Here is a 57296-nt window from a genome sequence, read left to right as displayed (position 1 = left end):
TCTATTCGGCAGCGACGCGTCATCTCTACCGCTCGCCGATCCCGAGCGGAGCGGAGCGGATGGCGGTGGTCGCGACCGGCGGTTACGGCCGCGGCCTGATGGCCCCCGAGTCCGACATCGATCTGCTGTTCATCCTGCCCTACAAGCAGACCGCCTGGGGCGAGCAGGTCGCCGAAGCCATTCTCTATTGCCTGTGGGACATGGGGCTGAAGGTCGGCCACGCCACGCGCTCGGTCGATGAATCGATCCGCCAGGCGCGCGGCGACATGACCATCCGCACCGCGATCCTGGAGACGCGCTTCCTCACCGGCGACCAGCCGCTCTACGACGAGTTGGTCGAGCGCTTCGACAAGGAAGTGGTGCAGGGCACGGCGTCCGAATTCGTCACCGCAAAGCTCGCCGAGCGCGAGGAGCGGCATCGCCGCGGCGGCCAGTCGCGCTATCTGGTCGAGCCCAACGTCAAGGACGGCAAGGGCGCGCTGCGCGATTTGCACACGCTGTTCTGGATCGCCAAATACGTTTACCGCGTGCGCGATACCGACGAGCTGGTCGAGCGCGGCGTGTTCGACGCGCAGGAATACCGCAGCTTCCGCCGCTGCGCCGACTTCCTCTGGTCGGTGCGCTGCAATTTGCATTTCTATTCCGGCCGCGCCGAGGAGCGCCTCTCCTTCGACCTCCAGCGCGAGATCGCGATCCGGCTCGGCTACACCTCGCATCCCGGCATGCAGGACGTCGAGCGCTTCATGAAGCATTACTTCCTGGTCGCCAAGGAAGTCGGCAACCTCACCGCCATCCTCTGCGCCAAGCTCGAGGATCAGCAGGCCAAGCCCGCGCCGGTGCTGAGCCGGATGATGGCGCGGCTGCGCCCCACGCAGGTGAAGCGGCGCGTGCCTGACAGCGACGACTTCATCGTCGACAACAACCGCATCAACGTCGCCGCGCCCGACATCTTCAAGCACGATCCGGTCAATCTGATCCGCATCTTCCGCCTCGCGCAGAAGAACAACCTCGCCTTCCATCCGGACGCGATGCGCGACGTGACGCGCTCGCTCGGCCTGATCAACGCGCAGCTGCGCGAAAATCCGGAAGCGAACCGGCTGTTCATGGAGATCCTGACCTCCGACAATGCCGAAATCGTGCTGCGGCGGATGAACGAGACCGGCGTGCTCGGCCATTTCATCCGCGCCTTCGGCAAGATCGTCTCGATGATGCAGTTCAACATGTATCATCACTATACCGTGGACGAGCACCTGATCCGCTGCATCGGCTTCCTGCAGGACATCGAGCGCGGCGGCATCGAGGAGTTCGCGGTCGCCAGCGACCTGATGCGCAAGACGCGGCCCGAGCACCGCCCGGTGATCTACATCGCAACGCTGCTGCACGACGTCGCCAAGGGCCGGCCGGAGGATCACTCGATCGCCGGCGCCAAGGTGGCGCGGCGGCTCTGCCCGCGGCTCGGCTTCAGCCCCGCCGACACCGAGCTCGTGGCCTGGCTGATCGAGGAGCATCTGACGATGTCCACGGTCGCGCAGTCGCGCGACCTGTCCGACCGCAAGACCATCGAGAATTTCGCCGCCGTGGTGCAGTCGACCGAGCAGATGAAGCTGCTGACGATCCTGACCACCGCAGACATCCGCGGCGTCGGCCCCGGCGTGTGGAACGGCTGGAAGGCGCAGCTGTTGCGCTCGCTGTACTACGAGACCGAGCCGGTGCTGACCGGCGGCTTCTCGGAGGTCGACCGCGGCAAGCGCCTCACGGCCGCCTATGCCGAATTCCGCATGGCCTTCGCCGAATGGCCGGCGGAGGAGCTCGATGCCTATATCGGCCGGCACTATCCGGCCTATTGGCTCAAGGTCGAGCTGCCGCGAAAGATCCGCCACGCGCGCTTCGTCCGCTCCAGCGAGCAGGCCGGCCACAAGCTCGCGATCAATGTCGGTTTCGACGAGGTGCGCGGCGTCACCGAGCTGACGATCTTCGCCGCCGACCATCCCTGGCTGCTGTCGATCATCGCGGGCGCCTGCGCCTCGGCCGGCGCCAACATCGTCGACGCCCAGATCTACACCACCACCGACGGCCGCGCGCTCGACACCATCTCGATCTCCCGGGAATACGACCGCGACGAGGACGAGGGACGGCGCGCCACCCGCATCGGCGAGATGATCGAGGATGTGCTGGAGGGCAAGCTCCGCCTGCCCGAAGTGGTGGCGCGGCGCACCGTGCGCAGCAAGGCGCGGCCTTTCGTGATCGAGCCTGAGGTGACCATCAACAACCAATGGTCCGACCGCTACACCGTGATCGAAGTCTCCGGCCTCGACCGCCCCGGCCTGCTCTACGAGCTGACCACCGCGATCTCGAAGCTCAACCTCAACATCGCCTCGGCCCATGTCGCGACCTTCGGCGAGCGCGCCCGCGACGTGTTCTACGTCACCGACCTCCTCGGCGCACAGATCAACGCCCCGACCCGCCAGTCCGCGATCAAGAGCGCGCTGACGCATGTGATGGCCGGCGACAAGGCGGTTCAGCCGGCGGCGTAGCGAGCCGCGCCTTTCCCCACTCGTCATTCCGGGGCGCCGCGCAGCGGCGAGCCCGGAATCCATTCATCGACGCCGTCGGTGTGGCTCGATGGATACCGGGTTCGCGCTTCGCGCGCCCCGGAATGACGATGGGGCGAGACCTAGACCTCCACCCCCTCGTGCCGCAGCAGCCAGCGCTTGCGCTCCAGCCCGCCGCCATACTTCACCAGCGAGCCGTCCGCGCCGATCAGGCGGTGACACGGCAGCACCACGCTGATCGGGTTTGAGCCGTTGGCGTGGCCGACGGCCCGAATGGCTTTGGGCATCTCGATCTTCGCGGCCATCGCGCCATAGCTCATCGTGGTGCCGGCGGGGATCTTTGCGAGCGCATTCCAGACCTTCTGCTGGAACGGCGTGCCGGCGATGCGCCATGCGATGCTTGCGAGCTGGCCGAGGTCGCCGTCGAAATAGCGCGACAACGCCGTCCGCATGTGTTTCGGCGCAGCCTGATCGCTGAGCTCCACCGCGCCGTAATGCAGACGCAGCAGCTCGCGCATACGCGGCTCGTAATCCTCCCAGTCGAGCGCGCGCAGTGCGCCGTCGGCATCGATGACGAGCAAGGCGATCCCGATCGGCGTCGTCAGGCGATCGAGACCGAAGCGTTCAGGTGTCCTGGTTGATCGCGCGGGCATGGCGGCACCTCTGCATCGAAACACGGCATCGCGTTTGCCATGGCGGCCGTGCTAACGTCCACCCGAAAGCTGACGCTTTGGGGGAGCTCAACTTGATTCTGATCGGCAATGTTCTGGTGGCGCTGGTCGCCGCACTGCACGCCTACTTCCTGGTCCTGGAAATGTTTCTCTGGACCAAGCCGCAGGGCCTGAAAGTGTTTCGCAACACGCCGGAGAAGGCCGAGCTCACCAAGGTGCTCGCTGCCAATCAGGGGCTCTATAACGGGTTCCTCGCCACCGGCCTGATCTGGGGGCTGGTCCACGGCAATCCGGCCTTCGCGTTCCAGATCAAGGTGTTCTTCCTGCTCTGCGTGATCGTCGCGGGCGCCTATGGCGCCGCCACCGTCAGCACGCGCATCCTGATCGTGCAGGCGCTGCCGGCGGCGATCGCGCTGGTTGTGCTGTTCCTGGCTTAAAGTTCTCGACCTGGGACGCTTCGGCGCAGCGCCGCGATCCTTGCGCGGCTCCTCGCGTTCCTCCACAATCTTCGGCAGCGATGGCGACCGTTGCAATCAACGGGAAAAGACCGTCGACCAGAAAATTCCGTCAGGAGGAACATCCCAACATGAAGACTCGCAGAGCCTATCTAGCTGCCACGGCGGCGCTCGCCTTCGCGTTCTCCGCCAATCAAGCCTTCCTAAGTCCAGCTCTCGCCCAGAAGAAATACGACACCGGCGCGAGCGACACCGAGATCAAGATCGGCCAGACCGTGCCGTTCTCCGGCGCCTATTCCGTCTACGCCAATATCGGCAAGACCCAGGCCGCCTACTTCAAGATGATCAACGACCAGGGCGGCATCAACGGCCGCAAGATCAACCTGATCCAGTATGACGACGCCTATTCGCCGCCGAAGACGGTCGAGCAGGTGCGCAAGCTCGTCGAAGGCGACGAGGTGCTGTTCACCTTCCAGATCATCGGCACCGCCGCCAACGCCGCCGTGCAGAAATATCTCAACGGCAAGAAGATCCCGCAGCTTCTCGCTTCCACCGGTGCTGCGCGCTTCAACGATCCGCAGAACTATCCCTGGACCATCGCCTACAATCCCAACTACGTGTCCGAAGGGCGGATCTACGCAAAGTACATTCTCAAGGAGCATCCGAACGCCAAGATCGGCGTGCTCTACCAGAACGACGACATGGGCCGCGACTATCTCGCGGGCCTCAAGAGCGGCCTCGGCGACAAGGCCGCCAGCATGATCGTCGGCGAGGTCTCCTACGAGGTGACCGATCCGACGGTGGACTCGCAAGTGGTCAAGCTGAAGTCACTGGGCGCCGATCTTTTCTACGATGCCTCGACACCGAAGTTCGCGGCGCAAGCCATCAAGAAGGTGGCCGAGCTCGGCTGGAATCCCGTGCATATCCTCGACATCAATGCGAGCCCGATCTCGGCGACGCTCAAGCCTGCAGGTCTCGACATCTCCAAGGGCATCATCTCGACCCAATACGGCAAGGAGCCCAGTGATCCCCAGTGGAAGGACGATCCGGGCGTGAAGGCCTTCTTCGCCTTCATGGACAAGTATTTCCCGGAAGGCGACAAGCTCAACACGGTCAACACCTATGCCTACTCGGTCGCCGAGCTGCTGACGCAGGTGCTGAAGCAATGCGGCGACGACCTGTCGCGTGAGAACGTGATGAAGCAGGTCGCCAACATCAAGGACTTCACCCCGAGCTTCGCGCTGCCCGGCATCAAGATCAACACCGGGCCGAACGACTACCGCGTCAACAAGCAGATGCAGTTGATGAGGTTCAACGGCGAACGCTGGGAGCTGTTCGGACCGATCATCGAGGACACGGGCCCGTCGGGTTAGGGCGACTCGTCTCTGAGGCGACAACACGCGCTCTCTCGCTCCCTCCCCCCTTGCGGGGGAGGGAGCGCAGCGGGGTGCGCGGATGAAGTGATGCCCCTACGAACGGCTCGCCCCGCCCACCTTGCGTTGCAACAACCGTTCCTCCACACTCGCCCTCAGCGATGGCATCGGACGCACAATGCGGCCGGCAGACCATCGGCGATAACACACTGAGGAAATTGCGAATGAGGAACGGAATTCTGCATCTGGCCACGGCAACGGCGCTGACCCTGGCGCTGTCGGTGTCTGCGGCCAATGCCCAGAAAAAATATGATCCGGGCGCCAGCGACACCGAGATCAAGGTCGGACAGACCATGCCGTTTTCGGGACCGGCGTCGGCCTATTCGTCGATCGGCAAGACCCAGGCCGCTTATTTCAAGATGATCAACGACCAGGGCGGCATCAACGGCCGCAAGATCAACCTGATCCAGTATGACGACGCCTATTCGCCGCCGAAGGCCGTGGAGCAGATCCGCAAGCTCGTCGAGAGCGACGAGGTGCTGCTGACCTTCCAGATCATCGGCACGCCCGTGAACGCCGCCGTCCAGAAATATCTCAATTCCAAGAAGGTGCCGCAGCTGTTCGCGGCGACCGGGGCCTCCAGGTTCACCGATCCGAAGAATTTTCCGTGGACCATGGGCTACAACCCGAACTACTTCGTCGAAGGCCGCATCTACGGCCAGTACATTCTGAAGGAGCATCCGAACGCCAAGATCGGCGTGCTCTATCAGAACGACGATCTCGGCAAGGACTATCTGAACGGCCTCAAGGCCGGCCTCGGCGACAAGGCCGCCAAGATGATCGTCACCGAAGCGTCCTACGAGGTGTCCGATCCCACGGTCGACTCGCAGATCCTCAAGATCAAGGACGCCGGCGCCGATCTGTTCTTCAGCGCGACGACGCCGAAGCAGGCCGCGCAAGCGATCAAGAAGATCGCCGAGATGGGCTGGCACCCGGTGCAGATCGTCGACATCAACGCCACCTCCGTCGGCGCGGTGCTCAAGCCCGCAGGCCTCGATGCCGCCAAAGGCCTGATCAGCGTCAATTACGGCAAGGAGCCGCTCGATCCGACCTGGAAGGACGACGCTGGGCTGAAGAAGTATTTCGACTTCATGGCGAAGTACTATCCCGACGGCGACAAGGATTCGAACTTCAACACCTATGGCTATGGCACCGCCCAGCTCCTGGTTCATGTGCTGAAGCAGTGCGGTGACGATCTGACGCGCGAGAACGTCATGAAGCAGGCGGCATCGCTGAAGGACGTCACCAGCGACATCGCCCTGCCCGGCATCAAGGCCAACACCTCGCCGACCGACTACCGCGTCAACAAGCAGCTTCAGATGATGAAGTTCAACGGCGAGCGCTGGGAGCTGTTCGGCCCGATCCTGGAGGATGCCGGCCCGGCGGGTTAGTTCAGATCTCGTAGGGTGGGTTAGCTAGCGGCTGCGCGAAGCGCAGTCCGCTGGCGTAACCCACCACTTCGTTCGGCAAACGCTGAATCATGGTGGGTTACGCCTGACGTCTGCGCTTCGCGCCGCCGTCAGGCTAACCCACCCTACGAACTAAGTCGGTATCTCCCCAAAATTCTTCCCCACCGGCAGCACGGCGTGCCGGATCAGCCGCGAATCCTCCACCGCGGCCTGCCGATGCTTCACCGCCTCGCGATAGACGGGATCGCGGATCATCTCGACGAAGGCGGCGACGCTCGGATATTCGGCGATGAAGCAGTGGTCCCAGCGCTCCTCCTGCGGGCCGATCAGCATCAGCTCGAATTTGCCCTGCCAGACGATGCGGCCGCCGAGGCGTTCGAACACCGGGCCGCTGTCACGGCCATAGGCGGCATAAGCTTCCGCACCGCTGGCCTTGCGGCCGTCGGGGTAGGCGGCCTCCTTGCGCAAGCGGACCAGGTTGAGCATGTGGATCGGGCCGGGGCGGTCGTTGTCCCGGAACTGTGCGAAGATCTCCTTGGTCGGATCGATGTGGCCCATGCGTGCTGCTCCCTCTTGTTTTATGCGGGCGATCCTAGCTTCGCCGCCCGGGAAGCGGAACTGCGGCGCGCGAATGCCCCATCTCCTAATCGCGCGTTAACCCCGGGGTAACCGGGCCTTAAACAGCGACCGGTAGCGTGCGGCGGGGCGGGCTGACCGGGCGTTTTGCGTATGGCGTGGGGAAAGAAGAAGGGTGGGCGGAAGGAGCCGTTGTTCGGCTTGCCTGCTGCGCTCGCCGATCTGCGCCTGACGGCGGCGGACCGCGTTCCCGGCGGCGAGGACAAGCCGAAGAAATCAGCGAAATCATCGCCCACCAAGCGCAAGAGTGAGGATGCCGGCGAGGAGCCGCCGCGCGAGCGGAAGGCCCCGGCTGCCCGCAGCGGCGCCAAGCGGCGCGCGAAATCCGGCGGCGGGTTCAGCCTCGGGCGCCTGGTCTATTGGGGCGCGGTGCTCGGCCTGTGGGGCGTGATCGCCGTGATCGGCCTCGTGATCTATGTCGGCGCGCATCTGCCGCCGATCCAGTCGCTGGAGATTCCAAAGCGTCCGCCGACGATCCAGATCGTCGGCATCGACGGCAGCATGCTGGCGCAGCGCGGCGAGATGGCCGGCGCCAATATCGCGCTGAAGGATTTGCCGCCGTACCTGCCCAAGGCGTTCATCGCCATCGAGGACCGCCGCTTCTACTCGCATTTCGGCATCGACCCGGTCGGCATCCTGCGCGCGCTCGTCACCAACGTGCTCCACCGCGGCGTGTCGCAGGGCGGCTCGACGCTGACGCAGCAGCTCGCGAAGAACCTGTTCCTGACCCAGGAACGCACCATGCAGCGCAAGCTGCAGGAGGTGGAGCTGGCGATCTGGCTGGAGCGCAAGCACTCCAAGGATGAGATCCTGGAGCTCTATCTCAACCGCGTCTATTTCGGCTCCGGCGCCTACGGCGTCGAAGCTGCCGCGCAGAAATATTTCGGCAAGTCGGCCAAGAACGTCACCGTCGCGGAAGCCGCGATGCTCGCCGGCCTCGTCAAATCGCCCTCGCGCCTAGCGCCCAACCGCAACCCCGAGGGCGCCGAAGCGCGGGCGCAGATCGTGCTCACCGCGATGGCGGATGCGAAGTTCATCACCGACGCGCAGGCGCAGGCCTCGATCGGCCATCCCTCCTACAATGTGAAGCCGGCCGGCGCCGGCACGGTCAATTACGTCGCCGACTGGATCGGTGAAGTGCTGGACGACCTCGTCGGCCAGATCGACGAGAGCATCAAGGTCGAGACCACGATCGATCCGAAGCTGCAGAGCGTGGCGGAAGCCGCCATCATCGACGAACTTGCGGCCAAGAGCGTGAAGTTCAATGTCAGCCAGGGCGCGTTGGTCGCGATGACACCCGATGGCGCCGTGCGCGCCATGGTCGGCGGCCGGAACTATTCCGAGAGCCAGTACAACCGCGCGGTCACGGCCAAGCGCCAGCCGGGCTCCTCGTTCAAGCCGTTCGTCTACCTGACCGCGCTCGAGCAGGGCCTGACGCCCGATACGGTCCGCCAGGACGCGCCGATCGAGGTCAAGGGCTGGAAGCCCGAGAACTACACCCATGAATATTTCGGCGCGGTGACGCTGACCCAGGCGCTGGCGATGTCGCTCAACACGGTCGCGATCCGCCTCGGCCTCGAGGTCGGGCCGAAGAACGTGGTCCGCACCGCACACCGGCTCGGCATCTCCTCGAAACTCGAGCCCAACGCCTCGATCGCGCTCGGCACCTCGGAAGTCTCCGTCGTCGAGCTGGTCGGCGCCTACGCCCCCTTCGCCAATGGCGGCTTTGCGACGACACCGCATGTGGTGACGCGGATCCGGACGCTCAGCGGCAAGCTGCTCTACATGCGCCAGCCGGACGAGCGTAACCAGGTGATCGACCCCCGCTATGTCGGCATGATGAACGCGATGATGCGGGAGACGCTGATATCGGGCACCGCCAAGAAGGCGGAAATCCCCGGCTGGCCGGCGGCCGGCAAGACCGGCACCAGCCAGGATTACCGCGACGCCTGGTTCATCGGCTACACCGCCAACCTCGTCACCGGCGTCTGGCTCGGCAATGACGACAATTCGCCGACCAAGAAGGCGACCGGCGGCGGCCTGCCGGTCGAGGTCTGGTCGCGCTTCATGCGCACGGCGCACGAAGGCGTGCCGGTGGCGGCCTTGCCGAACGCGCAAGCGAGTTGGGGCCTGTCGAACCTCGCGCAGGCCTCCTCGCAAGTGTCGCCGCCGACAGCGGCCGCGCCTGCCCCGGCGCCGGCCAGCAGCGGCGGCTATCGCCCGCCACCGCCGACGCGCGCCAATGTGCGGCCGGAGGCGGCCGCGGGGCTCGATGGCTGGTTGATGGACCGGCTGTTCGGCGGCAATCGATAGCTGCGCGTTGAGGTCCGAGGGGCCTCAAAACAAAAAGTGCGAAAACAACCCCATGCACAGTAGGCGGTGACTGCGCGCGTGATGCGCGGTGGATCGCGCGAAGGCTTTGAGACCACGGAGCAAACGACGCGCCCGGCGCAATCATTGTGAAGTGTGGCGAAAATCGAGCGAGGCGCGCCGATGGCGCTTCACGCTTTGCTGTCATTCCCCGCGACCCGGCTACGCCAAGGCTTCGCCGAGGTTTCGGTCTTGGGCGCGCCGAAGCTTTAGCGCAGGCGGCAGGCGGGGAATCCAGTACGCCGCGGCGTCTCGGTTCGATAACAACTGTCTCTGGAATACTGGGTCGCCCTGTCCTAGTGCGCAATTGCGCACTGGCCGGGCGACGACAGCGAGTGTTGGGCTGGCAGCGACGCCTAGTCCGCAACGCGGATCACTCCTCGATCCCGTACCGGTGCAGGTCGTTGCCGTAGGTGTCGAGCCACTTCTTGGCGCGCTCCATCGACGGGCAGATCTTGCCGCAGACGCGCCAGAACTTGGCCGAGTGGTTCATCTCGACGAGATGGGCGACCTCGTGGGCGGCGAGATAGTCGAGCACATAGGGCGGCGCGAGGATCAGGCGCCAGGAGAACGACAGCGAGCCGGCCGAGGTGCAGGAGCCCCAGCGGCTGGACTGATCGCGGATCGAGAGCCGCTTGACCTTGACGCCGAGCTCGGCGGCATGGGTCTCCGCGGATCGTTGCAGATCCCTGCGCGCCTCGCGCTTGAGGAAGTCGCCGACGCGACGGTCGACATGCTCGAGCCCGCCGGCGACGCAGAGAATGCGTTCGCCGCTGTCGCGCGTCTCGGTCCACACCGTGCCGCGCGTCCCCGCGCGATGAACGATGCGATGCGGCGTGCCGCGAAGCGGTATCACTGTGCCATGCTGGAACGGCGCCGCCTTCGGCAAACGGCCGAGACGTGCCGCGATCCACGCACCGTGACGCTGCGCGAAGTCCTTTGCCTCAGCCACCGTGCCGCGCGGCGGGATGGTGAGGATGGCTTCGCGATCGCTCGGATGAATTCTGAGCGTGTAGCGGCGCGCTCGGCGATGCCGGCGCAGTCGAATCGCAAAGAATTGCGATCCGTGGGTGATGACGAGGGTCTTCGGTTCGTGGGGCCGCCGATAAAGGAGAGCGCGTGTGGCCATGTCTGTCAGTCCGGGGAGCAGGAGTTCGCCCGGATTCTGCCATAACCGCCGCCAGGGAAAGCGCTCGGCGCAAAAACAAATCATTTGCCCAATATACAGGGGTTCTGGAGTCCGGGAGACCCTACAGACTGGGGTTGGAACCCCATTTTTTCGCCCCCGCTGGACGCATGCGGCACCCCCAAGGGGTGAGGGGTGACTCACTCCTAGATCGCTACCTAATTACCTCGAATCTGGAGGGAACCAGGCCCTCCCGGAGCCTCCGGCAGGGCCTGAATTTTCGACGGGAAAGCCGAAATATCCGATTATTCGGCTGCGAGAGCCTGCAACGAGCTCGGATTCGCAGCGGAGACCATGAAGTCGTGAATCCGCGGCACGATCTCCGACTTGAAACGCGATCCGTTGAACACGCCGTAATGTCCGACGCCCTTCTGGACGTAGTGAACACGGCGATGATCGGGAATCGCGCTGCACAGCGTGTGCGTTGCTTCGGTCTGACCGAGACCGGAGATGTCGTCGTTCTCGCCTTCGACCGTCATCAACGCAACGCGCGTGACCTTGGACGGATCGACGCGGGTTCCACGATGGGTCATCTCGCCCTTCGGCAGCGAGTGCTTCACGAACACGGTGTCGACCGTCTGCAGATAATACTCGGCCGAGAGGTCCATCACCGCGAGATATTCGTCATAGAAGTCGCGATGCTTGTCGACGAGGTCGCCGTCGCCCTTCACGAGGTTGGCGAACAGGCGCTTGTGGGCGTCCATGTGGCGGTCGAGGTTCATGCTGATGAACCCGTTGAGCTGCAAAAAGCCCGGATAGACGTCGCGCATCATGCCCGGATGCGGAAACGGCACCTTGGTGATGACGGTGTTGCGGAACCAGTCGATGCCGCGCTCCTGCGCGAGCTGGTTCACCGCGGTCGGATTGCGGCGGGTGTCGATCGGGCCGCCCATCAGCGTCATCGAGGTCGGCACGAACGGATCGCGCCGCGCTTCCATGATCGAGACGGCGGCGACGACAGGCACGGACGGCTGGCACACCGCCAGCACATGGGTGTTGCCGCCGAGGACGTGCAGCATCTCGATGATGTAGTCGATGTAGTCGTCGAGATCGAAGCGGCCTTCGCTCAAGGGCACCATGCGGGCATCGGCCCAGTCGGTGATGTAGACCTCATGCGCCGGCAGGAAGGCTTCCACCGTGCCGCGGAGCAGCGTCGCATAATGGCCGGACATCGGTGCGACGATCAGCACGCGCGGCTGCGGGCTGCGCAGCGGACGGGTGAACTTGCGATCGAAATAGAGCAGCCGGCAAAACGGCTTTTCCCAGACCGAACGGATCTCGATCGGGACGCGGATGCCGTTGACCTCGGTGTCGTTGAGACCCCATTCCGGCTTGCCGTAGCGGCGCGTGGTGCGCTCGAACAGCTCGCAGGCCGCGGCGACGGACTTGCCGACCTCGGTGCGCGTCCAGGGATTGAGGGGATTTTGAAACAGGAGCTTGGTCGCGTCGGTGACCGCACGTGCCGGATTGAGAGAGGCGTGGGCCATCTCGTACATCCAGTACATCGGCGTCGTCAGGACCGGACTGCCTTCAGCAGCCAAGGGCGGCGCGCCGCCAAACTCACCAATAGGCATCGCTATATTCCTCTTCGCATCGCAGCATACTGCCGAATGCGTAATATTGCGTCAATGCATGGTTCCGTACATCTACGTAGCCGGAACGGTTAAAGCAGCATGAATCCACGAGAAAGTGAGCCTATTCGCCGCCAGAGAGCAGCGAGCCGTTCTTTCTGGCGCTGCGCAAAAGGGCAAGGAATGCCCAAAAAGATGCAGCGAGAAGGCCAGCATTGATGACCAACGCATCCAGCATCAGATCGATCCGGAAGGTGTTCTCGATCAGCAGCGCGCGCATGCCCTCGAACACGTAGGTCGGCGGCAACGTCCAGGCGACATATTGCAGCCAGACCGGCAGCACGCTGACGGGATAGTAGATGCAGGCGAGCGGCATGATCGCGAACATCAAGGTCCAGACGATGCTCTCGGCGCCGAGGCCGTTACGCAGCACGAGGCCGGAGACGAAGATGCCGACCGACCAGCTCGTGAAGATCAGATTGCAAAAGAAGGCGATCAGCGGCAGGCCGAGCGCGTAGACGTTGAAGTGAAACAGGCCCAGCGCAAGCAGCGTCATCGGAATGACGCCGATCGCGAGCCGGATCAGGCTCATGACCATCAGCGACAGCAAGAACTCGATGGGCTTGAGCGGGCTCATCATGAGGTTGCCGAGGTTGCGCGCCCACATCTCCTCCAGGAACGAGATGGAGAAGCCGAGCTGTCCCCGGAACAGGATGTCCCAGAGAATGACGGCGCCGATCAGCGTCCCGCCGGCGCGGGCGAAGAAGGTGGCGTTTTGCGCGATGTAATACTGGATGAAGCCCCAGGTGATGACCTGCAGCGCCGGCCAGTACAGCAGCTCGAGCAGCCGCGGCCAGGACGACATCAACAGGTACCAGTAGCGCAGGATCATCGCGCCGATGCGCTGGGCGGAGATACCGCGATGGAGGGACAGCTCGGTCATGGGTACGCTCCGTAGCCCGGCTGCGCGAAGCGACATCCGGGACTGTGCCGGCGGCGTTCCCGGGTATCGCTGCGCTCACCCGGGCTACGATAGCTGCGGCGAGAACTGAGGGACCCGGTCAATGTGAGGCCCCTGTAGCCCGGATGGAGCGCAGCGTAATCCGGGGCCGGTCCATCCCTATGCAGCGGTCCCGGATTACGCTGCGCTCCATCCGGGCTACGGTCGAGACGCGAGAGTGTGCTCATCTCACCGCCTCCTTCGCGCCGTTCGCGCGGCCGCGCGCGACGTCCAGGAACACTTCTTCCAGCGTGGTGCGGTTGTAGCGCGCCATGATCGCCTCGGGCGTGTCGTCGTCCTCGATGCGGCCGCGCTTCATGATGATGACGCGGTCGCACAGACGCTCGACCTCGAGCATGTTGTGCGAGGCGAGCAGGATGGTGGCACTGTTCTCCTTGCGATAGCGCTCCATGTGCGCCCGCACCCAGTCGGCGGTGTCGGGATCGAGCGAGGCGGTCGGCTCGTCCAGCAGCAGGAGCTCAGGCTGGTTGATCAGCGCCTTCGCCAGCGCGACGCGGGTCTTCTGTCCCGCCGAGAGCTTGCCGTTGGCGCGGTCGATGAAATCGGTGAGGTCGAGATCCTCGGCGAGCTTCGCAATGCGGTCGGACAGGTTCTTCACCGCATAGAGCTTGCCGAACACGGTGAGGTTCTGCCGCACCGTCAGCCGCATCGGCATGTCGACATAGGGGCTCTCGAAATTCATCCGCCCCAGCACCGCCGCGCTTTCCTCGGGCATCCGGTGACCGAGCACCTGCACCCGGCCGAAGGTCGGCAGCACCAGGCCCATGATCATCGCGATGGTCGTGGTCTTGCCGGCGCCGTTGCCGCCCAGCAGGCCGGTGATGCTGCCGCGCGGCAGCGAAAACGAGATGTCGTCGACGGCGCGGGTCTGCTTGTAGACCTTGACGAGGTGATCGACCTCGATCGCCGCGGAGCGCTCCGCGACAGTCGGCCGACTTGAAGCCTTGTCATTCTCGGTCATGCTGGGCCGTTCTTCTGCTATTGCAGCTGATAGCGCAAGGCTTGTAATCGGGGTGGTTCCGCGAGCCCAGCGTTTGTGACCAGAAGGCACCGCCACATTGGCCGATATGACCGAAATTGCCGCTTCCGACTTCCGCCCTGCGCAGCGGCATATCCGCCTGGATACCATCCTGCGGCTGCGCTGGCTGGCGGTGCTCGGTCAGCTCGCCGCGATCTTCATCGTGGCGCAGGGGCTGGAGTTCAACGTCGAGATCGTCCCCTGCGTCAGCATCATCGCGCTGTCGGCCGCGCTCAATCTGGCGCTCCAGACCGTGTCCAATCCGGTGCAGCGGCTGGAGCCGATGCAGGCGGCCGGATTGCTGGCGCTGAACATCGTCGAGCTGGCCGCGCTGTTGTTCTTCACCGGCGGGCTGCAAAACCCGTTCTCGTTCCTGTTTCTCGCACCCGTGCTGATCTCGGCGACCGCGCTGCCGGCCCGCTTCACCTTCGGCCTCGGCCTGCTTGCCGTTGCCTGCGCCTCGGTGCTGTTCTTCTACCATCTGCCGCTGCCGTGGGATTCCGATGACCCCCTGGTGCTGCCGCCGATCTATCTCGTCGGCGTCTGGCTCTCGATCGTGCTCGCGATCGGCGTCACCAGCCTCTACTCCTTCCAGGTCACCGAGGAGGCGCGCAAGCTCGCCGACGCGCTGGCCGCGACCGAGCTGGTGCTGACGCGCGAGCAGCACCTGACCCAGCTCGACGGTCTTGCGGCGGCCGCCGCGCACGAGCTCGGCACGCCGCTTGCGACCATCTTCCTGATCTCACGCGAGCTGGAGAAGACGGTGAAGGATCCGAGCTTTGCCGCCGACCTCAAGACCCTGCGCGAGCAGACCCAGCGCTGCCGCGACATCCTCAGCAAGATCACCCAGCTCTCCTCCACCGGCGCGCCGTTCGACCGCATGAAGGTGTCGGAGCTGATCGAGGAGGTGGTGGCGCCGCACCGCGATTTCGGCGTCGACATCAAGGTGCGGATCGCGGTCGCCGCCGTGGCCGAGCCGGTCGGCTCGCGCAATCCGGCGGTGCTCTACGGCGTCGGCAACATCGTCGAGAACGCGGTCGATTTCGCCCGCACCACCGTCGAAGTGAACGCCTGGTGGAACAAGGATACTATCGAGCTCGTGATCTCCGATGACGGCCCCGGCATTCCGCCCGATATCCTGAACCGGATCGGCGAGCCCTATCTGTCGCGGCGGCGCACCCTGGATGATGCCGGTGGCGAGCGCCGCGGGCTCGGACTTGGCGTGTTCATCGCCCGCACCCTGCTGGAACGCACCGGCGCCAAGGTCTCGTTTACCAATCGCACCTTCCCGGAACATGGCGCGGTGGTGCACGTCACATGGCCGCGAGAGCGTTTTGAGGCTATCGAGACGCTCGAAGAAACAATAGGATAGACCGCGACCTTGCGTCGCACGAGAGGGCCGATCGACCATTGGCGGCCTTGGCGCCGCCCGATTGCGACGCCATATATGGATGTGCAGGAGAGAGGACAAAACCTTGAACGCCATCGCCGAACTGAACGAACAGACCGACCGCTCGCTTCTCATCGTGGAGGACGACAAGCCGTTTCTGGAGCGGTTGTCGCGCGCCATGGAAACCCGTGGTTTTGCGGTGACGTCATGTGACACGGTTTCGGATGGTCTTGCGCAAATCGGCAAGGCCGCACCGGCATTCGCCGTGGTCGATCTTCGCCTCGGCGACGGCAACGGCCTCGACGTCGTCTCGGCGTTGAAGAAGAAGCGCCCCGAAGCCCGCGCCATCGTGCTGACCGGCTACGGCAACATCGCCACCGCCGTCACCGCGGTGAAGATGGGCGCGATCGATTATCTCTCGAAGCCCGCGGATGCCGACGACGTCGTCGCCGCGCTGCTGTCGACCAGTGCGGAAAAGTCCGAGCTGCCGACCAACCCGATGTCCGCCGACCGCGTCCGCTGGGAACACATCCAGCGCATCTACGAGATGTGCAACCGCAACGTCTCGGAAACCGCGCGGAGGCTAAACATGCACCGCCGCACGCTGCAGCGCATTCTCGCGAAGCGCGCGCCAAGGTAATTTTCACCACACTCGTGCCCCGGACGCAGCGCAGCACGAAGTGATGCGCTGCTGAGCCGGGCCCCATGCCTCAGCTTGAACCACTGCCTTCTGGGTCCCGGCTCTGCGCAGCAGCGTTTCACGCTGCAGCGCGTCCGGGACACGAGAGCATCCTACTCCCAAAACTCCGCGTGGCCCTGCGGATCGACCAGGCGGTTGATCCGCAACGCTGCCGCCATGCCAAACCGCACCGTCATCTGCTTGCGCGTCGGTGCGGGGAGCTTGTGCTCGGGCGCCTCGCACTGCATGTGTGCGCCATAGGCGTCCGCGATGATCAGGCCGGTACCTTCCGGGAAGATCTCGCAGGGCAGGTCCTGCGTGAAGGCGAAGAACAGCCGGTCGCAATGGGCGCGGTACTCGTGCCATTTCTGATCGGCGCGCAGATCTTCCACCGATGACTTGATCTCGACGATCCAGATCTCGCTGCGCTCGTTCAGCGCCACGAGATCGGCACGCCGACCCGACGGCAGTGGCAATTCGCTGATGCAGGAAAAGCCGAGCGACCGCAGCAGCCGCGAGGTGCCGCGCGCGATCGCGAGCGCCGTCTCGGACTGGCGACGGTCGGGCGGCGGAACGAGGGCGATGTTGCGGGCGGGGCTGTCCATGGGGGGAGATTAGCCGATTCCGTTCTGCCCGTCATACCGAAGCGCGCGGGCGGGAGCGCGGAACCTCCCCTCCCCCAATCACTTATCACGCAGCCGCCGCACCTCGGCGGAACCACCGAGGCTGCCGCGCATGATCGACGATCTCTGGTACAAGAACGGCGTGATCTACTGTCTCTCCGTCGGCACCTATATGGATGCGGACGGCGACGGCGTCGGCGATTTCAAGGGCCTGCTGCGCCGGCTCGATTATCTGCACGGGCTCGGCATCACCACAATCTGGCTGATGCCGTTCCAGACCTCGCCCGGCCGCGACGACGGCTACGACATCGCCGACTATTACAGCGTCGATTCCCGCTACGGCACGCTCGGCGATTTCGTCGAGTTCACCCATGGCTGCAAACAGCGCGGCATCCGCGTCATCATCGATCTCGTCGTCAACCACACTTCTGACCAGCATCACTGGTTCAAGGAGGCGCGGCGCGACAAGAACTCGCCCTATCGCGACTGGTATGTGTGGTCGGACAAGAAGCCTTCCGGCGCCAACAAGGGCATGGTGTTTCCCGGCGTGCAGAAATCGACATGGACGCGCGACAAGGAAGCGGGGGCGTACTACTTCCATCGCTTCTACGATTTTCAGCCCGATCTCAACACCTCGAACCCGCATGTGCAGGCGGAGATCCTGAAGATCATGGGCTTCTGGATTCAGCTCGGCGTCTCCGGCTTCCGCATGGACGCCGTGCCCTTCGTGATTTCCACCAAGGGCGCGAAGATAAAGAAGCCGGTCGAGCAATACGACATGCTGCGTGCGTTCCGCGAATTCCTGCAATGGCGGCAGGGCGATGCGATCATCCTTGCCGAAGCCAACGTGCTACCGGAAACGGACTTGGAATATTTCGGCCGCGATGCCGACCGCATGCACATGATGTTCAACTTTCACGTCAATCAGCATCTGTTCTACGCGCTGGCTTCCGCCGATTCGCGCCCGCTGGCGAAGGCGCTGAAAGCAACCAAGCCGCGGCCGGCCTCGGCGCAATGGGGCCTGTTCCTGCGCAATCACGACGAGCTCGATCTCGGGCGGCTGACCCAGGCGCAGCGCGACGCGGTGTTCAAGAGCTTTGGTCCGGACAAGGACATGCAGCTCTACGACCGCGGCATCCGCCGGCGCCTCGCGCCGATGCTAGGTGGTGATCGCCGGCGGATCGAGCTCGCCTACAGCCTGATGTGCACGCTGCCGGGAACGCCGGTGATCCGCTACGGCGACGAGATCGCGATGGGCGACGATCTCTCCTTGCCCGAGCGCAATTGCGCGCGCACGCCGATGCAATGGTCGACCGAGCCGCATGGCGGCTTCACCAAGAACGACAAGCCGGCATGCCCCGTGATCGACACGGGGCCTTACGGCTACCCGCACGTCAACGTCGCAAAACAGCGGCGCGATCCCAATTCGATGCTGAACTGGACCGAGCGCATCGTCCGCATGCGCAAGGAGGTGCCGGAGATCGGCTGGGGCGATTTCGCGATCATTCCGACCCGCGATCCCGCCGTCTTCATCATGCGCTACGACTGGCGCAACAATTCCGTACTGTTCGTGCACAATCTCGATGAGAAGCCGCGCGAGATCGCGTTCTCGGCTGGGCTGCCGGGTGAGGCCGGCGCGCACCTGATCAATCTGCTCGCGGAAGACCACAGCCACGCCGACAAGCGCGGCCAGCATCGTGTGGTGCTGGAGCCGTACGGCTATCGCTGGTACCGGGTTGGCGGGCTGGATTATCTCTTGAAACGGAGTGATATCGACGAGAATACGGTGAAGGGGAAGAAGCATCCGGGATGATATCGAGACGCCATCGTCCGCCCCGCCGTTTCAACGATCGTCATTGCGAGCGCAGCGAAGCAATCCAGACTGCCGCCGCGGAAAGACTCTGGATTGCTTCGCTGCGCTCGCAATGACGAGGAGAGTGCGTCGGCCATCCTCTCGCGCTTCGTGCGCCCCCGGGACGACGGCTAGGCTGCCGGCGCGACGATCACGCCTTCATTCCCACGCAAATCGAGCACACCCTCCAGCCGCTCGCCCTCGCGATCAAGGTACGTCGACAGCACGATCTCGCTGCCGAAATGGATCGCACTCGTCGTCACCGCAATCGGCTCGGGACCGAGATTGAGCACCACGATCATGCTCCTGCCCTCGGCGTCGCGGCGATAGATCAGCAAATCGCCTTGCGCGGCGATCGGGTGATAGTCGCCCTCGACCAGCGCCGGTGAATTCTTCCGCAAGGCAATCAGGTGCTTGTACAGGCTGAGGATCGAGCGCGTATCCGCTTCAAGGTTGACGACGTTTTCGTGGATATGATCCTCCGGCAGCGGCAGCCACGGCCTGGCGTCGGAGAAGCCGGCAAAGTTCGAAGCGTCCCATTGCATCGGCGTGCGGCAGCCGTCGCGGCCCACGCCGATGCCGGGCACGTTCTTCTCGAAGGGGTCCTGCACGTCCTCCGGCGCGATGGCGAGCTGGTGCATGCCGATCTCGTCGCCGTAATAGAGCGTCGGCGTGCCGCGCAGGGTCAGCAGCAGCATAGCTGCGACGCGAGCCTGCTCGGCCCCGACGCGGCTGGCCACCCGCGGGCGGTCGTGATTGCCGAGCACCCAGTTCGGCCAGGCGCCGCGCGGCAGCGCCTTCTCGTAGTCCTCGATGATCGTCTCGATCGAGCGCGCGCTCCAGAAGGTCGAGAGCAGCGCGAAATTGAACGGCATCTGCGCGCCGGTGAGGTCGTTGCCGTAATAGGCCATCAGGCGATGCAGCGGCAGATAGATCTCGCCGATCAGCACGCGAGCCGAATATGCGTCCGTGACGCGCCGCATCTCGGCGATCACGTCATGCACCTCCACCTGGTCGGTGGAATATTGGGTGAGTATCTTTTCGTTCGGCGGCCGGCCCTCGACGTAATGCGGGTTCGGCGGATTGTCGCGGAATTCAGCGTCCTTGATCAGGTGCCAGATCACGTCGACGCGAAAGCCGTCGACGCCCTTCTCCAGCCAGAACCGCATCACGTCGTAGATCGCAGCGCGAACGTCGGGATTGCGCCAGTTGAGGTCCGGCTGTGCCGCGAGGAAGGCGTGGTAGTAATATTGCCCCGTGGTCTCGTCGAAAGCCCACGCGCTGCCGCCGAACTCGGACAGCCAGTTGTTCGGCACACCGCCATCGGGTGCGGGATCGCGCCAGACGTACCAGTCGCGTTTGGGATTGTCGCGCGAGGCGCGGCTCTCGACGAACCAGGGATGCTGGTCCGAGGTGTGGTTCGGCACGAGGTCGAGGATCAGCTTCAGGCCGTTGTCATGCGCCGCCGCGAGCAGCGCGTCGAAATCCTCCATCGTGCCGAAGTGCGGGTCGATGCCGGTATAGTCGGCGATGTCGTAGCCGAAATCGGCCATCGGCGAGGGGAAGATCGGCGACAGCCAGATCGCGTCGACGCCGAGCGACTTCACATAAGGCAGCCGCCGCAAGATGCCGGCGAGGTCGCCGATGCCGTCACCGTCGCTGTCCTGAAAGGAGCGCGGATAGATTTGATAGAAGATGCCGTGCCGCCACCAATTGCCGTCGCTCTGAGCCAAAGGTCGTCCCCCGAATGTGCTTTGCGCGGGATGCAACGCGGGATCGCGCCAACGGTTCACACCAAAAGTTCCCGCGAGGGGATTGAGAGCAACAGGGCTTTGGGACGGCTCTGTGACGTGCGCGGCGGTGAGCGTGTCGCCCGGGTCCGTAAGCTGCGATTTCGCGCGGAAACGCCGCAATTCCGGGCGAGTCCGGCCATTGTTCCGGCCTCACGCCACCGCGATGCCAGTGGAACTTCGGTTCCGAGGGACGAAACCACTGGAGGGACCCATGAGGTCACGCATCACACTGTGCTCGCTCGCCTTCGCTCTCGCCGCCCTGCCGTTCTCGGCCGGACTCTCCCCCGCCTCCGCCAAGCCGACCGTCGAGGTCGCCTTCGTGCTCGACACCACCGGCTCGATGGCGCGCCTGATCGAGGGCGCCAAGCGCAAGATCTGGTCGATCGCCACCACGATCGTCGATTCCAATCCGGACGCCGACGTCCGCATGGGCCTTGTCGCCTATCGCGACATCGGCGACGATTACGTGACCTCGAAGATCGAGCTGACCCGCGACATCCAGGATCTCTACGCCAACCTGCTGGAGCTGAAGGCGCGCGGCGGCGGCGATTGGCCGGAAAGCGTCAACGAGGCGCTCGACGTCGCCGTCAACAAGCTGCAATGGACGCCGGGCGGCGACGTCAGGCACATCGTGTTCCTGGTCGGCGACGCGCCGCCGCACATGGACTACGCGCAAGACACCAAATATCCGACCACGCTCGCGGTCGCCCGGCAGAAGGACATCATCGTCAATGCCGTGCTCGCCGGCGATGCCCGCGACACCGAGCGGGTGTGGCGTGACATCGCGCAGATCGGCCAGGGCCGCTTCATCCCGATCCCGCAGGATGGCGGGCAAATCGTGGTGATCGAAACGCCCTACGACCAGGACATCATCATCCTGCAGCAGCAGCTCAACGGTACGGTGATCCCCTATGGCCCGCGCGAGCGGCAGAAGCACACCGAGCTGAAAATGCGACAGTCGGCCAGCATCGCGGCGGCCGCGCCGGCCACGGCCACCGACATGGCGAGCTATATCAACAAGCGATCCGCGGCGACCTCGGAGGCCGTCACCGGCGGCGGCGATCTCGTCGCCGACGCCGCCAAGGGCACGGCCAACGTCGCCACCGTCGCGGACGCCGACCTGCCGGACAACCTGCGCGCCATGAAGCCCGAGCAGCGCGAGGCCGAGGTGACAAAACAGATCGAGCAGCGCAAGGCGCTGAACGAGAAGCTCGCCGCGCTGGTTTCCAAGCGCGACAAGTACATCGCAGACCACGCGGTCAAGTCGCCAAAGACATCGTCGTTCGACGGGGTCGTCCGGGAGACGTTGAAGGCTCAGATCACGAGGTAGCGTCGGCGGATCGGGATCGGTCTTCAGGTGACCGTTCCCGGACCGCGCACGAATCTTTTGCTTGGCGGCATGGCAAAAATCGGCATTGTGGCGCCATGACCGAGCAGAATGACACCCAAGAATCCTCGAAAGCCAAGGCCGGCGCGATCATCGTCCCCGTGACGCTGTTCGAGCAGAACTGCACCATCATCTGGGACGAGCCCGGCAAAAAGGCCGTGGTGATCGATCCCGGCGGGGACGTGCCGAAGATCCTGGAAGCGATCAAGCAGACCGGTGTCACCGTCGAGAAGATCTGGCTGACCCACGGCCATATCGACCATGTCGGCGGCGCGGCCGAGCTGCGCGATGCACTGAAGGTGCCGATCGAGGGCCCGCATGTCGCGGACAAGTTCCTGCTCGACAACGTGGTCGAGAGCGGCGCGCGCTTCGGCATGACCGGCGGCCGTAATTTCGAGCCGGACCGCTGGCTCGACGAGGGCGACACCGTCTCGATCGGCGGCCTGACCTTCGACATCTTCCACTGCCCCGGCCACTCGCCCGGCAGCGTGGTGTTCTTCAACAAGGAATTGCGCTTCGCCCATGTCGGCGACGTCTTGTTCGCAGGCTCGGTCGGCCGCACCGATCTGCCGGGCGGCAATCACGCCACGCTGATCAACTCGATTCTGACAAAGCTGCTGCCGCTCGGCGACGATGTCGGCTTCATCTGCGGCCATGGCGCCGGCTCGAGCATCGGCCAGGAGCGGATGACCAATCCGTTCATCACCGGCGAACTGTAGGACTTTATTGCTTGCGCATGATCTAATCGGAAAACCGCTTCACACTTTTCCGGATCATGCGCTACTCGGCGGCGTCGACAAGCGCCGGCGCCTCGCCGAGATTACGCTCGCCCCATTCGCGGATCGCGGCGACCACGGGCACAAAGCTCTTGCCCTTGCGGGTCAGGCGATACTCGACCTTCGGCGGCACCTCGCCAAAGTCCTTGCGGTCGATCAGACCGCTCTCGGTCAGCGCCTTCAATTCGCGGCTGAGCACGCGCGGGGTGATCTCTGCGCTGCCGCTCGCGCCACGCAGCAGGCCGCTGCGGATCTCGCCATAGCGGCGCGGGCCGTCCTTCAAATCCCAGACGATGCGCAGCTTGTACTTGCCGCTGATCATCTTCTGAAACGCCGCGACCGGGCAGGTGCGCATTGCCTTTGCCATGTCGTCTCCTCCATGTGCAGGCTTCTCGTTCTGACGCGCTTTCTTGACGCGAGCCGGTAACCACCTCGCTCGAAAACGCTAAGCCATGAGGATAGGAGCGGCGGCGAAAAAGTCCATACTATCAATTTTGTCCATACTTGCGGGATTGCGCGCAAGCTGCAGATGATGGTGCACATGACGAACAGGGAGCGTCACATGAAGCACTTCATGATCAAATACGAATTCAGGAACGGCACGACCGACGCCTGGCACCAGGAGATCGGCCGCTTCATCAAGGCGATCGACAGCGATCCGGAGCTGAAGGGACGGATCGGCTATCGCGTCCTGAAGAACCGCGACGACGGCCACTATTTCCATCTCGCCAGCGCCGCCGACGAGGCCGCACAGAAGACGCTGCAATCGCGCGAGTTCTTCAAGCAATATCAGGCGATGACGCGGCAAGTCGCAGGCGGCGAGGTGACGGTCACGCCGGTCGAGATGATCGACGCGACGGTGTAGCTGTCATTCCGGGGGCGGTAGCGCCGCCGCCACAAGCGTCATTCCGGGGCGCGCGGTAGCGCGAGCCCGGAATCCATAACCACAGGGAAATGTGGTTACGGGGACTCGGAGTGACGCCTTCGCGCCTCATGTTGTCCTGGGGTTATGGGTGCCGGGCTCGCGCTATCGCGCGCCCCGGGACGACAGCGGAGTGTGTCTCGCTTACCGGGGTAACCAGCTACTTCATCAACCCCGCCGCTGTCAGCGCTCGGGTGATGATCTGGCCGAGATCGAAGCCGCGGGCCTTCTCCTGCTCCGGCTCATCCGCGACGGCGGTGCGGATCGAGCGGGCGAGATGCGGGGCGGGCGAGCGCGGCGGCTGCGGCGCGGGCTTTGCCTCCGCCTTCTTCGCGGCATCAGGAATCCAGCCGGTGAGGCCGAAGAACTTTGCGATGTGATAGGACGAGGAAATGCCGGCCTCGATCAGGAATGCGCCTTCGATGCCGTAGCGCTGGTCGTTGTCGGCAAGGCCAAGCGGTGTGCCATGCGCCATGTCGGTGATGGCGTAGGACTCCACCAGCGTCTCGCCGTCCTTGTTCCACCAGGCCTGGCGCGGATAGCCGTCGACAATGGTCTCCGCCATCGGCGCCGGCGGCAGATCATGCAGGTCGAGCCATTGCTTGACGATCTCGTTGGCATTGCCCGGATTGACGGTGCGGTCGGCGCTGCCGTGCCACACTGACATTTTTGGCCAGGGCCCGCGATGATTGGAAGCCCGCCGCACGAAATCGCCGAGCTCGCGCTCGGGCCGCGCCGGAGAATGAAACATGCCGTCCAGCGCCTCGCGCAGATTCGAGGCGATGCCGTAAGGAAGGCCGGCGATGACAGCGCCGGCGGCGAACACTTCGGGATAGGTCGCGAGCATGACCGACGTCATGCCGCCACCCGCGGACAGGCCGGTGATGAAGATGCGGCGCGGGTCGATGCGATGGGTCTGCACCATATGCGCGACCATCTCGCGGATCGAACGCGCCTCGCCGTTGTCGCGCGCGGTGTCTTCCGGATTGAACCAGTTGAAGCAGGTGTTCCCGTTATTGACGCGCTGCTGCTCGGGCATCACCAGCGCAAAACCGTAATGCTGCGCGAGCGTCGACCAGCCGGCACCGAGATCGTAGCTAGCTGCAGTCTGGCCGCAGCCATGCAGCACGACGACGAGCGCGCGCGGCTTCTGCAACTGCGCCGGCACGAACGCGAACATGCGCAAGGCGCCGGGATTGTCGCCGAAGCCCGTGACCTCTTCCAACGGACTGGACGCATCGGCGCTGCGGCCGAACTCGGCCAGGCGCAGACCATCCATCTTCGGCAGATGCTTGAGGAGATCGAGATTTCTGGCGAGCGACACGGCAACTCCTGGCAGGCGACGTTCAACGTTCACCCAAACCAAATAGTTGCTGCGGTGCAAAATAAAAAGAGTGTGTGCTGTCAATCACCTGAAATCACGCAGAAACCCGCAGAATTCCGCACGTATTTACCGCACTGCCTCAACTTCGTGCAGATACGCGGCGCATCCACGACAGGAATGCGGCACAGATCATGATGAATGTCACAAACAGCGCGAGCGAAACGAGAAAGGCTGCGCGCGCTGATTGCAAAGCGTCGATTGCGAAGAACACCGCGCCGATTGCGGCCACTCCGGCCGCATTTCCGATCTGCGCGGTGGTGCCGTACATGCCGGAGGCCGAGCCTGCGGCGACAGGTTTCACCGTCGAGAGCACCGCGCCTGAGAGCGGCGCCATCACGAGACCCTGACCATAGCCAAAGACGATCATGGTGAGCGCAAGCGCGGTTGGTGCCGGCGCATCGACGAAGCCCGCAAGCAGCGCAAGTGCCGCGAGGCCCGCGATCTGCAATGCGCAGCCTTCGATCAGCACCTTGGTGCCGCGATGCTTCGCGCGCGCACCGCTGTGGCGCGAGGCCACGACGAAGGCGAGCGCGAGCGGAACGAAGGCGAGGCCGGCCTTGAGCGGCGGGATCTTCAGGCCGCGCTGCATGAACAACGTCATCACCAGATAGAAGGAGAGATTGGCGGCGAAGAAAAAGAACGCGGCGCCGAGCCCGCGCAGGAAGGCGGCATCCGCAAGCAGCGTCAGGTCGATTAGCGGCATGCCGCCGCCGCGCGCGACCGCATGCTCGAGCTTCAGGAACGCTGCGAGAATCACGCCGCCGCCTCCCATCACCGCCCACAGAAACGGCGCCCAGCCGACATCGTGACCGAACAGCAATGGTCCGATCAGGCACAACAGGCCCGCGAACAGCACGACGCTGCCCTTGATGTCGAGCCTCGTCCCGGCCCGGCGCGGCACCGACGGCATGATACGCCAGGCGGCCAAGGCGATGGCGAGGCCGCAGGGTACGTTGACGAAAAACACCGAGCGCCAGCCGGTGTGCGCCAGGTCGATCGTGACCAGCAGTCCACCGAGCAGGAAGCCCGCGGCGCCCGCAAGCCCCAGCACGATGCCGTAGACGGCGAAGGCGCGGCTGCGCGAGTCGTCGGTGAAGAGCAGGTGCAAGGTCGCCAGCACCTGCGGCACCATCAGCGCCGCGGTCGCGCCCTGCGCCAGCCGCGCGATGATCAGTTCCATGCCGGACTGCGCCAGCCCGCACCACAGCGAGGTCGCCGTAAAACCGAGCACGCCGGCGAGAAACACGTTCTTCGTGCCGTGGATGTCGCCGAGCCGGCCGCCGGTCACCACCAGCGTCGCATAAGCAATCAGATATATCGCGATGACGGACTCGATCTGCGCCGGCGTCGCGTGCAGGTCGACCGCTATGGTGGGAATGGCGACGTTCACGATGAAGGCGTCGACGCCGAACATGAACTGCGCGGCGACGACGATGGCCAGCACCCACCAGCGGCGGGTCGAATCGACTTGTTTTGTGACGGTTTGATGCATCGGCGTGCGAACCTTCCGGCATTTATTTGCGCGCCAAGCTCGCAGATCGGCGTCATCCGCGCGATTACCTCCGAGGTAGGCCTTGTCGCCTTGGCCCGATTGCTGCATGTCGGTTCCCGCTGATTCCGCAGGGGTTTGGAAGCACATCCGATGTACGACTACGACATGGTGGTGATCGGTTCGGGCCCGTCGGGGCGCCGGGCCGCGGTCCAATGTGCCAAGCTCGGCAAGGCCGTGCTGGTGGTGGAGAAGGGCCGGCGCGTCGGAGGCGTCTCGGTCCACACCGGCACCATCCCGTCCAAGACCCTGCGCGAGACCGTGCTGAACCTGTCCGGCTGGCGCGAGCGCGGCTTCTACGGCCGCTCCTACCGGGTGAAGCAGGACATCGCCGCGAGCGACCTGATGACCCGGCTGCAGAAGACGCTCGATCACGAGGTCGAGGTGCTCGAGCATCAGTTCAGCCGCAACCTCGTCCGCACCGCCAATGGCGAAGCACGCTTCGTCTCGCCGCACGAGGTCGAGATCACCAGCGCGATCGGCGAGACCAAGATCGTGTCGGCCGCCTTCATCCTGATCGCCTGCGGCACGCGCCCGTTCCGGCCCGACTATGTGCCGTTCGACGGCACCACCGTGCTCGACAGCGACGAGATCATCGAGCTGCCGAAGCTGCCGCGGAGCCTGGCCGTGATCGGCGCCGGCGTGATCGGCGTCGAATATGCCACCATCTTCAGCGCGCTCGACGTGCCCGTGACCCTGATCGAGCCGCGGCCGACCTTCCTCGATTTCATCGACAAGGAACTGATCGACGAGTTCATGCACGAGCTGCGCGACCGCAACGTCGCGCTGCGGCTCGGCGCCAAGGTCAACTCGATCGAGAAGACGGCGCAGGGCAGTATCGTCACGCATCTGTCGGACGGGCGCCACGTCACCACGGAAATGCTGCTGTTCGCGGCGGGACGCGTCGGCGCCACCGACCGGCTCAATCTTGACGCCGCCGGCATCGCCGTCGATCATCGCGGGCGCATCACCGTCGATCCCGTGTCCCTGCAGACCAGCGTGCCGCACATCTACGCCGCCGGCGACGTGATCGGCTTTCCGAGCCTCGCCTCGACCTCGATGGAGCAGGGCCGCGTCGCCGCCTGCCACGCGCTCGGCATGGAGCCGCTGGCGCCGCCGGAATTCTTTCCCTACGGCATCTATTCGGTGCCGGAGATCTCGACCGCCGGCCTGACGGAAGAAGAGGTGCGCACGCGCGGCATTCCCTACGAGGTCGGCATCGCGCGCTTCCGCGAGACCTCGCGCGGCCACATCATGGGGTTGAACAGCGGCATGATGAAGATGATCTTCTCGACCAAGACGCGCCGCCTGCTCGGCGTGCACATCCTCGGCGAAGGCGCCACCGAGCTGATCCATATCGGCCAGGCGGTGCTGAACCTCAAAGGCACGATCGACTATTTCATCCAGAACACGTTCAACTATCCGACGCTGGCGGAGGCATACAAGATCGCCGGGCTGGATGCGTGGAACAGGATGACGCGGTAAGCGGCGAATCTGGCGCGCTGTCCCTTTGCGGCCATCCTTCGAGACGCCGCTTCGCGGCTCCTCAGGATGAGGTCTCGATTCGCGGGCGCTGTGTTAGACCCTCATGGTGAGGAGGCCGCAAAGCGGGCGTCTTGAACCATGCAGGCCGAGCAAATCGCAGCAGCGTCCTAACGCATGCCTGCATTCCGCCGCGCGGGACATCACGCGATTGCGTTCGCTTGCGCCACCACGTAGCCTCATCACTTCAACAAACAGAAAATCAAAGCCGGAGAGAACGCCATGGCGCGCCTGAAGTTCGGAGCCTTTCTTGCCCCGCATCACCCGATCGGGGAGCATCCGATGCTCCAGTTCCGGCGCGATCTCGACCTGGTCGAGCAGCTCGACGCGCTCGGTTATGACGAGTTCTGGTGCGGCGAGCACCATTCCTCCGGCTGGGAGATGATCGCCTCGCCCGAGATGTTTCTGGCCGCGGCCGGCGAGCGCACCAAGCGGATCAAGCTCGGGACCGGCGTGGTATCGCTGCCCTACCACCATCCCTTCAACGTCGCCCAGCGCATGGTGCAGCTCGACCACATGACCGGCGGCCGCGCCATCTTCGGCTCCGGCCCCGGCGCGCTCGCGTCCGACGCGCACACGCTCGGCATCGACCCAATGACGCAGCGCGACCGCCAGGACGAGGCGATCGGCGTGATCCGCCGCCTCTTCAACGGCGAGCGCGTCACCGCCAAGAGCGACTGGTTCACGATGAACGACGCCGCGCTGCAGATCCTGCCGCTGCAGGAGGAGATGCCGTTCGTGGTGGCCTCACAGATCTCGCCGTCAGGCATGACGCTCGCCGGCAAATACGGCTGCGGCATCATCTCGCTGGGCTCGATGACCACGCAGGGCCTGATGTCGCTGCAGCAGCAATGGCAGTTCGCCGAGGATTCCGCCAAGAAGCACGGCACCAAGGTCAACCGCGCCGACTGGCGTGTGCTCCTCACCTTCCACGTCGCCGAGACCCGCGAGCAGGCACGCCGCGAGGCCGGCGGTGGGCTGATGCGCTGGCACAACGAGTATAATGTCGGCACGCTGCAGCGGCCCGGCCTCACCGCGTTCTCCTCGCCGGATGAAGCCGTGGACAAGACCGCCTTCGTCGAAGGCGCCGCGTCCACCATCGGCACGCCCGACGATCTCGTCAAAACCATCAAGAACGTGATGCAGGTGTCCGGCGGCGTCGGCGCCATCATCGGCTTCGTGCACGACTGGGCCAATCCGGAAAATACGCGCCGGAGCTGGGACATGGTGGCGCGCTATGTCGTGCCTGAAATCAACGGCTACATCGACGGCCTGCGCAGGTCGCAGAAATTCGTGATCGAGAACCGCGCGATCTTCGAGCGTGCGGGACAGGCGGTGATGGCCAAGATCATGGAGAACGAGAAAGCCGCCGAGGCACTGAAGGTCACCGGCCCCGGCCGCGTCGCCATTCCCGCCGTCAACGCGCCGGATCTGCAGAAGGAAGCGGCGAAGCGGTAGGCTCGCGACTACGCCTGTAACCACTATCATCGGCAAGTGATACCGGCCTGTGCTATGTTGATCCCGTCAGCGTGGCACAGGCCGCAATAATGCCGCGGTCGCGCGATGTCTGTTCGGTCAGCCAACCGGAGCAACCGTCATGTCGATGCAGAATGTCGCCCCTGCGCTCGGCTTCACCGCCCCCAAGCGCAACGAGCTGACGCACATCCCCGGCGACGAGGGCTGGCCGATCATCGGCAAGACCTTTCAGGTGCTGGCCGATCCCAAGGGACATATCGAGGCGAACGGCGCCAAATACGGCCCGGTCTACCGCACCCATGTGTTCGGCGAGACCAATGTCGTGCTGCTCGGGCCCGAGGCCAACGAGCTCGTGATGTTCGACCAGCAAAAACTGTTCTCGTCCACGCATGGCTGGAACAAGGTGCTCGGCCTGTTGTTTCCGCGCGGATTGATGCTGCTCGATTTCGACGAGCACCGGCTGCATCGCAAGGCGTTGTCGGTCGCGTTCAAGTCCGGTCCGATGAAGTCCTATTTGTCCGATCTCGATCGCGGCATCGCCGCCCGGGTCGCGCAGTGGAAGGCGAAGCCCGGCGAGATGCAGCTCTATCCGGCGATGAAGCAGCTCACGCTCGATCTTGCCGCCGCATCCTTCCTCGGCGCCGACATTGGCCCTGAGGTCGACGAGATCAACCGCGCCTTCGTCGACATGGTCGCGGCCGCGGTCGCCCCGATCCGCCGCCCCCTGCCCGGCACGCAGATGGCTGCCGGCGTGCGGGGACGCAAGCGCATCGTCGCCTATTTCCGCGAGCAGATTCCGCTCCGGCGCGGCAATTACGGCGGCGACGATCTGTTCTCGCAGCTCTGCCGCGCCACCCATGAGGACGGCGCGCTGCTGTCCGAACAGGACATCATCGACCATATGAGCTTTTTGATGATGGCGGCGCACGACACGCTGACCTCGTCGCTGACCTCCTTCGTCGGCGAGCTCGCCGCGAACCCTGACTGGCAGGACCGGCTGCGCGCCGAGGTTCAGGCGCTCGGGCTCGCGCCGGATGCCCCCAGCAGCTTCGACGATCTCGAAAAAATGCCGCTGTCGGAGATGGCGTTCAAGGAGGCGCTGCGGATCAAGCCGCCGGTGCCCTCGATGCCGCGCCGCGCGATGCGCGACTTCACCTTCAAGGGCTTTACGATTCCGGCCGGCACCGCGGTCGGCGTCAATCCGCTCTACACGCATCACATGAAGGACATCTGGCCGGAGCCGGATCGCTTCGATCCCCTGCGTTTCACCGAGGAAGCCCAGCGCAACCGCCACCGCTTCGCCTGGGTGCCGTTCGGCGGCGGCGCGCATATGTGCCTCGGCCTGCACTTCGCCTACATGCAGGCCAAATGCTTCACGCGGCACTTTTTGCAGAACATCGAGGTGTCGCTGGAGCCGGGCTACAAGCCGGAATGGCAGATGTGGCCGATCCCGAAGCCGCGGGATGGGTTGAAGGTACGGGTGAAGGCGGTGGGTTAGATCTCACCTCTCGTGTCCCGGACGCGCTGCAGCGCGTAGCGCTGCTGCGCAGAGCCGGGACCCAGAATCTTGCGACACTTTCAGCTCGGAGAGATGGGCCCCGGCTCTGCAGTGCGGCACCATAGCGCGTCGAAGACGCGCGTGAACGCACTTTAGGCGCCGCACCGCGTCCGGGGCACGCGACCCCTCCGCTACGCTCCCCCGTCGAACGCCTTGCGCAACGCGCTCAAGCCTTGCTGCTGCTGGGTCCAGTTGCGGCCGCCGGTGACTGCGCCGTCGACGACGAAATCGTGGCCGTTGACGAAGCTCGACTCGTCGCTGGCCAGGAACACCGCAGCGTATGCGATGTCGTCGGGCAGGCCGGCGCGCGGGATCGGCTGGGCGGTCTTGTAGACGTCGCGCAACATGGCAGGCGTCTGCTCGGCGGCATCGGTCGAGAGCCCCAGTGCCTTGCCGAAGATCCCGGTCGCGATCGCGCCGGGCGAGATCGAGTTGACGCGCACGTTGGACTCGCCGAGCTCCATCGCGACGCATTTCGTCAGATGAATCACCGCAGCCTTGGCCGCCCCGTAAACCAGCGAGGACGAATAGCCGGCGAGACGGCCGGCAATGCTGCCATTGTTGATGATGCTGCCGGATCCCTGCTGCTTCATGTAGGGCGCGGCGTGCTTCATGCCGAGCATGACGCTGCGCACCAGGGTCGCCATCGCCGCGTCGAAGCGCTCGACCTCGAGGCCCTCGATGCCGCCGGTCTGCGCCGGGCCGCCGGCATTGTTGAACAGGCAGTCGATGCGACCGAATTTTTCCACCGCGAGCGCGATCAGCGCCTGCATCTGGTCTTCGACCGTCACATCGGTCTGGCGGAAGATGCAATTGGCTCCAAGCTGCGATGCCAGCGCCTCGCCCTCCGGTATGCGCCGGCCTGCGATCACAATTTTGGCACCTTCGGCAACGAAGACTTCTGCAGTCCGCAATCCGATGCCGCTCGTCGCGCCCGTGATCACCGCCACCTTGCCGTCCAGCCTGCCCATGGAATGTCCCTGTTTTCAAACCACTTGACGCCAAAAGGCGGACACCACTCGATGGCGGCGCCGCGACAGAAGGCGCCGCGACGCTCACTATTCCTGCCGGCTCCCGACAAGGCAAGCTTTGCTTGCGCTGGCCAGATGCGTAACATTCACGGCGAATGCACATCGCGACCGGGCCGCGCATGGAGAAGCTGATCGAGGAATTCCGCAAGGGCTGGCAGGGCGTGGCACCGCCGTCGCTCGGCCTGAGCATTGCCTTTGCGGTCGCCTGCGTGCTGGTTGCGACGCTGGCGCGCTGGGGGCTCGCGCAGGTGCGGCCCGACGTCTACTTCACCCCCTACTTCCCGGCCGTGTTCTTTGCCGCCGCCTTCGGAGGCTTCCGGATCGGCATCGTGACGGCGATCGCAGGCGGCGTGCTCGGCGTGGTGCTGAATTTCAGCGATGCCGTTGCCGATCACGCCCGTTTTGCCCTGCTGGCGCTGTACTGGGCGGTCTGCGCGCTCACCATCTGGGGCGTCGAGCATTATCGCACGCTGCTGGTCGAGCAGCGGCGGATCTCCAAGCGCCTGATCGAGGAAGAAGACTATCGCAAGCTGCTGGTGGACGAGCTCCAGCACCGTCTCAAGAACAAGCTGTCGACGGTGCACGCCGTGATCCACCAGGTGCTGCACGACCAGCCGCAGGTCTGGGCCCGGATCGATCCGCGACTGCGTTCGCTGGCCACGGCCGACGATTTGATTTCGCGGATCGACAGAGCGGGCTGCGACATCCGCGATCTCCTGATCGCCGAGCTCGGGCCTTACGGCCATGTCCGCTTCACCCTCAACGGCGACCGGCTGTTCCTGCCGCCGAAGCTCGCAGTGACGCTGTCACTGATGTTTCACGAACTCGCCACCAACGCCGGCAAATACGGCGCGTTCTCCGCACCGCGCGGCTTGTTGCAGGTGTCATGGACCGTCAGCGGCGACCGCCTGACCGTCACCTGGGACGAGACCGAGGGCCCGAGCATCAGCAACGTGTCGCCGCCCGGCTTCGGCACCCAGCTGCTGAAGTCGGCGCTGACAGCCTTCGACGGCAAGAGCGAGGTCACCTATCTGGCGACCGGCCTGCATTGCATCATGCAATGCCGCATCCCCAAAACCGGCTAGACTCGAAACAAGCGAAAGCGATCCGCGCGCTCCATCCGTAGTTTCTCTGAGTGCGTTGACGCTCTGTTAATGACGATTTTCTGCACGCGTCGCATCGCCGCAAAACACCCCCGTATTTCTCCGGACCCCTTAACCAAACCTAAGAGGGAACTGCGCATGATCGCGTGCATTGCAAAGGCGCGCTGAAACAACAAGATTCATGACTTCTATGAACGACAACAGATATTCCGGCGCGAGTGAAGCCGAGCTCGGATTTCTCAAGGAAATCGTTAGAATGCTGCCTGCCGGCCTGACCGTGCAGGACGCGCAGGGACAGCTTCTGCTGGTCAACGATGTCGCGGCGGCCCAACTCGGCATGGACGGCAGCCGTCCCTCGCCGGATCTGACGCCGCGCCAGGAAGCCGGCCTGCGGGCATTAAGGTCCGGTCAGGCGGTCATCGCCGAGGAAGCGCTCCACGAGGGAGCTGCACGCCAGGTGCTGCTGACGACCCATCGCCCCGTTCGCCTCGCCGGACGCGAGCTGCTGATCTCGGCCTCCTCCGACATCACTGAGCAGAAGAATTTCGAGGACCAGCTGTTCCGCTCGGCCTATTTCGACGAGCTGACCGGCCTCCCCTCGCGGCGCGTGATCGAGCATCGCGCCAACAGCCTGCTCGCGAAGGATCGCAGCGACGAACGTTTCGCGCTCGCCTTCCTCGACGTCGACAATTTCAAGCACATCAACGACTATTACGGCCACGCCGTCGGCGACGCGCTGCTGGTCGAGCTGTCGAAGCGGCTCGGGCGGGACTTGCGCGATTCCGACATGCTGTCACGCATCTCCGGCGACGAATTCCTGCTGCTGCTCTCGCCGATCCAGAGCCAGGAGGAAGTCGCCGAATTCATGCAATCGACGCTGGAGCGGCTGACCGCGCCGTTCTTCATCGACAGTTCGGAGCTGTTCGCCTCCACCTCGGTCGGCATCAGCCTCTATCCCGATCACGGCCGCAGCTTCGAGACGCTGCGCCAGAACGCCGACATCGCGATGTACCGCATCAAGAATGACGGCAAGGGAATGGCGGCGTTCTTCGACGCCAGCATGGAGCGCGAGGCGCAGGCGCGGACCAAGATCGAGCAGTCGCTGCGGCTCGCGATCCTGGAAAAGCGCTTCTGCTGCGCGTTCCAGTCCAAGGTCGACATCCGCACCCAGGCCGTGAAGGGCATCGAGGCCTTGGTGCGCCTGCGCGACGACGAGGGTGTGATCCAGGCGCCCGGCTCGTTCATCAATCTCGCCAGCGAGCTCGGGCTGATCGACGAATTGACCCATCTCGTGCTCGCCGAGATCGTCAAGTCGATCGACCTGATCAACGACACGTTCGGCGCGGAAGCGACCATCAGCATCAACGTCGCCGCCAAGCAGGCCGGCAATCCCGAATTCATGCGCAATTTCGCGCAGGCGCTCGACGACACCGGCTTTCCGCAGCGCTTCATGATCGAGGTGACGGAGGACGCCTTCGTCGCCAAGAATCATTTCCAGGTCGAGATCCTGCCGATGTTCCGCAAGCTCGGCGTCGGCATCTCGATCGACGATTTCGGCACCGGCTATTCCTCGCTCTCGGCGCTCGCCGACATCACCGCCGACGAGATCAAGATCGACCGCTCCTTCATCACCGACATCCATAAGCGCCCGCGCAGCCAGGGCATCTTGCGCGCGATCGAATCCCTGAGCGAGGCGCTCGGCATGACCGTGATCGCCGAGGGCATCGAATCCTATGAGGAGCTGGCTTATCTGCAGGCCGCGACCAAGATCCGCTACGCGCAGGGCTATTATTTCTCCCGGCCGATCTTCCTGGAGGAGCTGAAGCTCGCGACCCCCGCCTCCAGCGAGTCCCGTGCCAACATCGCCAGCCGCCCCATGCAGCAGAACCGCCAGGGCTACTCCCGGGCGAGCGGGTATCGGCGTTAACCGCGCCGCGTCGATTCCCCTTTGAAATCGCTACACTTTTGGTAAGAAACAGGTGGACCTCCCCCGGGGTATGTCATGTCCGCCTCTTCCCTAGACGTCAGCGATCCCGCCTATGTCCGCGCGCGGGCGATGGTGACGCTGTTCGAGCGGCTGGAGCAGCTGTGCGAGGGCGCGATTGCGATCGATCGCGGCGGGCGGGTCATCTACGTCAACGAGAAATACCTCGCCTCGCTCGGCCTCAAGCACACCGATGAAGCGCTGGGCCGGCCGATCGAGGAGATCATCCCGAACAGCCTGATGCGGAACGTCGCCGAGAGCGGCGAACCGATCCTGCTCGACATCATGGAGCTCGGCGGCGAGCAGCTCGTGGTCACGCGCATGCCGATCGAGGACGAGGACCGCAATATCATCGGCGCGATCGGCTTCGTGCTCTACGACCACATCGAGAGCCTGAAGCCGCTGCTGGCGCGCGTCACCCAGCTCGAGAGCGATCTGCGACTGGCCCGACGGCAATTGTCGAACGCCCGCGCGGCGCGATTCACGTTTGCGGACTTCGTCGGCACGACACCTGTGATCGCGCAGGCCAAGGAGTTCGCCAAGCGTGCCGCGCGGCAGAGCGTGACCGTGCTGCTCACCGGCGAGACCGGCACCGGCAAGGAGCTGCTGGCGCAGGCGATCCACAACGCCTCCTCGCGCGCGGAAAAGCCGTTCGTCAGCGTCAATGCCGCGGCGATCCCGGAGACGCTGATCGAATCCGAATTCTTCGGCACCGCGCCGGGCGCCTATACCGGTGCCGACCGCCGGGGCCGCGAGGGCAAATTCCGCCTCGCCGACGGCGGCACGCTGTTCCTCGACGAGATCGGCGAGATGCCGCTGCAGTTGCAGGCGAAGCTCTTGCGCGTGCTGCAGGAGCGCGAGATCGAGCCGCTCGGCTCGGACAAGATCACCAAGGTCGATTTGCGCGTCATCGCCGCGACCAATGTGGACTTGCGCAAGCGCGTCAGCGACGGCGCCTTCCGCGCCGATCTCTATTATCGCCTCAACGTGCTCTCGATCGATCTGCCGCCCTTGCGCAAATGCCTCGACGATCTCCCCGACATCTGCGCGCGGCTGATCGAGGACATCAGCGCCTCAGGCGATTTCGTCAACGCGAAGATCACGCCGAGCGGATTGTCGGCGCTCGCGCGCTACGACTGGCCCGGCAATGTCCGCGAGCTGCGCAACATCCTGGAGCGCGCGCTGATCCTGAGCGATTCCGGGCGCCTGACCGGCGACGATTTCACGCACATCCTTCCCGTTAGCGCGGACGCGCACCCCGCCCCGGTACAGCGGATGACCGGATCGGTCGTGCCTTACGCCGAAGCCGAGGCCGAGTTCGAGAAGCAGACGCTCGAACACGCGCTCGCCGCCAGCAACGGCCAGATCACGGAAGCCGCGCGCATGCTGCGCATCTCGCGCGCGACATTCTACAAGAAGCTCGCCAAGTTCGGCCTCGCGTCAGGGTCGCCGCCCGTCTGAGTTTCGAGACTAGACATGTCTGAAGTCTCGGATTCCTGACACCAAGGCTCCGCCCCTCGCTTGCGACATTGTCAGCGTTTCTGCCGCATTTTCAGCCGTCCCCGCGCAAAGCTCCGCATCTGGCGCAGGGCTTGCTCTGGCGCGGCCTGAGGAAACGCATGGGCTGATGCAAGACGTGGCATCACGCGTCGTCGCGCGCACAGCGACACGCAGTCACGGCACGCGCACGTCAACAGACTGTCACATGCAGCCTCATGCAAGCCCTGCCGGAAGGTGGAATTGCAATGTGTGCACACTTGTGCAAATCGCTGTGATCAAGGCAGTTCATTTTGGGAGGAACCACCGTGCGTCGATCGCTCATTCTTACAGCAGCCATTATCGGCCTCGCCGCGAGCAGCGCCGCGCGCGCCGACGACCTCAAGGTCGCGCTGATCTACGGCAAGACCGGTCCGCTCGAGGCCTATGCCAAGCAGACCGAGACCGGCCTGCAGATGGGTTTTGAATACGCCACCAAGGGCACGATGACGCTGGACGGCCGCAAGATCGTCGTCATCACCAAGGACGACCAGGGCAAGCCCGACCTATCGAAGGCCGCGCTCGCGGAAGCCTATCAGGACGACAAGGCCGACATCGCGATCGGCACGACCTCGTCGGCCGCGGCGCTCGCCATTCTCCCCGTCGCCGAGGAGAACAAGAAGATTCTGATCGTCGAGCCCGCCGTCGCGGACCAGATTACCGGCGAGAAGTGGAATCGCTACATCTTCCGCACCGCGCGCAATTCGTCGCAGGACGCGATCTCGAACGCGGTCGCGATCGGCAAGCAGGGTGTCACCGTTGCAACGCTGGCGCAGGACTATGCCTTCGGCCGCGACGGCGTCGCCGCGTTCAAGGAGGCGCTGGCCAAGACCGGCGCGACGCTCGCCGCAGAAGAATATGCTCCGACCTCGACCACCGACTTCACCGCGGTCGGCCAGCGCCTGTTCGACGCGCTGAAGGACAAGCCGGGCCGCAAGATCATCTGGGTGATCTGGGCCGGCGCCGGCAATCCGCTGGCCAAGCTACAGGACATGGATCCGAAGCGCTACGGCATCGAGCTCTCCACCGGCGGCAACATCCTGCCGGCGCTTGCGGCCTATAAGGGCCTGCCCGGCATGGAAGGCGCGACCTATTACTACTACGACATCCCGAAGAACCCGGTGAACGACTGGTTCGTCGCCGAGCACCAGAAGCGCTTCAACGCGCCGCCGGACTTCTTCACCGCGGGCGGCTTTGCCGCCGCGATGTCCGTCGTCGCCGCCGTCACCAAGGCGAAGTCGACCGACACCGAGAAGCTGATCACCGCGATGGAAGGCCTGGAGTTCGACACGCCGAAGGGCAAGATGGTATTCCGCAAGGAAGACCATCAGGCGCTGCAGAGCATGTATCACTTCAAGGTCAAGGTCGATCCGAACGTCACCTGGGCCGTGCTCGAGCCGGTGCGCGAGCTGAAGATCGAGGACATGGACGTTCCGGTCAAGAACAAGCGCTGATATCAAATCTCCTCTCCCCGCTTTCCGCGGGGAGAGGCTCCTTCCATTTTCCAGAGTTATCGTGATGGCCCTGACGTTAGAGACCCGCGACCTCACCATCCGCTTCGGCGGCCATGTCGCAGTCAACAACGTCACCTGCAGCTTCCGCCCCGGCGAGCTCACCGCCATCGTCGGGCCGAACGGCGCCGGCAAGACCACCTATTTCAACCTGATCTCGGGCCAGCTCCGCGCTTCCAGCGGCAGCATCCTGTTCGACGGCACCGACATCACCCAGCACTCCGCGCCGCTGCGGACCCGTGCGGGTCTCGGACGCGCGTTCCAGCTGACAAATCTCTTCCCGAATCTGACGGTCGAAGAGAACGTCCGCCTCGCCGTGCAGGCAGCGAACGGCACCCATTACGATATGCTGCGCCCCTGGATGGTGCGCCGCGATTTGATCGCGCGCGCAGATGCCATCCTCGACCAGGTCGCACTCGGCAATCGCCGCGGCGTCGCCGCGACCGCGCTGTCGCACGGCGACCAGCGCAAGCTCGAGGTCGCGCTGATGATCGCGCTGGAGCCGAAGGTTTTCATGTTCGACGAGCCGACCGCCGGCATGAGCATCGACGAGGTGCCTGTCGTGCTGAACCTGATTGCACAGCTCAAGCAGGACAAGAGCAAGATCATCCTGCTCGTCGAGCACAAGATGGACGTGGTGCGCTCGCTCGCCGACCGCATCATCGTGCTGCATAACGGCCAGCTCGTCGCCGACGGCCCGCCGGCCGAGGTGATCGCCTCGCCGATCGTGCAGGAAGCCTATCTCGGCGTCGCCCCGAAGAGTGCCGCATGACCGAGCTGCTCAAACTCTCCGGCGTGCACACCCATATCGGGCGCTATCACATTCTCCAGGGCATCGACCTCGCCGTCCCGCAGGGACAGGTCACGATGCTGCTCGGCCGCAACGGCGCCGGCAAGACCACGACGCTGCGCACCATCATGGGCCTGTGGCAGGCTTCATCAGGCGAGATCACGCTTGGCGGCGAGCGCATCGAGAGCCGCGCCACGCCGGATATCGCCCGGCTCGGCGTAGGCTATGTGCCGGAGAGCATGGCGGTGTTCTCCGATCTCACGGTGAAGGAGAACCTCGTCCTCGCCGCGCGCGATGCGCCGATGGACGACAAGCAACTGGAATGGATCTTTGGCTTCTTCCCGGCGCTGCGCCGGTTCTGGCTGTCGCGCGCCGGAAGCCTCTCCGGCGGACAGAAGCAGATGCTGTCGATCGCGCGCGCCATCATCGAGCCGCGCAAGCTGCTGCTGATCGACGAGCCGACCAAGGGCCTGGCACCCGCGATCGTCATGGCGCTGATCGAGTGCCTGAAGGAGATCAAGCGCAAGGGCGCGACCATTCTCCTCGTTGAGCAGAATTTCTTTGCCGCCCGCGAGCTCGGCGACAACGTGCTGGTGATGGACAACGGCACCATCGTCCATCGCGGCGAGATGGCGGCGCTCGCCGCCGACGTGCCGCTGCAGGAGCGGCTGCTCGGCCTGAGCCTGGAGGCGCATCAGTGACTGAAATCGCCGCAACCGATCCGCTGCCGAAGCCGAAGCGCGACATCGCGCCGATCCTGCTGCCGATCGCGCTCGCGCTGCTCATGATCCCGCTGGTCGGCTCGCCGAGCACCTGGCTGACCTTGACCGCGGCGAGCCTCGCCATGGGCATGATGATCTTCATCATGGCCTCCGGGCTGACGCTGGTGTTCGGCCTGATGGACGTGCTCAATTTCGGCCACGGCGCCTTCATCGCCGTCGGCGCCTATGTCGCAACCCTGGTGCTGGCGCCGTTCGCGGCGTCGATCCAGGCCGACTCGCTCTGGGTGAATCTTGCGGTGCTGGCGCCGGCCGCGCTGCTCTCGATGGCGGTCTCCGGCGCGCTCGGCCTGATCGTCGAGCGCGTGCTGATCCTCCCGGTCTACGGCCAGCATCTGAAGCAGATCCTGATGACGACCGGCGGCCTGATCGTCGCCGAGCAGACGCTCTATGCGCTGTGGGGACCGCAGATCATCCCGATGCCGCTGCCGACCTCGCTGCGAGGCTCCTTCATCCTCGGCGACGTCGCGATCGCCAAATACCGCGTGCTGGCGATGCTGATCGGCCTTGCCGTCTTCATCGCGATCCAGCTCGTGCTCAACCGCACCAAGCTCGGACTGCTGATCCGCGCCGGCGTCGAGAACCGCGAGATGGTCGAGGCGCTCGGCTATCGCATCCGCCGCCTGTTCCTCGGCGTGTTCATGACGGGCTCGGCGCTGGCCGGCCTCGGCGGGGTGATGTGGGCGCTCTATCGCGAGCAGGTCCACGCCTCCATGAGCGACGAGCTCACCGTCTTGATATTCGTCGTCGTCATCATCGGCGGACTCGGGTCGATCGGCGGCTGCTTCATCGGCGCGATCCTGGTGGCGATGGTCGCCAATTACGGCGGCTTCCTGGTGCCGAAACTCGCCCTCGTTTCCAACATCCTGCTGATGGTCGCCATTCTGATGTGGCGGCCGCGCGGCCTCTATGCGGTGACCAGCCGATGATGATCCTCTCGGGCGATCCGCCGCGCAGCCGCGTCCTCACGCTTCTCCTCGTCGTCATCGTCCTGGCGCTGGCGGCGACGCCGTTCCTGTTTCCGGGCGCCAAGGCACTGAACGTCGCGGCCAAGATCTGCGTCTTCGCCGCGCTGGTCGCCTCCTACGATCTGCTGCTCGGCTATACCGGCTCGGTGTCGTTCGCCCATACCATGTTCTACGGCATCGGCAGCTACGCGATCGCGATCGCGCTGTACGGCATGGGGCCGAACTGGGCCGCGGTCGCAACCGGCATCGTCGTCGGGCTGCCGCTCGCAGCGCTGCTCGCGCTCGCGATCGGCCTGTTCTCGCTGCGCGTGGCCGCAATCTTCTTTGCCATGATCACGCTCGCGGTCGCCTCCGCCTTCCAGGTGCTGGCCTCGCAACTCTCCTGGCTGACTGGCGGCGAGGACGGCCGCAGCTTCCAGCTTCCCGAGCTGCTGCGCCCCGGCACGGTGCTGATCTCCAAAAACCTGTTCGGCTTCGAGATCAACGGCCGTATCCTGACCTTCTACCTGGTGTTCGCGATCTCGGCCCTGATGATCCTCGCGCTGCTGCGCGTGGTGAACTCGCCGTTCGGCCGCGTGTTGCAGGCGATCCGCGAGAACCGCTTTCGCGCCGAGGCGCTCGGCTTCCGCACCGTCTTCCACCTCACCTACGCCAATTGCCTCGCCGCGCTCGTCGCCGCCAGCGCCGGCATCCTGAATGCGCTGTGGCTGCGCTATGCCGGCCCCGACACCTCGCTCAGCTTCTCGATCATGCTGGACATTCTGCTGATGGTCGTAATCGGCGGCATGGGCACGATCTACGGTGCGATCATCGGCGCCACCATCTTCATTCTCGCCCAGAACTATCTCCAGTCGCTGATGGGCGTCGCCTCCAAGGCGGCGTCGGAAGCCGGCCTGCCGCTGCTGCCGGGTCTCCTGCATCCCGATCGGTGGCTGCTGTGGCTCGGCCTGCTGTTCATCGCCAGCGTCTATTTCTTTCCGACCGGCGTGGTTGGACGGCTGCGCAGTGGCGGCGGCGACAAGAGCGCGGGCGCCTCGCATTAAGCACCGGTTCATGATGCAGCGCAGCGGTTATCGCGCGCATCCAACAACCGCGGCGTGATTCCCGCATCGCTAGGCCCAAGCCGGATCGCGCAACCGCATTAATGCTTAGGTAACTGGTTTTCCTAAGGTTTGCGCCATTTGTGCGGTGTATTTCTGTCCCTCCAGGGAGTGGGAATGCGCCAGGTCTTTGCAGGGATCGCAGCCGGAATGTCCCTAGCCGCGAAAGCTGGCTGGGAGGCCGCGACGCGGCGCGGACCCGTGCTGTGGCTGACCCTGTGCGGCATCTTGCTGGTTGCGGGCATCTTTGCCGTGACCGCCATGGCCGTCGGCGAATTTCGCGAGCGCACCCTGTCCAATCGCGAGCGTGAGCTCGAGAACACCGTGCAGCTGATTGCGCGGCATTTCGACCAGCAGTTCCAGGATTCAGACGTCGTCGCCGCCGATGTGATCGGACAGATGAACCTGCCGGAGATCCGTTCGGCCGCGATGTTCCGCGAGCGCATGTCGGGGCCGGCGGCCAACGAGATGCTGCGGGGCAAGATCAGCGCCGTCTCCTATCTCGGCGACATCGTGATCTACGATGCCGATGGAGAGATCATCAACTGGTCGCGGTCCCAGCCGCTGCCGAAGATCAACGTCGCCGCGCGCGCCTATTTCCAGACCTTTAAGTCGGATCCGATGGCCGAGCCGGTGCAGCTCGAATCCGTGCGCAGCTATCTGATCGGCAAATGGACCACGATCGTGGCGCGGCGGCTGAGCCTGCCGGACGGCACCTTCGTCGGCGCGATGGTTCGCCGGATCGATCCGGACAGCTACCAGAATTATTTCGCATCCGTGGCGCTCGCCGAGGGCACCGCAATTTCGCTGTTCGACCGCGACGGCAAGATGCTGGCGCGCTACCCGCATGTCGAAGCCATGATCGGCACCAGCTACAAGAACGCGCCGTTGATGAGCAAGGTGCTGGCCAAAGGCGGCCAGCACACGCTTCGCGTCACGAGCCCCGTCGACGGCGAGGAGCGGCTCGGCTCGGCCGCATCGTTGAACCATTTCCCGCTGGTCATCGTCGCGACCAGCACCATGAGCGCCGCGCTTGCGGACTGGCGGCAGCAGACCGGCTTCATGGTCACCACCGCCGCACTTTCGGCGACCGTGATCGCGGTGATCCTCTACCTGATCATTCGCCAGATCAACCGGCAGAACCGCGAGGCCCAGGCGCGGATCGAGGCGGAGCGGCAGCGGCTCGACACCGCCTTGAACAACATGTCGCAAGGGCTGATCCTGTACGATGCCGCCGGTTACATCGTCACCTGCAACCGCCGCTACGCCGACATGTTCGGCCTCTCCCACGACGTCATCAAGCCCGGCTGCCACATCCGCCAGGCCATGCAGCATCGCAAGGAGCGTGGCGCGTTCGAAGGCGACGTCGAGGCGTTCTGCGACGATGTGATGCGGGTGGTCGCCGAAGGCGCGGTCTCCACCAGGATCCACGAGATGCCCAACGGCCGCGCCTTCCAGGTCATCAACACGCCGCTGGCGCAGGGCGGCTGGGTCGCGACGATCGAGGAGATCACCGAGCGGCGCAATCTGGAGCAGGAGCGCGACCGCAACTACATGTTCCTGCGCGAGATCATCGATCACATCCCCTCCCAGATCACGGTGAAGGACGCCGCCACGCGGCAATATCTGCTGGTCAACCGGACCGCCGAGGAGCAATTCGGCCAGTCCGGCGAAGCGATCGTCGGCAAGACCCCGTTCGACCTCTACCCGGCTGACATGGCCAGGCTCGTCACCGAGGACGACAGCAAGTCGCTGCAGGCCGCCGAAGGAATGTTCAAGGACGAGCATGCCTGGCAAAGCCAGACCAAGGGACCGCGCTTCATCACCTCGACCCGGATCGGCATCCGCGACAAGTCCGGCGAGCCGCGCTACCTCATCAGTGTCGTCGAGGACGTCACCGAGCGGCGGAGCGCCCACGAGAAGATCGCGCATATGGCGCATTACGATGCGCTGACCGACCTGCCGAACCGCACGCTGTTCCGCGAGCAGATCGAACGCGAACTGGAGAAGGCCGCAGGCGGCGAGCAGTTCGCACTGCTCTATATCGACGTCGACGAATTCAAGGGCATCAACGACTCGCTCGGCCATCACGTCGGCGACGAGCTGCTCAAGGCGATCGCGACCCGCCTGCGCGGCTGCCTGAAGAAGGGCGATTTGATCGCCCGGCTCGGCGGCGACGAATTCGCGGTGATCCAGACCGCGATCCGATCCTCCTCCGACGTGCTGTCCTTCGTGACGCGGATCTACGAGGCGATCCGCCAGCCCTATCACTGTCTCGGCCACCAGCTCTCCACCGATGCGAGCATCGGCATCGCGCTGGCGCCGCAGGACGGCAGCGATCTCGACCAGCTCATCAAGAATGCCGACCTCGCGATGTACGGCGCCAAGGCTTCGGGACGCCGCACCCACCGCTTCTTCGAGCCGGAGATGGATGCGAGCGCCAAGGCGCGCCTAAGCCTGGAGCAGGATCTGCGCCAGGCCATGGTGAATGGCGGCTTCGAAATCCACTACCAGCCGCTGGTCGATCTGCGCACCAATGCGGTCTCGGGCTGCGAGGCGCTGCTGCGCTGGCGTCATCCCGAACGCGGCATGGTGTCGCCGGCGGAGTTCATTCCGATCGCCGAGGATACCGGCCTGATCAACGAGCTCGGCGACTGGGTGCTGCGCACCGCCTGCAACGAGGCCGCGACCTGGCCGGCGCATGTGCGCGTCGCGGTCAACGTGTCGCCGGTCCAGCTCAAATGCGACACGCTGGCGCTGCGGATCGCCGGTGCGCTCGCCGCCTCCGGGCTCGACCCGCGCCGGCTCGAGCTCGAGATCACCGAGGCCGTGCTGATCCGCGACGACGAGGCGGCGCTCTCGATCCTGCACCAGCTCCGCGCGATCGGCGTGCGCATCGCGCTCGATGATTTCGGCACCGGCTATTCCTCGCTGAGCTATCTGAAGCGCTTCCCGTTCGACAAGATCAAGATCGACCGCTGCTTCGTCGCCGACATCGCCGAGACCAGCGGCGCGCCCGTCATCGTGCAGGCCGTGGTGAACATCGCCGCCGCCAGCAGCATGACCACGGTCGCCGAGGGCGTCGAGACCGAGGCGCAGCGCGAGATGCTGCGCACGCTCGGCTGTACGGAGATGCAGGGCTATCTGTTCAGCAAGCCGAAGCCGGCGGCCGAGGTGCGCGGGCTGTTCGGTCCGGGAGACGCCGCACCCGTGGCGGCGGTGGCCTGAGATGGCGAAGCCAACGAAATCGTCGGCCAGGACGGTCGACGTCGCAGACTCCTATGCGGTGCGGCTGATGCAGCATCTGGTCGTCCCGACCTTCGTGATCGACCCCAGGCGCCGCGTCGTGATCTGGAATCGCGCGTGCGAACGCCTGACCGGCGTGGCGGCCTCCGAGGTGATCGGAACCACAAAACACTGGCAGGCCTTCTACGAGACCAGACGCCCGTGCCTTGCGGATATTGTCGCGCTCGACCGCCCGGAGCAATTGCCGGAATATTATTCGGAATATGCCGCGCGCGGCCATAACGGTCTCGGCTTTTCCGCGGAGAACTGGTGCGTGATGCCGAAGCTCGGCAACCAGCTCTATCTCGCCATCGACGCCGGCCCGATCCACGACGAGGCCGGCCATCTGATCGCCGTGGTCGAGACGCTGCGCGATCTCACCGACCAGAAGCGCGCCGAGATGGCGCTGAAGGAGCTCGCCACCAAGGACGGGCTGACGGGCCTGTCGAACCGCCGATCCTTCGACCAGATGCTGCTGACCGAATGGGCCCGCGCCCAGCGGACGCAGAAGCCGATGGCGCTGCTGTTCGTCGACGTCGATCATTTCAAGCTGTTCAACGACCGGCACGGCCACCAGACCGGCGACGAGTGCCTGCGCGCGGTCGCCGGCGTCGTCAGCCGCCACGCCGTGCGCCCGCTCGACCTCGCCAGCCGCTATGGCGGCGAGGAATTCGCGCTGATCCTGCCGGAGATGAACTGCGATGACGCCTGCGCCGTCGCCGAGGAGATCCGCACCGCCGTCATGTCCTTGCGGGTCGCCCATGGCGCCGAGGGCGCCGGCCACCACGTCACGCTCAGCGTCGGCGTCGCCAGCCATATCCCCACTGAGGCCGACGGCAATCCCGACCGGCTGCTGGGCGCCGCCGACGAAGCGCTCTATGCGGCAAAGCGGCTCGGCCGCAACCGCGTCATTTGCGCCGAACGGGTGCTGGCGGAGTTCGCCGACCTCGGCCGGGAGCCGGTTCCTGGCCGCATGGCCCGCAAATCGGCCTAGAAACTCCCGGCGAGAAGCGGTTGCCCGCCTCCCGCCAATCGGCTAAATGAACCTCACTGCACCCGTAGCTCAGCTGGATAGAGCGTTGCCCTCCGAAGGCAAAGGTCACACGTTCGAATCGTGTCGGGTGCGCCACTTCCCGGCCGTTGGCACAGCCCCACTCACGTCAGCATCGAGATGATCGCCTGGATCTGGTCGGAGGCGGATGACACCAGACCGTCGTAGGACGTCTGGCCGTGCGCGGCGGCGTGGAGGATGTATTCGGCGACTGCCGCTTTCAGGCCGAACACCGACTGATGGGCCGGCACGCTCGCCATCACGGTCTCGAGTGCCTGGCGCATGGTCTGAATGAGTTCGGAGCTGTATTGCATAGACTGTTCTCCCCACGCTGATATGGGATCGCATACCTAGGCTTGCCACTCACAAGCCCGAGATCGTTCTTTGATAAACTCCAGACTGAACGCCTCAATTCAAACGCCAGATGGCCGCATTGAGCACGCCGGCAAACGCGACCCAGGCTGCGTAAGGCACGAACAACGCGGCGGCCAGCCTGTCGCGTGATGCCTCGAGACCGATGTAGGTCACGATCGCGACGAACAGGGCGATCAGGATGACGAGCGCGGCTCCGATCTGGTGCAGCGTGAACATCACCGGAGACCAGGCGAAGTTGAGCGCCAGTTGCGTAGCCCAGACCAGCATCGCCTTGCCCGACGGTTCACGCGCAAACGTCCGCGCGCCCGCCACCGCAATCATGATGTAGAGGATGGTCCAGGCCACCGGAAAAGCCCAGTTCGGCGGCACGAAACCCGGCTTGGCAAGGCCGGCATACCAGTCTCCAGGGAGATTAGTCGCGCCGATCAGCCAGCCGATGCCGACCACGGCGACGACGAAGACCAGCACTCTAACCATCCATCACCTCGCACTTCCCTTGACAGGATTGTATCATCTTTCCATGAGCGAATCCGACACGGCGACGGGCGAGGCCTCGCCCGTCCGCAAGATCATCCATATCGACATGGATGCCTTCTATGCGTCGGTGGAACAGCGCGACAATCCCGAGCTGCGCGGAAAACCGGTCGCCGTCGGAGGCTCCGCGGAACGCGGCGTCGTCGCGGCCGCGAGCTACGAGGCGCGCAAGTTCGGCGTTCGCTCCGCGATGCCGTCGGTGACGGCGAAGCGACAATGTCCCGATCTGATCTTCGTCAAGCCGCGCTTCGAAACCTACAAGGCGATCTCCAGGCAGATCCGCGAGATCTTCGCCGAGCACACACCGATCATCGAGCCGCTGTCGCTGGATGAAGCCTATCTCGATGTGACGGAGAACCTGCAGGGCATTCCGCTGGCGCGCGACGTCGCCTTGCGGATCCGCGAGAAGATCAAGGCGGAGACCGGCCTCAACGCCTCGGCGGGCATCTCCTACAACAAGTTTCTGGCAAAGCTCGCCTCCGATCATCGCAAGCCGAACGGCCAGTTCGTGATCTCGCCGGAAATGGGACCTGGCTTCGTCGAGACGTTGCCCGTCGGCAAGTTCCACGGGATCGGCCCGGCGACGGCTGCGAAGATGAACGCGCTCGGCCTGTTCACTGGTCTGGACATCCGCAACCAGGCGCTGGAGTTCATGAACGCAAATTTCGGCAAGTCCGGCGCGTATTACTACTGGATATCGCGCGGCGTCGACGAACGGCCGGTCCGCGCCAACCGGATCCGCAAATCCATCGGTGCGGAGACCACGTTCTCGACCGATCTCGACGCATTCGATGCGCTGGCCGCCGAGCTCAAGCCGCTCGTCGACAAGGTCTGGCGCCATTGCGAGACGACCGGCAACCGCGGCCGCACCGTCACCCTCAAGATCAAGTTCGCCGACTTCGAGATCATCACGCGCAGCAGGTCCGTCACAGCGACGGTTGCAGGCCGGGACGAATTGGAACGACTGGCCTGCGGCCTGCTCGAAGTCGAGATGCCGCTGCCCAAGCGCGTCAGGCTCTTGGGAGTGTCGCTGTCCGCGCTGCAGATCGGAGACGATGCGGAGCCGCAGCTGACGTTCGGCATTTGAACGGGGCCTGAGCCGCGGCGCGCACCGAGGAGAGCTATCGGTGACGGGGTTTCAAACCCGCCACCGCTGCGAATCGATGCGCCCCTCAATGTCTCACATGCTCGAACACCACGATCACGCCGGTCGGCTCGGGCTCGTGCGCCATCAGGCGGGTCAGATCGGCATCGCTCCAGTCGGCGAGGCTGACGACCTCGCCGCTCTGGCGATCCACCCCGACCGACGGGGTTGGCTCGAGGACCTTGAGGCCCATCTCGTCGACGAAGAAGGTATGCTCGCCGAACATGCTGTTGAGCTGCGGCATGGCGGGATGCTCGTCGGGCAGCACCTTGGCGCCGAGCTGGTTGACGGTCTGCTTCACCTGTTCGGTCGTGAGCTTCATGAGCTGCTCCGTTCTGACATGTCGGGGTTTCATTGAGATGAGCCGGGGCGAGCGTTCCCTGCGCTTGTGTCGCCTGGCTCAACTCCCGAACGGGTGCTGCGCACAAATGTTCCTGAGAAATTTATATCGTGATCGCGTGTTTCACCCGCCGCACTCACGGCGCGGGATCGCCACACGATGTCCACGATCCGCCTGCGCTAATCGGCAGCTTCGACGATCCTGATGTCGCGATCGGCGCCATCGCCGAGCAGATCGTGGGCGGCCTTGTAGGCCGGGCTTTCATAGGCCGCCTTGGCGCTTGCGACGCTGTCGAACTCGATGAGGACGACGCGTTCCATCTGGCCATGCTCGAAAGCGGCCGCCGGCATGCCACGCGCGAGCACGCGGCCGCCTGCGGCCTCGATGGCCGGACGCGACAGCTTTGCGTAGGCCGCCATGGCGTCGGGATTCTTGATCGCGCGATAGGTGGCAACCCAGTAGGCTTTGGCCATTCTTCTTCTCCTGCTTTTATTGCTCGCTGCGGTTCTCGCCGACCGAGAGCGCGCAGATCCGTGACAGATATGTGTAGGGCAGACCGGTCTCCTCGGCCCAGGCGTTGAACTGGGCCTGCACCTTGGCGAGATCGCCCTTCGACTTGACCTCTTCGGCGATGTCGAGACCGGCATCGCGCAGGCAGGCGACCACGTCCCTGGAGGTGACGAAACCATCCCAACCGACGAAGCGCAGCAGCATCTGGCCGGTGTTGCCGCCGAGCCGACTGCCGCGCTTGGTCAGGAGATCGAGCAGGCCGATTTCGTTGGACGGCGGCCATTTCGCCAGAAACTTGCCGAAGCTGCCGTGCTCCCTGGCGATCTCCTGCACGAAGCCGGCGTTGTCGCGCACCGACATGATCTTGGCGCCGTTGCGCACGATCCGCGCGTCACGCAGCAGGCCTTCCCAATAGTCTTCCGGCTGGAAGCTGAGCTTGGCCGGCTGGAAGCGCAGGAACGCCGCTTCAAAACCGTCCCATTTCGAATCGATCACGCTCCAGGCAAAGCCCGCGCAAAACACCCGCTTCGTCATCTCGGCGAGGATGCGATCGTCGCCGAGTTTCGCGAGGCCCTTCAGGTCGGGCTTGTCGGGCATCAGCTTGTCGAGCGCCTTGGGCCCGCCCTTGCGCTTTTCGGCGCGGGCACGAATGGTCTTGAAGGGGGTCATGCGGTCACCGCGTTGGGACGACTCACGACATCAGAATTCAGCCGCCCGGTCCAGCCCTGCCACAATCCGCGGTCAGGTCCGGCGGACAACGCGCCGCAGCAGGCTCGTCATCATTGGATTGACGAGACGGGGCAACCATGCTGGTCTGCTTCTTGCTTCATGCCGTTTTGGAATTCCCAGACATTTTCAATCTTTCTCTGACGGATTTTCCATGCGCTGCCTGGTCGTGGCCGACCTGCACTACTCGCTGCCGCAGCTCGACTGGCTGGTCAGCGCGGCCCCCAATTTCGATCTCGTGATCTTCGCAGGCGATGCGCTCGACATCGGCTCGATGGTTGATTTTCGCGCGCAGATCGTGGTGGTGAAGAAGTACCTCGCGCTGCTCGCCGCGAAGACGCGCGTGATCCTCTGCTCCGGCAATCACGATCTCGACGAGCGCAGCGCGGAGGGCGAAAAGATTTCGCGCTGGATCTCGGAAGTGCGGGCAACAGGAGTTGCCTGCGACGGCGACAACATCACCCTCGGGGACACGTTGTTCACGATATGCCCGTGGTGGGACGGGCCGCTGGTCAAGCAGCGCATCGTCGATCAGCTGCGCGATGCCGCAGTCAATCGCCCGCAGCGCTGGATCTGGGCGCACCATGCGCCGCCAGCGAACTCGCCGACGAGCTGGGGCGGCAAGCGCTTCTTCGGCGATGTCGAGCTAGTGCAGTGGATCATGCAATATCAGCCGTCGATGGTGATCTCCGGCCATGTGCACCAGTCGCCCTTCATCACGGACGGTTCGTGGTTCGACCGGCTGGGCCAGACCTGGGTGTTCAACGCCGGCCTGCAGCCGGGCCGGCCGCCGACGCATATCGTGCTTGATCTCGATGCGAACCAGGCATTCTGGCTGGCCGCGGGCCAGGCGCAATGGATCGACCTCGCCGCGCCGCTGAAACGGCCCGCAAACTATATCGAGGAGCCGCCGGACTGGCTCAGATCCTTGGATCAGATTGCCGATCCGAGCCTGGCGACACCTCGTGCGGCGGCAGGTTGATCATGCTCTGCAAGACCTCACCGACCATGGCGAGGTGCGTGCCGTGGCCGGCATATTGCCGCTTGAGATCGGCAAGATAGGTGTTGGCGACGTTGAGCCGCTGCGCCAGCATTTTTGCGATCAGCAGCGCCACCTCTGGCGTCTGCTTGAGGACCGCGGCGGCATCCTCGAACTCGTAGACAACCGTGTCGGAGCAGGCCCGCACCGTCGCGGTGTGGGGCACGCCGAGCAGCACGGACATCTCACCTAACACCGCGCCGGGCTCGGCGACGGTGGCGACCACCGTCTCGCCCTTGAGCACCTCGAGCTTGCCCTGCATCAGCACATAAAGATGACCGGAGGGACCGCCTTCGGTCACGAGGTTCGTGCCGGCCGCGATCTGCCGTTCGGTTCCGCCGGTGCAATAATCCAGGACTGCGCGCATCGCCAAGAGCTCCCGTCGATGGGGTGCCCCATCGATGGGATACTAGAGCACGATCCGTGCCACGCGGCAAATCACCGCGCGCTATCACGCCAGGCGCTTTGCGAAGTGGACCGACTGCCAGTCGCCGAGCCCGGTATCGCTGAAGCCGGCTTTCCTCGCCAGGCCGCGCATCTCGGCATTGGTCCGCGCAGTCTCGGCGGCGATCATCGCGTGGCCAAGGCCGGTTGCACGCGTCTCCATCGCCGTCATCATCTGCAGGCCGAGGCCCAGGCGCTGGAACGCATCCGCGACCGAGATGGCAAACTCGCCGTGCCGCGCAGCCGCATCATAGGTGTAATAGGCCTCTGCGATGATGGTACGCTGCCCTTCCTGCCCGAACTCGGCGAGCAGGGTGAAATGACCGGGGCGATCGGTCTTCGCCAAACACTCGGCCGCGACCAATGCGAGGTCGGTGCGCGCGCCCATGAAGCGCTTGTTGCGCGATGTCGTGGACAGGCCGGTGAAATAGATCGACAGGTTCTCGACATCGGATGCACTGGCGGTCCTGATAGAGACCATGCCCCTTGCGTCGGCCAGTTCAACCGGCTCGACGACAGCCTCCGGAAACAGCTCTGACATGCGCGACGCTCTCGGCAGGTTGCGTGGACCGCACACCTAACCGAGACCGTCCGCCGGCGGCTTGGACATCGCCGCCAATCATGCGGCTGAAAACGAACAGCGCGTGTCCCTGTGCCGCACGTCACACACCGGAGAGCGAGCACACCTCCCCTTGAGTTTCGTGCTGCGCTCATGCGGCCTCCCGCGTGCCGACGCGACGCTCGGGCCGCGTTGCCGTCATCGACTGCTCCTCGGCATCCTGCGGCGCGCCCCAGAAATCCCGAACCGTCGGCCCCCATTTCAGGCGGCGTGCGCGAACAAATTCCAGGATCTCGTGCGGCCAGACCCTGCGGCCCATCTGCGTGTACCAGCGCATGGCGTGACGCAGGCCCGCATCGCGCTGAAACAGCACGCGCCAGATCGCCTTGGGGCGGCATTGCAGCACCATCTCGGTGAACTTGAACCAGACCAGCACGCGCCACGGCGCCATGTAGCGCGTGGCGAGCACCTGATGCTTGTAGTCCCAGCGGCGGCGATCGGGCTGGATCACGCGGCGGTCGGCCGCAAGCCGGAAGTAGGGCGTCCAGCGATGCGGCGTCACGTAGAGCAACTGCACCTGATCGGGATCGTAGGCGAGCAGCTGCTTCAGTCCGCGCCAATGATCGCGATCGGTTTCTTCCTCGAACCCGACCACCCAGGTCGCCATCGACAGGATGCCGCGCTGCCGCAGCAGGCGAATAGCCTCGCGGTCGGTCGCTGTCGTGGCACCCTTGCGGATCAGCTCGAGCGTCTTCTCGTCGGTGTTCTCGAGGCCGAGCAGGAAGCGCTGCCATCCCGCCTGCTTGTAGAGATGCAGGATGTCGGCATCGCGCACGATGTCGTCGGCGCGGGTCGAGCCGACCAGGATGAGGTCGACTTTCTCGGCGATCAGCGCCTCGAGGAAGGCGCGCCATGCCTTCTTGGACACGGTCGGATTCTCATCGGCGAAGTTGATGACCTTGACGCCGTGCTCGCGGTGCAGGCGCGCCAGCTCCCCGGCGAAGCGAACGGGATCGCGATGGCGCCAGCGCGTCCAGAAGCCGCGCTGGCCGCAATAATTGCACAGATGCGGACAGCCACGCGAGAACTGCACGACAACGGCGCGCAGGCCGCCCCAATAGGAATAGCGTGCATGATCGATCAGCTCCCAGCCGATGCGATAGGCGTCGAGGTCGGCGATGACAGGCGCCGGCGGCGTCGCGCGCGGGCCGGTGGCGTCACGAAACGCGATACCGCTGATGCCGCCGAGATCGTGACCAAATTCCAGCGCTCGCATCAGGCGCCGCGCGGTCTCCTCGCCCTCGCCGCGCACGATCGCGCTGACATAGGGCTCGTCGCGCAGAACCTCGCGCCAGTGATAGGTCGGGAAGACGCCGCCATAGACGATCAGCACGCGCGGCATTGCCTTCACCAGCGCCTGCGCGATCTCCGCGATCACGGGATGTCCGGAGGTCGAGCCGGAATGGCCGAACAGGACGGCGTCCGGTGCAAAACGATTCGCTTCGCTGAGGATGGCCGCGACCGGCATTGGGCCGAACTCGGCATCGATCAGCCGCACGATGTGACCATCGTCGATCAGCGGACCGCCGATCGCGAGCAGGCCGAGCGGCGGCAGATGATCGTCAGGAATTCGGCTGCCGATCGAGGGATGAGGCACGTTGACGAGAAGAACACGCATGGACTTTCGCTCCCGCTTTGGTTGGCGTGATCGTCCGTCCCGCTTCGATGATGAAGCCCAATCCCCCGACTGAACCTTGAAGATGCATCAAGCACGTCTGCCGCGGAGACCCTTGCTCGTCTCCGCCTCACTCTCACACTCGCGAAAGCGACGGCACCTCCTCCGGCATGATCGCCTGCAAGCCGCCGAAACGTCGCTCGCGGCCGTGGAAAGAGGCGAGCGCCGCGGCGAGATCGCCCGCGTCGAATTCCGGCCACATCCGCTCGGTGAAGTGCAGCTCGGCATAGGCGCCTTCCCAGAGCAGGAAGTCCGACAACCGCTTCTCGCCGGAGGTGCGGATGATGAGATCGACGTCGCGTAAGCCGGCTTCGCCGGTGACGAGTTGCGAGAAGGCTTCGCGCGTCAGGCTCGTCAGTGCAGCCGCCTTCGCCGCGGCGTTGAGGATGGCATCGCGCGCGGAATAGTCGACCGCGATGCGCAAATGAAGCGTGCTGCCATGGGCCGTCGCCGCTTCGGCGCGCATAATCGCGTTGGCGATGCCGTCAGGCAGGCGATCGCGGCGGCCGATCACGGTGAGGCGCACGCCGTTCCTGACGAGGCTCTGCACCTCGTTGGCGAGATAGAAGCGCAGCAGCGTCATCAACGCGCCGACCTCGGCCTTGGGCCGGCGCCAATTGTCGGTCGAGAAGGCATAGAGCGTCAGCGTGCCGATGCCCTGCTTGGGCGCAGCTTCGACGATGCGGCGGATGGTCTCGACGCCGGCCTCGTGGCCGCGCACACGCGACAGGCCGCGCCGCGTCGCCCATCGGCCGTTGCCGTCCATGATGATGCCGACGTGAAGCTTCTCGCTGGAGGTCTTTTCACTTTGCATTGCAAAGTCTCCGGTCAAAAGGGGGAGGATCAGGTCGAGACGATACCGAGGCGGCCGAGCGGCGGCGCCTCTCGGCCGGCGGCCTTGGCGGCGTCGCGCACCAGGCGTTCGAGCACGGCGAGATAATCGAGGAAGCGGCGGCGGCCGGCCTTGGTGAGGCGGCAGGTCGTGTGCGGGCGATTTCCCTCATAGCCCTTGGTCACTTCGACCAGCCCGGCCTCCTGCAGCACGGCGAGATGCCGGCTCAGATTGCCGTCGGTGAGGCCGCAGAGCTGCTTGAGATCGGCGAAGGCCAGCCCCTTCGGGTGAGCCATCAGCGAAGTCAGAAGCCCGAGCCTCGCCTTCTCGTGGATGACGCGGTCGAGCCCTTCATATGAGAACGGCGCGCTGTCAGTCTTCGACATCATTATCTCCTGACGCGAAATAAAGAATGGCCGCCATCACCGACTGCCCGATCACGAAGGGCAGCCCCATGGTCCATGGCGATAGCGTGTGGGTCCGGCTCGCGAGCAGCACGACCGCGAAGCCGGAAACGAAATACCAGGCGCCCGCAAGCGCGACGGTACGCGGCAGCGAACGGACCGAGGCGAAGATGCCGAGCGACACCAGGATCTGCCACAGGCCCGGCAACAGCCACAGCGTCTCGCTCGCGAACTTCCACATCACGACCGCGAGCAGTACACCGGCGACGCCTGCGGGGAGGAATTGCTCGACCGCCTGGTGGATCATGGCATCCGCAAGACCGGAATGATGGCGGCGCGACCGCGCCCGCATTTCGATGCCGATCATCAGGCCGGAGAGTACGGCGGCCAGGAGCCAACCCAGGAAGAAGCCGAGCGGATCGCCGGTCGGATCGCCGAGCAGCCAGAATTGCAGGATTGCGGTGAGCAGCGCGACCGCGCCGGTTGCGGCCATGGTCGCCGGGCCGTAGCCGCGGAACGCTGTGCCGGCCGCGATCTGGCTGCGGATCGCCACGATATCGGCCAGCGCCTTGTCGAGATCGCGCATCGGCAACGCCAAAACCCCGCTCCACCCGGAATGTCCGAGCCTACTTTGTATTGCAAAGTATATAGCAATGCAAAGTAAAGGCAAGCCCGATGTGACCGCAAAGGGGATTGGAGCGGCCTGAACAACTGCCGGTTGCGTCGCACCTCTCTCAATGGATAAGATGAGATCAAAAGCGTTCCTGGGGGAAAGTATGTGGCTTAAGTCATTTGTCGTCGCGGCTCTGTTGCAGGTCAGTGTCGCCGGAATAGCGCATGCGAAGGGTCCGTTCGGCAGTGTCAATGTCGGCAACTGGATCGGCGGGGCCTTCAGCAATGACGAGACGGGCGCCTTCTCGCATTGCGCGGCGACCACGCCTTATGCGAACGGCGTCATCCTCGTCGTGAGCCAGAATGCCGCCGGCACATGGTCGCTCGCCTTTGCGAGCCCCAGCTATCGCTTCAACAAGGACGAGAACGCCGCAATCGACGTGACCTTTGACGGGCGGGAGCAAGCCAGGCTGTACGCCACGGCGTACCAGTCGAACATGCTCACGGCCGTCATGCCGGTCAATGCTGTGCGTGCGTTCCAGAAGGCGAGCCTGATGGTGGCGACGGCCGGCCGCGCCGTTCTGAATTTCGATCTGACCTCGACCGGGCCGCTGATCGCCGCGTTGGCCAATTGCGTGACCAAGGTGAAAGCCGACGGGCTCGACAAGGCCGGCGACTTCACCAAGATCGCCGCCAAGCCGCAGCCCGCGCCGGACAAGCAGGCGCCGCCGGCCGGCAGCAAAGCTGTCCAGACCAAAAACGGCACCGGCTTTGTCGTGAGCGCCAGCGGACACATCGTCACCAACAATCACGTGATCAATGGCTGCGTGGGCGACATCAAGGGCAACCTCACCGGTGAAGCCGCGATGGTGTTGCGCGTCGTGTCGAGCGACGCAATCAATGATCTCGCCCTGTTACAGGCGCCTTCGACCGCAACCTTCAAGGAGTTTGTCCGGATCCGTGACCGCTCCATCCGTTCCGGCGATTCCGTCGTCGCGATCGGCTTTCCCTATCACGGGATGCTGACCTCGGACTTCACCGTGACGACAGGCATCGTGAGCTCGCTCAGCGGCATACGCAACGATTCTCGCTTCCTGCAAATCAGTGCGCCCGTGCAGCCCGGCAACAGCGGAGGCCCGCTGTTCGATACGACTGGTCAGGTCGTCGGGGTCGTCACCAGAAAACTCGATGGGTTGCGACTCGCCGTAACAACCGGCAGCATCCCTGAAAATATCAACTTCGCGATCAAGACCGGCGCACTGCGCGACTTCCTCGACAATTCCGTGGTGCCTTACCAGACCGCCGAACCGAAAGGCGAGCTCAAGACCACCGACATCGCCGGCAACGCCCGCGCCTACACGATGCTGATCTCGTGCAATGCCATGGAGCAGGTCGAGGCGAAGCGGTAGAGTGAGGTTCAACTGCTAAACCCGTCATCCTTCGAAGGCCGCTGACGAAGCGGCCACCTCAGGGTGACGGTGACGGCCGGATTTCGCCGCGGTATCTGCTTCGTAGATGGGGTAACGGGCCCCCCCGGGGCCTTCCAGCGAAGCCGCGCTAGCTACGGCGCTGTTTGGTGGCGCGCGTCGCGCGGCTTGACTGGAAGGTTGGCGGTCGTCCCTCACATTGATGGTGTAACGGAGTCGAGGCT

50 protein-coding genes and 1 tRNA gene (1 of these 51 running past the window's edge) are annotated in these 57296 nt (G+C 64.6%); 28 read left to right on the top strand and 23 right to left on the bottom strand.

What is annotated here, in order from left to right; genetic code table 11:
* On the top strand, positions 1–2534 hold the 3' portion of the coding sequence (locus VGR99_RS22130; RefSeq protein ID WP_326901299.1) for a [protein-PII] uridylyltransferase. It extends 256 nt beyond the left edge of the window; only the last 2534 of its 2790 coding nucleotides appear in the window; the start codon falls outside the window, past its left edge; the stop codon is at positions 2532–2534.
* Between the two features lie 140 nt (positions 2535–2674).
* Here VGR99_RS22130 and VGR99_RS22125 read toward each other — a convergent pair whose 3' ends face one another.
* Positions 2675–3205 carry a methylated-DNA--[protein]-cysteine S-methyltransferase gene (locus VGR99_RS22125; RefSeq protein ID WP_326901298.1) on the bottom strand — a complete coding sequence of 177 codons (531 nt, stop codon included), beginning with the start codon at positions 3203–3205 and terminating at the stop codon, positions 2675–2677.
* A 98-nt stretch (positions 3206–3303) separates the two neighbouring features.
* Between VGR99_RS22125 and VGR99_RS22120 the strand changes: the two genes are divergently transcribed.
* From VGR99_RS22120 to VGR99_RS22110, 3 genes are all read left to right on the top strand, one after another.
* Complete coding sequence (locus VGR99_RS22120; protein WP_326901313.1) at positions 3304–3660, top strand: DUF1304 domain-containing protein; 357 nt, start codon at positions 3304–3306, stop codon at positions 3658–3660.
* Between the two features lie 149 nt (positions 3661–3809).
* Positions 3810–5051 carry an ABC transporter substrate-binding protein gene (locus tag VGR99_RS22115; protein WP_326901297.1) on the top strand — a complete coding sequence of 414 codons (1242 nt, stop codon included), beginning with the start codon at positions 3810–3812 and terminating at the stop codon, positions 5049–5051.
* A 224-nt stretch (positions 5052–5275) separates the two neighbouring features.
* Entirely contained in the window at positions 5276–6502 is a 1227-nt protein-coding gene (locus VGR99_RS22110; protein ID WP_326901296.1) for an ABC transporter substrate-binding protein, read from the top strand.
* A gap of 150 nt (positions 6503–6652) precedes the next feature.
* Here VGR99_RS22110 and VGR99_RS22105 read toward each other — a convergent pair whose 3' ends face one another.
* Positions 6653–7078, bottom strand: a complete 426-nt coding sequence (locus VGR99_RS22105; protein ID WP_326901295.1) for a DUF1330 domain-containing protein — start codon at positions 7076–7078, stop codon at positions 6653–6655.
* A gap of 171 nt (positions 7079–7249) precedes the next feature.
* Between VGR99_RS22105 and VGR99_RS22100 the strand changes: the two genes are divergently transcribed.
* Positions 7250–9469, top strand: coding sequence for a penicillin-binding protein 1A (locus VGR99_RS22100; protein WP_326901294.1), 2220 nt, complete (start codon positions 7250–7252; stop codon positions 9467–9469).
* Between the two features lie 430 nt (positions 9470–9899).
* Here the strand turns inward: VGR99_RS22100 and VGR99_RS22095 are convergent, their stop codons facing one another.
* The 4 genes from VGR99_RS22095 to VGR99_RS22080 form a co-directional block, all read right to left on the bottom strand.
* The gene (locus VGR99_RS22095; RefSeq protein ID WP_326901293.1) at positions 9900–10739 is read right to left on the bottom strand and encodes a SprT family zinc-dependent metalloprotease; all 840 of its coding nucleotides are present in this window, start codon (positions 10737–10739) and stop codon (positions 9900–9902) included.
* A gap of 218 nt (positions 10740–10957) precedes the next feature.
* Complete coding sequence (locus VGR99_RS22090) at positions 10958–12286, bottom strand: polyhydroxyalkanoate depolymerase (protein ID WP_326901292.1); 1329 nt, start codon at positions 12284–12286, stop codon at positions 10958–10960.
* Positions 12287–12407: 121 nt separating this feature from the next.
* The gene (locus tag VGR99_RS22085; protein ID WP_326901291.1) at positions 12408–13226 is read right to left on the bottom strand and encodes an ABC transporter permease; all 819 of its coding nucleotides are present in this window, start codon (positions 13224–13226) and stop codon (positions 12408–12410) included.
* A gap of 241 nt (positions 13227–13467) precedes the next feature.
* On the bottom strand, positions 13468–14265 hold the full coding sequence (locus VGR99_RS22080; RefSeq protein WP_326901290.1) for an ABC transporter ATP-binding protein: 798 nt from the start codon (positions 14263–14265) through the stop codon (positions 13468–13470).
* Between the two features lie 106 nt (positions 14266–14371).
* On the opposite strand from VGR99_RS22080, the gene VGR99_RS22075 reads away from it, so the two are divergent.
* Both VGR99_RS22075 and VGR99_RS22070 read left to right on the top strand, forming a co-directional pair.
* Positions 14372–15694 carry an ActS/PrrB/RegB family redox-sensitive histidine kinase gene (locus VGR99_RS22075; RefSeq protein WP_326901312.1) on the top strand — a complete coding sequence of 441 codons (1323 nt, stop codon included), beginning with the start codon at positions 14372–14374 and terminating at the stop codon, positions 15692–15694.
* A 103-nt stretch (positions 15695–15797) separates the two neighbouring features.
* Entirely contained in the window at positions 15798–16352 is a 555-nt protein-coding gene (locus VGR99_RS22070) for an ActR/PrrA/RegA family redox response regulator transcription factor (protein WP_074122131.1), read from the top strand.
* A gap of 152 nt (positions 16353–16504) precedes the next feature.
* On the opposite strand, the gene VGR99_RS22065 is transcribed toward VGR99_RS22070, so the two are convergent.
* The gene (locus VGR99_RS22065) at positions 16505–16996 is read right to left on the bottom strand and encodes an MmcB family DNA repair protein (protein ID WP_326901289.1); all 492 of its coding nucleotides are present in this window, start codon (positions 16994–16996) and stop codon (positions 16505–16507) included.
* Positions 16997–17126: 130 nt separating this feature from the next.
* On the opposite strand from VGR99_RS22065, the gene VGR99_RS22060 reads away from it, so the two are divergent.
* The gene (locus tag VGR99_RS22060) at positions 17127–18827 is read left to right on the top strand and encodes an alpha-amylase family protein (RefSeq protein ID WP_326901287.1); all 1701 of its coding nucleotides are present in this window, start codon (positions 17127–17129) and stop codon (positions 18825–18827) included.
* Between the two features lie 170 nt (positions 18828–18997).
* On the opposite strand, the gene VGR99_RS22055 is transcribed toward VGR99_RS22060, so the two are convergent.
* Entirely contained in the window at positions 18998–20599 is a 1602-nt protein-coding gene (locus tag VGR99_RS22055; protein ID WP_326901286.1) for an alpha-amylase family glycosyl hydrolase, read from the bottom strand.
* A 271-nt stretch (positions 20600–20870) separates the two neighbouring features.
* Here VGR99_RS22055 and VGR99_RS22050 point away from each other — a divergent pair, with 271 nt between their 5' ends.
* Both VGR99_RS22050 and VGR99_RS22045 read left to right on the top strand, forming a co-directional pair.
* On the top strand, positions 20871–21989 hold the full coding sequence (locus VGR99_RS22050; RefSeq protein ID WP_326901285.1) for a vWA domain-containing protein: 1119 nt from the start codon (positions 20871–20873) through the stop codon (positions 21987–21989).
* A 95-nt stretch (positions 21990–22084) separates the two neighbouring features.
* A complete protein-coding gene (locus VGR99_RS22045) occupies positions 22085–22765 on the top strand; it encodes an MBL fold metallo-hydrolase (protein WP_326901283.1) in 681 nt (226 codons plus the stop codon).
* Positions 22766–22826: 61 nt separating this feature from the next.
* Here VGR99_RS22045 and VGR99_RS22040 read toward each other — a convergent pair whose 3' ends face one another.
* Complete coding sequence (locus VGR99_RS22040) at positions 22827–23189, bottom strand: helix-turn-helix domain-containing protein (protein ID WP_326901282.1); 363 nt, start codon at positions 23187–23189, stop codon at positions 22827–22829.
* A 195-nt stretch (positions 23190–23384) separates the two neighbouring features.
* On the opposite strand from VGR99_RS22040, the gene VGR99_RS22035 reads away from it, so the two are divergent.
* Positions 23385–23687, top strand: coding sequence for a hypothetical protein (locus VGR99_RS22035; protein ID WP_326901281.1), 303 nt, complete (start codon positions 23385–23387; stop codon positions 23685–23687).
* Positions 23688–23904: 217 nt separating this feature from the next.
* On the opposite strand, the gene VGR99_RS22030 is transcribed toward VGR99_RS22035, so the two are convergent.
* Together VGR99_RS22030 and VGR99_RS22025 are read right to left on the bottom strand one after the other, a co-directional pair.
* Positions 23905–25068, bottom strand: a complete 1164-nt coding sequence (locus VGR99_RS22030) for a PHB depolymerase family esterase (protein ID WP_326901280.1) — start codon at positions 25066–25068, stop codon at positions 23905–23907.
* A gap of 139 nt (positions 25069–25207) precedes the next feature.
* On the bottom strand, positions 25208–26620 hold the full coding sequence (locus VGR99_RS22025; protein WP_326901279.1) for an MFS transporter: 1413 nt from the start codon (positions 26618–26620) through the stop codon (positions 25208–25210).
* A 150-nt stretch (positions 26621–26770) separates the two neighbouring features.
* On the opposite strand from VGR99_RS22025, the gene sthA reads away from it, so the two are divergent.
* The 3 genes from sthA (at position 26771) to VGR99_RS22010 (ending at position 31193) form a co-directional block, all read left to right on the top strand.
* Positions 26771–28162, top strand: a complete 1392-nt coding sequence (gene sthA, locus VGR99_RS22020) for a Si-specific NAD(P)(+) transhydrogenase (RefSeq protein ID WP_326901278.1) — start codon at positions 26771–26773, stop codon at positions 28160–28162.
* Positions 28163–28441: 279 nt separating this feature from the next.
* On the top strand, positions 28442–29677 hold the full coding sequence (locus VGR99_RS22015) for an LLM class flavin-dependent oxidoreductase (protein WP_326901277.1): 1236 nt from the start codon (positions 28442–28444) through the stop codon (positions 29675–29677).
* A 139-nt stretch (positions 29678–29816) separates the two neighbouring features.
* Positions 29817–31193 (top strand): cytochrome P450, encoded by a 1377-nt coding sequence (locus VGR99_RS22010; protein WP_326901276.1) that lies wholly within the window; start codon positions 29817–29819, stop codon positions 31191–31193.
* 191 nt (positions 31194–31384) lie between these two features.
* Here the strand turns inward: VGR99_RS22010 and VGR99_RS22005 are convergent, their stop codons facing one another.
* Complete coding sequence (locus tag VGR99_RS22005) at positions 31385–32224, bottom strand: glucose 1-dehydrogenase (protein ID WP_326901275.1); 840 nt, start codon at positions 32222–32224, stop codon at positions 31385–31387.
* Positions 32225–32403: 179 nt separating this feature from the next.
* On the opposite strand from VGR99_RS22005, the gene VGR99_RS22000 reads away from it, so the two are divergent.
* From VGR99_RS22000 to VGR99_RS21950, 11 genes are all read left to right on the top strand, one after another.
* On the top strand, positions 32404–33369 hold the full coding sequence (locus VGR99_RS22000; protein ID WP_326901310.1) for a sensor histidine kinase: 966 nt from the start codon (positions 32404–32406) through the stop codon (positions 33367–33369).
* 208 nt (positions 33370–33577) lie between these two features.
* The gene (locus VGR99_RS21995) at positions 33578–35314 is read left to right on the top strand and encodes a putative bifunctional diguanylate cyclase/phosphodiesterase (RefSeq protein WP_326901274.1); all 1737 of its coding nucleotides are present in this window, start codon (positions 33578–33580) and stop codon (positions 35312–35314) included.
* A 75-nt stretch (positions 35315–35389) separates the two neighbouring features.
* Positions 35390–36832 carry a sigma-54 interaction domain-containing protein gene (locus VGR99_RS21990; RefSeq protein ID WP_326901273.1) on the top strand — a complete coding sequence of 481 codons (1443 nt, stop codon included), beginning with the start codon at positions 35390–35392 and terminating at the stop codon, positions 36830–36832.
* Between the two features lie 344 nt (positions 36833–37176).
* A complete protein-coding gene (locus tag VGR99_RS21985; protein ID WP_326901272.1) occupies positions 37177–38361 on the top strand; it encodes a substrate-binding domain-containing protein in 1185 nt (394 codons plus the stop codon).
* A 64-nt stretch (positions 38362–38425) separates the two neighbouring features.
* Positions 38426–39190 carry an ABC transporter ATP-binding protein gene (locus VGR99_RS21980; RefSeq protein ID WP_326901271.1) on the top strand — a complete coding sequence of 255 codons (765 nt, stop codon included), beginning with the start codon at positions 38426–38428 and terminating at the stop codon, positions 39188–39190.
* Positions 39187–39909, top strand: coding sequence for an ABC transporter ATP-binding protein (locus VGR99_RS21975; RefSeq protein WP_326901270.1), 723 nt, complete (start codon positions 39187–39189; stop codon positions 39907–39909). The genes VGR99_RS21980 and VGR99_RS21975 overlap by 4 nt, the downstream gene beginning before the upstream one ends.
* Positions 39906–40916 carry a branched-chain amino acid ABC transporter permease gene (locus VGR99_RS21970; protein ID WP_326901269.1) on the top strand — a complete coding sequence of 337 codons (1011 nt, stop codon included), beginning with the start codon at positions 39906–39908 and terminating at the stop codon, positions 40914–40916. The genes VGR99_RS21975 and VGR99_RS21970 overlap by 4 nt, the downstream gene beginning before the upstream one ends.
* Entirely contained in the window at positions 40913–41998 is a 1086-nt protein-coding gene (locus VGR99_RS21965) for a branched-chain amino acid ABC transporter permease (protein WP_326901268.1), read from the top strand. The genes VGR99_RS21970 and VGR99_RS21965 overlap by 4 nt, the downstream gene beginning before the upstream one ends.
* Positions 41999–42172: 174 nt before the next feature.
* Positions 42173–45283: an EAL domain-containing protein gene (locus VGR99_RS21960; RefSeq protein WP_326901267.1), complete on the top strand. Its 3111-nt coding sequence runs from the start codon at positions 42173–42175 to the stop codon at positions 45281–45283.
* A gap of 1 nt (position 45284) precedes the next feature.
* Positions 45285–46334: a diguanylate cyclase gene (locus VGR99_RS21955; protein ID WP_326901266.1), complete on the top strand. Its 1050-nt coding sequence runs from the start codon at positions 45285–45287 to the stop codon at positions 46332–46334.
* 58 nt (positions 46335–46392) lie between these two features.
* Positions 46393–46469 (top strand) — tRNA-Arg (locus VGR99_RS21950).
* 26 nt (positions 46470–46495) lie between these two features.
* Here VGR99_RS21950 and VGR99_RS21945 read toward each other — a convergent pair.
* Both VGR99_RS21945 and VGR99_RS21940 read right to left on the bottom strand, forming a co-directional pair.
* Entirely contained in the window at positions 46496–46705 is a 210-nt protein-coding gene (locus VGR99_RS21945; protein ID WP_326901265.1) for a hypothetical protein, read from the bottom strand.
* Between the two features lie 94 nt (positions 46706–46799).
* Complete coding sequence (locus tag VGR99_RS21940; RefSeq protein WP_326901264.1) at positions 46800–47243, bottom strand: TspO/MBR family protein; 444 nt, start codon at positions 47241–47243, stop codon at positions 46800–46802.
* A 43-nt stretch (positions 47244–47286) separates the two neighbouring features.
* Between VGR99_RS21940 and dinB the strand changes: the two genes are divergently transcribed.
* Positions 47287–48387, top strand: a complete 1101-nt coding sequence (gene dinB / locus VGR99_RS21935) for a DNA polymerase IV (RefSeq protein WP_326901263.1) — start codon at positions 47287–47289, stop codon at positions 48385–48387.
* Between the two features lie 85 nt (positions 48388–48472).
* On the opposite strand, the gene VGR99_RS21930 is transcribed toward dinB, so the two are convergent.
* The 3 genes from VGR99_RS21930 to VGR99_RS21920 all read right to left on the bottom strand — a co-directional run bounded on the left by VGR99_RS21930 (position 48473) and on the right by VGR99_RS21920 (position 49963).
* Complete coding sequence (locus tag VGR99_RS21930; protein WP_326901262.1) at positions 48473–48766, bottom strand: hypothetical protein; 294 nt, start codon at positions 48764–48766, stop codon at positions 48473–48475.
* Between the two features lie 197 nt (positions 48767–48963).
* Positions 48964–49257, bottom strand: a complete 294-nt coding sequence (locus VGR99_RS21925) for a DUF1330 domain-containing protein (protein ID WP_211395198.1) — start codon at positions 49255–49257, stop codon at positions 48964–48966.
* 16 nt (positions 49258–49273) lie between these two features.
* Positions 49274–49963, bottom strand: a complete 690-nt coding sequence (locus VGR99_RS21920) for a DNA-3-methyladenine glycosylase I (RefSeq protein WP_326901261.1) — start codon at positions 49961–49963, stop codon at positions 49274–49276.
* Positions 49964–50174: 211 nt separating this feature from the next.
* Between VGR99_RS21920 and VGR99_RS21915 the strand changes: the two genes are divergently transcribed.
* On the top strand, positions 50175–51002 hold the full coding sequence (locus VGR99_RS21915) for a metallophosphoesterase family protein (protein ID WP_326901260.1): 828 nt from the start codon (positions 50175–50177) through the stop codon (positions 51000–51002).
* Here VGR99_RS21915 and VGR99_RS21910 read toward each other — a convergent pair.
* The 6 genes from VGR99_RS21910 to VGR99_RS21885 all read right to left on the bottom strand — a co-directional run bounded on the left by VGR99_RS21910 (position 50941) and on the right by VGR99_RS21885 (position 55619).
* A complete protein-coding gene (locus tag VGR99_RS21910; RefSeq protein ID WP_326901259.1) occupies positions 50941–51426 on the bottom strand; it encodes a cyclic nucleotide-binding domain-containing protein in 486 nt (161 codons plus the stop codon). The genes VGR99_RS21915 and VGR99_RS21910 overlap by 62 nt on opposite strands.
* An 84-nt stretch (positions 51427–51510) precedes the next feature.
* Positions 51511–52044, bottom strand: coding sequence for a GNAT family N-acetyltransferase (locus VGR99_RS21905; RefSeq protein WP_326901258.1), 534 nt, complete (start codon positions 52042–52044; stop codon positions 51511–51513).
* Between the two features lie 169 nt (positions 52045–52213).
* Positions 52214–53740, bottom strand: a complete 1527-nt coding sequence (gene bchE / locus VGR99_RS21900; protein WP_326901257.1) for a magnesium-protoporphyrin IX monomethyl ester anaerobic oxidative cyclase — start codon at positions 53738–53740, stop codon at positions 52214–52216.
* A 133-nt stretch (positions 53741–53873) separates the two neighbouring features.
* Complete coding sequence (locus tag VGR99_RS21895) at positions 53874–54611, bottom strand: di-trans,poly-cis-decaprenylcistransferase (protein WP_326901256.1); 738 nt, start codon at positions 54609–54611, stop codon at positions 53874–53876.
* 29 nt (positions 54612–54640) lie between these two features.
* Positions 54641–55015, bottom strand: coding sequence for a winged helix-turn-helix domain-containing protein (locus VGR99_RS21890; protein ID WP_027542101.1), 375 nt, complete (start codon positions 55013–55015; stop codon positions 54641–54643).
* The gene (locus VGR99_RS21885) at positions 55002–55619 is read right to left on the bottom strand and encodes a hypothetical protein (RefSeq protein WP_326901255.1); all 618 of its coding nucleotides are present in this window, start codon (positions 55617–55619) and stop codon (positions 55002–55004) included. Before VGR99_RS21885 ends, VGR99_RS21890 begins: the two co-directional genes overlap by 14 nt.
* A 190-nt stretch (positions 55620–55809) precedes the next feature.
* Between VGR99_RS21885 and VGR99_RS21880 the strand changes: the two genes are divergently transcribed.
* Complete coding sequence (locus VGR99_RS21880; RefSeq protein ID WP_326901254.1) at positions 55810–57054, top strand: serine protease; 1245 nt, start codon at positions 55810–55812, stop codon at positions 57052–57054.
* The last annotated feature ends 242 nt before the right edge of the window (positions 57055–57296 follow it).

This window comes from Bradyrhizobium sp. (genome assembly GCF_035935975.1).
Lineage (GTDB): Bacteria > Pseudomonadota > Alphaproteobacteria > Rhizobiales > Xanthobacteraceae > Bradyrhizobium.
This window is presented reverse-complemented; position numbering and strand designations above follow the sequence as displayed.

Coding starts and splice junctions, on each gene's coding strand:
- VGR99_RS22125 (WP_326901298.1), bottom strand. CDS start 3,205: ATGCCCGCGCGATCAACCAGGACACCTGAACGCTTCGGTCTCGATCGC.
- VGR99_RS22115 (WP_326901297.1), top strand. CDS start 3,810: ATGAAGACTCGCAGAGCCTATCTAGCTGCCACGGCGGCGCTCGCCTTC.
- VGR99_RS22110 (WP_326901296.1), top strand. CDS start 5,276: ATGAGGAACGGAATTCTGCATCTGGCCACGGCAACGGCGCTGACCCTG.
- VGR99_RS22105 (WP_326901295.1), bottom strand. CDS start 7,078: ATGGGCCACATCGATCCGACCAAGGAGATCTTCGCACAGTTCCGGGAC.
- VGR99_RS22100 (WP_326901294.1), top strand. CDS start 7,250: ATGGCGTGGGGAAAGAAGAAGGGTGGGCGGAAGGAGCCGTTGTTCGGC.
- VGR99_RS22095 (WP_326901293.1), bottom strand. CDS start 10,739: ATGATTTGTTTTTGCGCCGAGCGCTTTCCCTGGCGGCGGTTATGGCAG.
- VGR99_RS22090 (WP_326901292.1), bottom strand. CDS start 12,286: ATGCCTATTGGTGAGTTTGGCGGCGCGCCGCCCTTGGCTGCTGAAGGC.
- VGR99_RS22085 (WP_326901291.1), bottom strand. CDS start 13,226: ATGACCGAGCTGTCCCTCCATCGCGGTATCTCCGCCCAGCGCATCGGC.
- VGR99_RS22080 (WP_326901290.1), bottom strand. CDS start 14,265: ATGACCGAGAATGACAAGGCTTCAAGTCGGCCGACTGTCGCGGAGCGC.
- VGR99_RS22075 (WP_326901312.1), top strand. CDS start 14,372: ATGACCGAAATTGCCGCTTCCGACTTCCGCCCTGCGCAGCGGCATATC.
- VGR99_RS22065 (WP_326901289.1), bottom strand. CDS start 16,996: ATGGACAGCCCCGCCCGCAACATCGCCCTCGTTCCGCCGCCCGACCGT.
- VGR99_RS22060 (WP_326901287.1), top strand. CDS start 17,127: ATGATCGACGATCTCTGGTACAAGAACGGCGTGATCTACTGTCTCTCC.
- VGR99_RS22050 (WP_326901285.1), top strand. CDS start 20,871: ATGAGGTCACGCATCACACTGTGCTCGCTCGCCTTCGCTCTCGCCGCC.
- VGR99_RS22045 (WP_326901283.1), top strand. CDS start 22,085: ATGACCGAGCAGAATGACACCCAAGAATCCTCGAAAGCCAAGGCCGGC.
- VGR99_RS22040 (WP_326901282.1), bottom strand. CDS start 23,189: ATGGCAAAGGCAATGCGCACCTGCCCGGTCGCGGCGTTTCAGAAGATG.
- VGR99_RS22035 (WP_326901281.1), top strand. CDS start 23,385: ATGAAGCACTTCATGATCAAATACGAATTCAGGAACGGCACGACCGAC.
- VGR99_RS22025 (WP_326901279.1), bottom strand. CDS start 26,620: ATGCATCAAACCGTCACAAAACAAGTCGATTCGACCCGCCGCTGGTGG.
- sthA (WP_326901278.1), top strand. CDS start 26,771: ATGTACGACTACGACATGGTGGTGATCGGTTCGGGCCCGTCGGGGCGC.
- VGR99_RS22015 (WP_326901277.1), top strand. CDS start 28,442: ATGGCGCGCCTGAAGTTCGGAGCCTTTCTTGCCCCGCATCACCCGATC.
- VGR99_RS22010 (WP_326901276.1), top strand. CDS start 29,817: ATGTCGATGCAGAATGTCGCCCCTGCGCTCGGCTTCACCGCCCCCAAG.
- VGR99_RS22005 (WP_326901275.1), bottom strand. CDS start 32,224: ATGGGCAGGCTGGACGGCAAGGTGGCGGTGATCACGGGCGCGACGAGC.
- VGR99_RS22000 (WP_326901310.1), top strand. CDS start 32,404: ATGGAGAAGCTGATCGAGGAATTCCGCAAGGGCTGGCAGGGCGTGGCA.
- VGR99_RS21995 (WP_326901274.1), top strand. CDS start 33,578: ATGAACGACAACAGATATTCCGGCGCGAGTGAAGCCGAGCTCGGATTT.
- VGR99_RS21990 (WP_326901273.1), top strand. CDS start 35,390: ATGTCCGCCTCTTCCCTAGACGTCAGCGATCCCGCCTATGTCCGCGCG.
- VGR99_RS21980 (WP_326901271.1), top strand. CDS start 38,426: ATGGCCCTGACGTTAGAGACCCGCGACCTCACCATCCGCTTCGGCGGC.
- VGR99_RS21975 (WP_326901270.1), top strand. CDS start 39,187: ATGACCGAGCTGCTCAAACTCTCCGGCGTGCACACCCATATCGGGCGC.
- VGR99_RS21965 (WP_326901268.1), top strand. CDS start 40,913: ATGATGATCCTCTCGGGCGATCCGCCGCGCAGCCGCGTCCTCACGCTT.
- VGR99_RS21960 (WP_326901267.1), top strand. CDS start 42,173: ATGCGCCAGGTCTTTGCAGGGATCGCAGCCGGAATGTCCCTAGCCGCG.
- VGR99_RS21955 (WP_326901266.1), top strand. CDS start 45,285: ATGGCGAAGCCAACGAAATCGTCGGCCAGGACGGTCGACGTCGCAGAC.
- VGR99_RS21945 (WP_326901265.1), bottom strand. CDS start 46,705: ATGCAATACAGCTCCGAACTCATTCAGACCATGCGCCAGGCACTCGAG.
- VGR99_RS21940 (WP_326901264.1), bottom strand. CDS start 47,243: ATGGTTAGAGTGCTGGTCTTCGTCGTCGCCGTGGTCGGCATCGGCTGG.
- dinB (WP_326901263.1), top strand. CDS start 47,287: ATGAGCGAATCCGACACGGCGACGGGCGAGGCCTCGCCCGTCCGCAAG.
- VGR99_RS21930 (WP_326901262.1), bottom strand. CDS start 48,766: ATGAAGCTCACGACCGAACAGGTGAAGCAGACCGTCAACCAGCTCGGC.
- VGR99_RS21925 (WP_211395198.1), bottom strand. CDS start 49,257: ATGGCCAAAGCCTACTGGGTTGCCACCTATCGCGCGATCAAGAATCCC.
- VGR99_RS21920 (WP_326901261.1), bottom strand. CDS start 49,963: ATGACCCCCTTCAAGACCATTCGTGCCCGCGCCGAAAAGCGCAAGGGC.
- VGR99_RS21915 (WP_326901260.1), top strand. CDS start 50,175: ATGCGCTGCCTGGTCGTGGCCGACCTGCACTACTCGCTGCCGCAGCTC.
- VGR99_RS21910 (WP_326901259.1), bottom strand. CDS start 51,426: ATGCGCGCAGTCCTGGATTATTGCACCGGCGGAACCGAACGGCAGATC.
- VGR99_RS21905 (WP_326901258.1), bottom strand. CDS start 52,044: ATGTCAGAGCTGTTTCCGGAGGCTGTCGTCGAGCCGGTTGAACTGGCC.
- bchE (WP_326901257.1), bottom strand. CDS start 53,740: ATGCGTGTTCTTCTCGTCAACGTGCCTCATCCCTCGATCGGCAGCCGA.
- VGR99_RS21895 (WP_326901256.1), bottom strand. CDS start 54,611: ATGCAAAGTGAAAAGACCTCCAGCGAGAAGCTTCACGTCGGCATCATC.
- VGR99_RS21890 (WP_027542101.1), bottom strand. CDS start 55,015: ATGTCGAAGACTGACAGCGCGCCGTTCTCATATGAAGGGCTCGACCGC.
- VGR99_RS21885 (WP_326901255.1), bottom strand. CDS start 55,619: ATGCGCGATCTCGACAAGGCGCTGGCCGATATCGTGGCGATCCGCAGC.
- VGR99_RS21880 (WP_326901254.1), top strand. CDS start 55,810: ATGTGGCTTAAGTCATTTGTCGTCGCGGCTCTGTTGCAGGTCAGTGTC.